The sequence below is a fragment of the Bacillus sp. 05T21 genome (assembly GCF_056396785.1).
The window spans coordinates 173,015-230,685 of the sequence record NZ_JBFTMD010000004.1; the positions used below are offsets into that span (position 1 = coordinate 173,015).

57 protein-coding genes, 2 riboswitches and 1 other annotated feature (2 of these 60 running past the window's edge) are annotated in these 57,671 nt (G+C 32.4%); of the genes, 13 read left to right on the forward strand and 44 right to left on the reverse strand.

Features of this window, described 5'->3' with window-relative positions; genetic code table 11:
* From AC1DKZ_RS11320 to AC1DKZ_RS11335, 4 genes are all read right to left on the reverse strand, one after another.
* Window positions 1-1,307, reverse strand: partial view of an ATP-binding protein gene (locus tag AC1DKZ_RS11320; RefSeq protein WP_476996246.1) — the 5' portion only. Its footprint begins 112 nt before the window's first position; only the first 1,307 of its 1,419 coding nucleotides appear in the window; the start codon lies at window positions 1,305-1,307; its stop codon lies off the left edge, out of view.
* Window positions 1,304-1,978: a response regulator transcription factor gene (locus tag AC1DKZ_RS11325; protein ID WP_476996247.1), complete on the reverse strand. Its 675-nt coding sequence runs from the start codon at window positions 1,976-1,978 to the stop codon at window positions 1,304-1,306. The genes AC1DKZ_RS11320 and AC1DKZ_RS11325 overlap by 4 nt, the downstream gene beginning before the upstream one ends.
* A 12-nt stretch (window positions 1,979-1,990) precedes the next feature.
* Window positions 1,991-2,521, reverse strand: a complete 531-nt coding sequence (locus tag AC1DKZ_RS11330) for a hypothetical protein (protein WP_476996248.1) — start codon at window positions 2,519-2,521, stop codon at window positions 1,991-1,993.
* 109 nt (window positions 2,522-2,630) lie between these two features.
* Window positions 2,631-3,149 (reverse strand): GrpB family protein, encoded by a 519-nt coding sequence (locus tag AC1DKZ_RS11335; RefSeq protein ID WP_476996249.1) that lies wholly within the window; start codon window positions 3,147-3,149, stop codon window positions 2,631-2,633.
* A 126-nt stretch (window positions 3,150-3,275) separates the two neighbouring features.
* Here AC1DKZ_RS11335 and AC1DKZ_RS11340 point away from each other — a divergent pair, with 126 nt between their 5' ends.
* Both AC1DKZ_RS11340 and AC1DKZ_RS11345 read left to right on the forward strand, forming a co-directional pair.
* Window positions 3,276-4,157: a protein kinase family protein gene (locus AC1DKZ_RS11340; protein ID WP_219302465.1), complete on the forward strand. Its 882-nt coding sequence runs from the start codon at window positions 3,276-3,278 to the stop codon at window positions 4,155-4,157.
* A 46-nt stretch (window positions 4,158-4,203) separates the two neighbouring features.
* Window positions 4,204-5,523, forward strand: a complete 1,320-nt coding sequence (locus AC1DKZ_RS11345; protein ID WP_002136612.1) for a sensor histidine kinase — start codon at window positions 4,204-4,206, stop codon at window positions 5,521-5,523.
* Between the two features lie 104 nt (window positions 5,524-5,627).
* Here AC1DKZ_RS11345 and AC1DKZ_RS11350 read toward each other — a convergent pair whose 3' ends face one another.
* From AC1DKZ_RS11350 to AC1DKZ_RS11365, 4 genes are all read right to left on the reverse strand, one after another.
* Window positions 5,628-5,726: a YjcZ family sporulation protein gene (locus tag AC1DKZ_RS11350; RefSeq protein WP_000007808.1), complete on the reverse strand. Its 99-nt coding sequence runs from the start codon at window positions 5,724-5,726 to the stop codon at window positions 5,628-5,630.
* A 135-nt stretch (window positions 5,727-5,861) separates the two neighbouring features.
* Entirely contained in the window at window positions 5,862-6,662 is an 801-nt protein-coding gene (locus AC1DKZ_RS11355; RefSeq protein ID WP_476996250.1) for an energy-coupling factor transporter transmembrane component T family protein, read from the reverse strand.
* On the reverse strand, window positions 6,655-8,355 hold the full coding sequence (locus AC1DKZ_RS11360; protein WP_476996251.1) for an ABC transporter ATP-binding protein: 1,701 nt from the start codon (window positions 8,353-8,355) through the stop codon (window positions 6,655-6,657). Before AC1DKZ_RS11360 ends, AC1DKZ_RS11355 begins: the two co-directional genes overlap by 8 nt.
* Window positions 8,356-8,365: 10 nt before the next feature.
* Entirely contained in the window at window positions 8,366-8,914 is a 549-nt protein-coding gene (locus AC1DKZ_RS11365) for an ECF-type riboflavin transporter substrate-binding protein (RefSeq protein ID WP_002127640.1), read from the reverse strand.
* 139 nt (window positions 8,915-9,053) lie between these two features.
* A riboswitch (SAM riboswitch) is annotated at window positions 9,054-9,169 on the reverse strand.
* A 150-nt stretch (window positions 9,170-9,319) separates the two neighbouring features.
* Here AC1DKZ_RS11365 and AC1DKZ_RS11370 point away from each other — a divergent pair.
* The gene (locus AC1DKZ_RS11370; RefSeq protein WP_002136616.1) at window positions 9,320-10,003 is read left to right on the forward strand and encodes an aspartate/glutamate racemase family protein; all 684 of its coding nucleotides are present in this window, start codon (window positions 9,320-9,322) and stop codon (window positions 10,001-10,003) included.
* A gap of 49 nt (window positions 10,004-10,052) precedes the next feature.
* On the opposite strand, the gene AC1DKZ_RS11375 is transcribed toward AC1DKZ_RS11370, so the two are convergent.
* The 7 genes from AC1DKZ_RS11375 to AC1DKZ_RS11405 form a co-directional block, all read right to left on the reverse strand.
* Window positions 10,053-11,231: a macrolide family glycosyltransferase gene (locus tag AC1DKZ_RS11375; protein ID WP_476996252.1), complete on the reverse strand. Its 1,179-nt coding sequence runs from the start codon at window positions 11,229-11,231 to the stop codon at window positions 10,053-10,055.
* A 256-nt stretch (window positions 11,232-11,487) separates the two neighbouring features.
* Window positions 11,488-12,018, reverse strand: a complete 531-nt coding sequence (lepB, locus tag AC1DKZ_RS11380; RefSeq protein ID WP_219302480.1) for a signal peptidase I — start codon at window positions 12,016-12,018, stop codon at window positions 11,488-11,490.
* 77 nt (window positions 12,019-12,095) lie between these two features.
* A complete protein-coding gene (locus tag AC1DKZ_RS11385) occupies window positions 12,096-14,228 on the reverse strand; it encodes a peptidoglycan D,D-transpeptidase FtsI family protein (RefSeq protein WP_476996253.1) in 2,133 nt (710 codons plus the stop codon).
* Between the two features lie 219 nt (window positions 14,229-14,447).
* Window positions 14,448-16,235: a PAS domain-containing sensor histidine kinase gene (locus tag AC1DKZ_RS11390; RefSeq protein ID WP_219302484.1), complete on the reverse strand. Its 1,788-nt coding sequence runs from the start codon at window positions 16,233-16,235 to the stop codon at window positions 14,448-14,450.
* A gap of 352 nt (window positions 16,236-16,587) precedes the next feature.
* Complete coding sequence (locus AC1DKZ_RS11395; protein ID WP_476996254.1) at window positions 16,588-17,439, reverse strand: Cof-type HAD-IIB family hydrolase; 852 nt, start codon at window positions 17,437-17,439, stop codon at window positions 16,588-16,590.
* A gap of 177 nt (window positions 17,440-17,616) precedes the next feature.
* The gene (locus AC1DKZ_RS11400; RefSeq protein ID WP_002085230.1) at window positions 17,617-18,195 is read right to left on the reverse strand and encodes a cysteine dioxygenase family protein; all 579 of its coding nucleotides are present in this window, start codon (window positions 18,193-18,195) and stop codon (window positions 17,617-17,619) included.
* A 113-nt stretch (window positions 18,196-18,308) separates the two neighbouring features.
* Window positions 18,309-19,523: a cytochrome P450 gene (locus AC1DKZ_RS11405; RefSeq protein WP_404447680.1), complete on the reverse strand. Its 1,215-nt coding sequence runs from the start codon at window positions 19,521-19,523 to the stop codon at window positions 18,309-18,311.
* A gap of 140 nt (window positions 19,524-19,663) precedes the next feature.
* Here AC1DKZ_RS11405 and AC1DKZ_RS11410 point away from each other — a divergent pair, with 140 nt between their 5' ends.
* On the forward strand, window positions 19,664-20,161 hold the full coding sequence (locus AC1DKZ_RS11410) for a PadR family transcriptional regulator (RefSeq protein ID WP_088033681.1): 498 nt from the start codon (window positions 19,664-19,666) through the stop codon (window positions 20,159-20,161).
* Between the two features lie 102 nt (window positions 20,162-20,263).
* Here the strand turns inward: AC1DKZ_RS11410 and AC1DKZ_RS11415 are convergent, their stop codons facing one another.
* The 6 genes from AC1DKZ_RS11415 to AC1DKZ_RS11440 form a co-directional block, all read right to left on the reverse strand.
* Window positions 20,264-20,419 carry a DUF1540 domain-containing protein gene (locus AC1DKZ_RS11415; RefSeq protein WP_000046089.1) on the reverse strand — a complete coding sequence of 52 codons (156 nt, stop codon included), beginning with the start codon at window positions 20,417-20,419 and terminating at the stop codon, window positions 20,264-20,266.
* Between the two features lie 73 nt (window positions 20,420-20,492).
* Window positions 20,493-21,122 carry a Vat family streptogramin A O-acetyltransferase gene (locus AC1DKZ_RS11420; RefSeq protein ID WP_476996255.1) on the reverse strand — a complete coding sequence of 210 codons (630 nt, stop codon included), beginning with the start codon at window positions 21,120-21,122 and terminating at the stop codon, window positions 20,493-20,495.
* A complete protein-coding gene (locus AC1DKZ_RS11425; RefSeq protein WP_002127654.1) occupies window positions 21,112-22,395 on the reverse strand; it encodes an MFS transporter in 1,284 nt (427 codons plus the stop codon). The genes AC1DKZ_RS11420 and AC1DKZ_RS11425 overlap by 11 nt, the downstream gene beginning before the upstream one ends.
* A gap of 267 nt (window positions 22,396-22,662) precedes the next feature.
* Window positions 22,663-23,898 (reverse strand): cytochrome P450 family protein, encoded by a 1,236-nt coding sequence (locus tag AC1DKZ_RS11430; RefSeq protein ID WP_476996256.1) that lies wholly within the window; start codon window positions 23,896-23,898, stop codon window positions 22,663-22,665.
* A 160-nt stretch (window positions 23,899-24,058) separates the two neighbouring features.
* A complete protein-coding gene (locus AC1DKZ_RS11435; RefSeq protein ID WP_061675032.1) occupies window positions 24,059-24,463 on the reverse strand; it encodes a hypothetical protein in 405 nt (134 codons plus the stop codon).
* 150 nt (window positions 24,464-24,613) lie between these two features.
* Window positions 24,614-25,621: a DUF1835 domain-containing protein gene (locus AC1DKZ_RS11440; RefSeq protein ID WP_219302498.1), complete on the reverse strand. Its 1,008-nt coding sequence runs from the start codon at window positions 25,619-25,621 to the stop codon at window positions 24,614-24,616.
* Between the two features lie 286 nt (window positions 25,622-25,907).
* Between AC1DKZ_RS11440 and AC1DKZ_RS11445 the strand changes: the two genes are divergently transcribed.
* The 3 genes from AC1DKZ_RS11445 (at window position 25,908) to AC1DKZ_RS11455 (ending at window position 27,176) form a co-directional block, all read left to right on the forward strand.
* The gene (locus tag AC1DKZ_RS11445) at window positions 25,908-26,120 is read left to right on the forward strand and encodes a hypothetical protein (protein WP_002127657.1); all 213 of its coding nucleotides are present in this window, start codon (window positions 25,908-25,910) and stop codon (window positions 26,118-26,120) included.
* 237 nt (window positions 26,121-26,357) lie between these two features.
* Window positions 26,358-26,813: a MarR family winged helix-turn-helix transcriptional regulator gene (locus AC1DKZ_RS11450; RefSeq protein ID WP_002127658.1), complete on the forward strand. Its 456-nt coding sequence runs from the start codon at window positions 26,358-26,360 to the stop codon at window positions 26,811-26,813.
* A gap of 171 nt (window positions 26,814-26,984) precedes the next feature.
* Window positions 26,985-27,176, forward strand: a complete 192-nt coding sequence (locus AC1DKZ_RS11455; protein ID WP_000369808.1) for a hypothetical protein — start codon at window positions 26,985-26,987, stop codon at window positions 27,174-27,176.
* Between the two features lie 38 nt (window positions 27,177-27,214).
* On the opposite strand, the gene AC1DKZ_RS11460 is transcribed toward AC1DKZ_RS11455, so the two are convergent.
* The 9 genes from AC1DKZ_RS11460 to AC1DKZ_RS11500 form a co-directional block, all read right to left on the reverse strand.
* Window positions 27,215-27,352 carry a hypothetical protein gene (locus tag AC1DKZ_RS11460; protein WP_242309301.1) on the reverse strand — a complete coding sequence of 46 codons (138 nt, stop codon included), beginning with the start codon at window positions 27,350-27,352 and terminating at the stop codon, window positions 27,215-27,217.
* Between the two features lie 39 nt (window positions 27,353-27,391).
* The gene (locus AC1DKZ_RS11465; protein ID WP_476996257.1) at window positions 27,392-27,574 is read right to left on the reverse strand and encodes a hypothetical protein; all 183 of its coding nucleotides are present in this window, start codon (window positions 27,572-27,574) and stop codon (window positions 27,392-27,394) included.
* Between the two features lie 1,101 nt (window positions 27,575-28,675).
* Window positions 28,676-29,461, reverse strand: coding sequence for a DUF3959 family protein (locus AC1DKZ_RS11470; RefSeq protein ID WP_476996258.1), 786 nt, complete (start codon window positions 29,459-29,461; stop codon window positions 28,676-28,678).
* Between the two features lie 210 nt (window positions 29,462-29,671).
* A complete protein-coding gene (locus AC1DKZ_RS11475) occupies window positions 29,672-32,053 on the reverse strand; it encodes a pPIWI_RE module domain-containing protein (RefSeq protein ID WP_476996259.1) in 2,382 nt (793 codons plus the stop codon).
* A gap of 342 nt (window positions 32,054-32,395) precedes the next feature.
* Window positions 32,396-33,082: a thiaminase II gene (gene tenA / locus AC1DKZ_RS11480; protein WP_476996260.1), complete on the reverse strand. Its 687-nt coding sequence runs from the start codon at window positions 33,080-33,082 to the stop codon at window positions 32,396-32,398.
* Window positions 33,083-33,206: 124 nt separating this feature from the next.
* Window positions 33,207-33,312, reverse strand: a riboswitch (TPP riboswitch).
* 73 nt (window positions 33,313-33,385) lie between these two features.
* Entirely contained in the window at window positions 33,386-34,300 is a 915-nt protein-coding gene (gene ddlB, locus AC1DKZ_RS11485) for a D-alanine--D-alanine ligase (protein ID WP_002013134.1), read from the reverse strand.
* Between the two features lie 4 nt (window positions 34,301-34,304).
* Window positions 34,305-35,753, reverse strand: coding sequence for a MocR-like pyridoxine biosynthesis transcription factor PdxR (pdxR, locus tag AC1DKZ_RS11490; RefSeq protein ID WP_002085207.1), 1,449 nt, complete (start codon window positions 35,751-35,753; stop codon window positions 34,305-34,307).
* Between the two features lie 96 nt (window positions 35,754-35,849).
* Window positions 35,850-36,875 carry a homoserine dehydrogenase gene (locus AC1DKZ_RS11495; RefSeq protein WP_476996261.1) on the reverse strand — a complete coding sequence of 342 codons (1,026 nt, stop codon included), beginning with the start codon at window positions 36,873-36,875 and terminating at the stop codon, window positions 35,850-35,852.
* 86 nt (window positions 36,876-36,961) lie between these two features.
* A complete protein-coding gene (locus tag AC1DKZ_RS11500; RefSeq protein WP_219302512.1) occupies window positions 36,962-38,203 on the reverse strand; it encodes an esterase/lipase family protein in 1,242 nt (413 codons plus the stop codon).
* A gap of 278 nt (window positions 38,204-38,481) precedes the next feature.
* On the opposite strand from AC1DKZ_RS11500, the gene AC1DKZ_RS11505 reads away from it, so the two are divergent.
* Entirely contained in the window at window positions 38,482-38,823 is a 342-nt protein-coding gene (locus tag AC1DKZ_RS11505; RefSeq protein ID WP_113936350.1) for a DUF3914 domain-containing protein, read from the forward strand.
* 76 nt (window positions 38,824-38,899) lie between these two features.
* Here AC1DKZ_RS11505 and AC1DKZ_RS11510 read toward each other — a convergent pair whose 3' ends face one another.
* From AC1DKZ_RS11510 to abc-f, 5 genes are all read right to left on the reverse strand, one after another.
* Window positions 38,900-39,583, reverse strand: a complete 684-nt coding sequence (locus tag AC1DKZ_RS11510; RefSeq protein ID WP_476996323.1) for a lipoprotein BA_5634 family protein — start codon at window positions 39,581-39,583, stop codon at window positions 38,900-38,902.
* A 53-nt stretch (window positions 39,584-39,636) separates the two neighbouring features.
* Window positions 39,637-41,568: an ABC transporter permease gene (locus tag AC1DKZ_RS11515; RefSeq protein WP_431181729.1), complete on the reverse strand. Its 1,932-nt coding sequence runs from the start codon at window positions 41,566-41,568 to the stop codon at window positions 39,637-39,639.
* Window positions 41,543-42,313 (reverse strand): ABC transporter ATP-binding protein, encoded by a 771-nt coding sequence (locus tag AC1DKZ_RS11520; RefSeq protein ID WP_002136646.1) that lies wholly within the window; start codon window positions 42,311-42,313, stop codon window positions 41,543-41,545. The genes AC1DKZ_RS11515 and AC1DKZ_RS11520 overlap by 26 nt, the downstream gene beginning before the upstream one ends.
* A gap of 468 nt (window positions 42,314-42,781) precedes the next feature.
* Window positions 42,782-43,375, reverse strand: coding sequence for a GNAT family N-acetyltransferase (locus AC1DKZ_RS11525; protein WP_431181730.1), 594 nt, complete (start codon window positions 43,373-43,375; stop codon window positions 42,782-42,784).
* Between the two features lie 20 nt (window positions 43,376-43,395).
* Window positions 43,396-45,024 carry a ribosomal protection-like ABC-F family protein gene (gene abc-f / locus AC1DKZ_RS11530; RefSeq protein ID WP_476996262.1) on the reverse strand — a complete coding sequence of 543 codons (1,629 nt, stop codon included), beginning with the start codon at window positions 45,022-45,024 and terminating at the stop codon, window positions 43,396-43,398.
* 511 nt (window positions 45,025-45,535) lie between these two features.
* On the opposite strand from abc-f, the gene AC1DKZ_RS11535 reads away from it, so the two are divergent.
* Window positions 45,536-46,525 carry an aldo/keto reductase family protein gene (locus AC1DKZ_RS11535; RefSeq protein WP_476996263.1) on the forward strand — a complete coding sequence of 330 codons (990 nt, stop codon included), beginning with the start codon at window positions 45,536-45,538 and terminating at the stop codon, window positions 46,523-46,525.
* A gap of 116 nt (window positions 46,526-46,641) precedes the next feature.
* On the opposite strand, the gene AC1DKZ_RS11540 is transcribed toward AC1DKZ_RS11535, so the two are convergent.
* From AC1DKZ_RS11540 to AC1DKZ_RS11555, 4 genes are all read right to left on the reverse strand, one after another.
* Window positions 46,642-47,541, reverse strand: a complete 900-nt coding sequence (locus AC1DKZ_RS11540; protein ID WP_476996264.1) for a LysR substrate-binding domain-containing protein — start codon at window positions 47,539-47,541, stop codon at window positions 46,642-46,644.
* Between the two features lie 198 nt (window positions 47,542-47,739).
* Complete coding sequence (locus AC1DKZ_RS11545; RefSeq protein ID WP_113710067.1) at window positions 47,740-48,723, reverse strand: sensor histidine kinase; 984 nt, start codon at window positions 48,721-48,723, stop codon at window positions 47,740-47,742.
* Window positions 48,720-49,427 carry a response regulator transcription factor gene (locus AC1DKZ_RS11550; protein ID WP_002127681.1) on the reverse strand — a complete coding sequence of 236 codons (708 nt, stop codon included), beginning with the start codon at window positions 49,425-49,427 and terminating at the stop codon, window positions 48,720-48,722. The genes AC1DKZ_RS11545 and AC1DKZ_RS11550 overlap by 4 nt, the downstream gene beginning before the upstream one ends.
* 121 nt (window positions 49,428-49,548) lie before the next feature.
* Window positions 49,549-50,463 (reverse strand): acetamidase/formamidase family protein, encoded by a 915-nt coding sequence (locus AC1DKZ_RS11555; RefSeq protein ID WP_476996265.1) that lies wholly within the window; start codon window positions 50,461-50,463, stop codon window positions 49,549-49,551.
* Between the two features lie 159 nt (window positions 50,464-50,622).
* Here AC1DKZ_RS11555 and AC1DKZ_RS11560 point away from each other — a divergent pair, with 159 nt between their 5' ends.
* Window positions 50,623-51,051, forward strand: coding sequence for a cell wall hydrolase (locus tag AC1DKZ_RS11560; protein WP_002013108.1), 429 nt, complete (start codon window positions 50,623-50,625; stop codon window positions 51,049-51,051).
* Window positions 51,052-51,112: 61 nt separating this feature from the next.
* Here AC1DKZ_RS11560 and lysS read toward each other — a convergent pair whose 3' ends face one another.
* Window positions 51,113-52,666: a lysine--tRNA ligase gene (gene lysS, locus AC1DKZ_RS11565; RefSeq protein ID WP_476996266.1), complete on the reverse strand. Its 1,554-nt coding sequence runs from the start codon at window positions 52,664-52,666 to the stop codon at window positions 51,113-51,115.
* 83 nt (window positions 52,667-52,749) lie between these two features.
* Window positions 52,750-53,006 (reverse strand) — a binding site (T-box leader).
* 71 nt (window positions 53,007-53,077) lie between these two features.
* Entirely contained in the window at window positions 53,078-53,248 is a 171-nt protein-coding gene (locus AC1DKZ_RS11570; RefSeq protein WP_078203372.1) for a DUF2197 domain-containing protein, read from the reverse strand.
* 141 nt (window positions 53,249-53,389) lie between these two features.
* Here AC1DKZ_RS11570 and AC1DKZ_RS11575 point away from each other — a divergent pair, with 141 nt between their 5' ends.
* Window positions 53,390-54,292: an SMP-30/gluconolactonase/LRE family protein gene (locus AC1DKZ_RS11575; protein WP_476996267.1), complete on the forward strand. Its 903-nt coding sequence runs from the start codon at window positions 53,390-53,392 to the stop codon at window positions 54,290-54,292.
* Window positions 54,289-54,993, forward strand: coding sequence for a class I SAM-dependent methyltransferase (locus tag AC1DKZ_RS11580; RefSeq protein ID WP_476996268.1), 705 nt, complete (start codon window positions 54,289-54,291; stop codon window positions 54,991-54,993). The genes AC1DKZ_RS11575 and AC1DKZ_RS11580 overlap by 4 nt, the downstream gene beginning before the upstream one ends.
* Window positions 54,994-55,054: 61 nt before the next feature.
* Here the strand turns inward: AC1DKZ_RS11580 and AC1DKZ_RS11585 are convergent, their stop codons facing one another.
* A complete protein-coding gene (locus AC1DKZ_RS11585; RefSeq protein ID WP_476996269.1) occupies window positions 55,055-55,981 on the reverse strand; it encodes an NADP-dependent oxidoreductase in 927 nt (308 codons plus the stop codon).
* A gap of 236 nt (window positions 55,982-56,217) precedes the next feature.
* Between AC1DKZ_RS11585 and mleBCA the strand changes: the two genes are divergently transcribed.
* Window positions 56,218-57,075: a BCA family alpha/beta fold macrolide esterase gene (gene mleBCA, locus AC1DKZ_RS11590; protein WP_476996270.1), complete on the forward strand. Its 858-nt coding sequence runs from the start codon at window positions 56,218-56,220 to the stop codon at window positions 57,073-57,075.
* A 219-nt stretch (window positions 57,076-57,294) separates the two neighbouring features.
* Here the strand turns inward: mleBCA and AC1DKZ_RS11595 are convergent, their stop codons facing one another.
* On the reverse strand, window positions 57,295-57,630 hold the full coding sequence (locus tag AC1DKZ_RS11595; protein WP_002085171.1) for a hypothetical protein: 336 nt from the start codon (window positions 57,628-57,630) through the stop codon (window positions 57,295-57,297).
* An 11-nt stretch (window positions 57,631-57,641) separates the two neighbouring features.
* Window positions 57,642-57,671: the 3' portion of a ParM/StbA family protein gene (locus tag AC1DKZ_RS11600; RefSeq protein WP_002013097.1), read on the reverse strand. It continues 1,140 nt past the right edge of the window; the window shows 30 of its 1,170 coding nt (coding positions 1,141-1,170); the start codon falls outside the window, past its right edge; the stop codon is at window positions 57,642-57,644.

The window sequence follows — 57,671 nt, forward strand, 5'->3', positions numbered from 1 at the left end:
AAACCTAGCCCATTTCCACCTTGTTTTCGGCTTCTCGCTTTATCAACTCTATAAAAACGGTTAAGAACAAATGGTAAATCTGCTTCAGGTATTCCTGTCCCATGATCTATTATTCGGATTTTAATTTTGCCTGACCGCATACTTGATTCAATGCAAATATACTTATTAGCTTCTTTTGTATATTTCACTGCATTATCCATTACAATAATAATTATTTGTTCTAAGTAAGATGATGGTATTGAAACATACGCTTCATCTGCATCCAATTTAATATCAAATTGAAAGTCAGTTTGCAGTATTGCAAAGTTTTGTGTAACTTGTTTTAATACGCTATTAACATGGACTCGTTCGACTGCTATTGGATGCATCTGTTCTGCTTCAGCTCTTGATAGTTCTAGCAGTTCTGAAACTAATTTATTTAATCGATCTACTTCTTTTAGACTGGATTGAAGAGATTTATCCAATACTGCTGAATCATTTTTCCCCCATCGATTCAGCATTGATAAGTGCCCTTGAATAATTGTTAATGGTGTTCTTAATTCATGAGATGCGTCTTCTACAAACTGTTTTTGCTGTGTAAAAGAAGTTTCTACTTCATCCATCATTTCATTAAAAAGAATCGATAATTTTGCGAGTTCATCATTATTTTCTCGTACTGGAACTCTTTCATTTAGTCCGTTTTTCTTAATACGCTTCATCGTATCCGTTATGTTTTGAACACTTGATAAAAGCTTTTTCGTTATAAGTATTCCGCCTAAAAAACTAAACACTAATCCACATATCCCTGCAAAGACCATTACCACTAAGATAATTTTTAATAAATGATCAAATGTCTCTAAGTTTTTCGTAAGTTCAATAGTTCCCGTGAATTTTTTTGTTTGAATTGGTATGCGCTCAACTAATATTCGATCTTCTATATGTCTTTTTATTAAGGATTCATCTTGGGTAACCTGTTTTGGTTTTATCCAAGCTTCATTAAAATCTCGAGAAACAGTAACAATGGGCTTTCCATCATTTCCGATAATACGAATCATTTGATGTTTATCAATCATATTATTTAGAAATTCTTTACTATTTTCAAATGTTTTGCTCGAGAGCGTTTCGTTTTTATCTTGAAAATATGCCGCTATTTCTGTCAATTGTCTGTTTATTTGTTTCTGTTCATAATCTATAGTCCACTTATTAATTACAATGAATTGTAACGTGCTATACAAAATAAACAAAATGAATACTAGTGTAGTGGACCAAAGTGTTAATTTCCACTTTATAGGTAAATTTCGAATTCGGTGCACAATGTTTTTTATCATTTCATTATATATCCAGCACCGCGGACTGTTTGGATATACTCCTCCTTATCCACACTATGTAACTTATTACGTAAATAACGAACATATACATCGACTATATTCGTCTCAACCATTGCATCATAACCCCATACTTGGTCCAGTAAAATATCACGGGTAAGAACTCGATTAATATTTTTCATAAACATAAGCAGTAGCTCGAATTCTTTATTTGTAAGTTCAATTTCTTCATTTCCTTTAGTTATAGTTCGAGATTCAATCTGAAGCTGTAGATCTTTAAACGAAAGAAATGCTGCGTGCTTTTGCTCTGTATTTTCTTCTCTCCTAAAAATCACTCTCATACGTGCTAAAAGTTCTTCAATTGCAAACGGTTTTGGAAGATAATCATCAGCTCCACTATCTAACCCTGTCACACGGTCCATAATACTATCACGAGCAGTCAACATAATAATAGGTGTACTTTTAGTTGCTCTTAGTCGACGACATACTTCCAGTCCGTTTAATCCTGGTAACATTAAATCAAGTAATATGAGATCGTAATTCTTTTCAAGTGCTGCTTCTAATCCCTTTCTTCCATCAAGTTGTATATCTACTATATATCCTTCATACTTTAATTCTAATTCTAAAAAATCTGCTAAGCTTTCCTCATCCTCAATAATTAGTATATGTTGCAACGATACTTCCTCCTATACGATTAAATGAATAAGTAATCCTATTCCGAATATGACTGCAATAATTTGATGTGCTTTTCGATACATCTTCAATTTTGTTTTCTGATTAGATTTCTGTAAAACAAATCCCGCAACCCCTAATGTTATTAAGGTTAAAAGAGAAAATATACCACTGTATATTAGTATTATATGACGACTTCCTTTTATTAAAAAGTAAACACCGTGAGTAGTCGCAACAGCTATTACAGCGTATCCAATTAATACGTGAATATGTTTTATAAAAAGATATAGCTCTTTAATTATTTTAAATCCGTGAATATGTTTCTTCTTTAAAAATAACCATATATGACGTAAGAACCATAATGATGCAGCTATAATTACCCCGTATTCACCTAAAGAACCTAATTTCTTATTTAGCCATTGTACATTTAATACATTCCCGTACAAAACATTAATAAATAGCAATTCTACACTACAAACAATAATAGTAATACCGATGATTTTAACATATATATGGAAATATTTATTTCTAAGTATTTTCTCCATTTTATATAATCTCCTTTTGACTCAAAAGCTCTATAATCAGCAGTGTATCAAGTAAAAGAGAGAATAACATGAGAGAAAGATTAAAATAAAATGAGAATCTGCAGACTACTTATATTTTATTTATCTCCTTTTTGGCCAATTCTAATATGTTGCAAATAAACGGTGCTTTTGCATTTGTATATGAAACACGATCAAAAGGATATGCAGCAGCAAGCATCTCTTTTAATACTCTATATTCTTCACGTGCCCACTCATGATTTATTAGAAAGTCTCGAAATAAAAGGTTGTTCCTCCATTCCTCGCTATTATAAATATAAACATGTAAATGGTGGGTACCAGCTCTCCATTTACCTTTTCTAAAAAAACGCCAATTAGGTGTTTTTTTAGGAACATATTCATAGCCAATTTCTTCTAGGGCTTCCCTCCAATTTCTGGTAATTTGTAAATTTGTTACGCCGATCATCATATCAATAAGAGGTTTAGCCCCTAACCCTTCTACGGCTGTGCTTCCGATATGTTCAATGGCAATAATTTCTTCATGGAGTAACGGCACAATTTTATTTTTTTCATTTAAAAACTCTGTATGCCAATATTGTTGGTACGGTTTAATTATGATTTTTCCATCCATATGCTTTCCTCCTTATAACTATATATTATTATATTTATAAAATTTAAGTTTATAAATATAGGGATTTCACAAAATATGTCGAATACTGTAATGGACAACTTAATTATATTAAATTTGAGGTGAATTATGAAAGATATTCCAGTTAAAATTCAGTTAGATACTATAACATTCCAACTAAAAAAACATCATAATTTTGATTGGCTTACAAAACTAGGTACAGTATTTGCGGTTTTTGACCAACAAGATTCCGGTAATATAAGTTTTGGTGTTGAAAAGAATGGGAAAAAGAACTTTATAAAATATGCAGGGGCACAAACACTCGCATATAATGCTTCTACAAATGAAGCTATACAAAGATTAAAAAGCTCAGTTACTATATACAATGAATTAAAACACGTTTCTCTTATAAGTTTAATTGATCACTATCCTGTACAACATGGATATGTTTTAATTTTCGATTGGTTTGACGGTGAATGTCTTCACCCGCACTGGAGTTTCCCACCTCCAGCGAAATACAATGATCCTAACTCACCATTTTATAAATATAAGAAATTATCCGTTAAAAATAGGCTAATTTCATTAAATTCTATTTTTAATTTCCATACTTACGTTGAACACAAAAACTATGTAGCTATTGATTTTTATGACGGTAGTATTTTGTACAACTTTAAAACTAATGAAACAAAAATTTGTGATATTGATTTATACAGTAACAAACCGTATGTAAATAAGATGGGACGAATGTGGGGGTCATCTCGTTTTATGTCACCTGAAGAGTTTCAACTTAACTCTATAATAGACGGACAAACAAACGTATTTAATATGGGGGCTATAGCTTTTGCACTACTAGGTGGCGGGCAAGATCGTTCCTTTATGAAATGGGAAGCTAGTGAAGGCTTATATGAAGTAGCATACCGTGCTGTAAATGAAAATCGTAGTGAGCGCTATGCGTCAATGGAAGAGTTTAATAATGCATGGTTAAAAGCCTATAACACTGAAAATCTATAAAAACTACATACATTGTAAAAGTACATGTAAAACTTGCACTTTTATAATGTATAATACATATGGGATTGAAATTCAGGATAACGGGGCATGTATTATGAACTTTGTTTACATTAATCAAAATGTTTTAAATAATCTTCTTTATATTTTAAGCAGTATATTTGTTTTTTATTTTATTTATGATAGTGGGTACTTCGGGAAGAAATATAAGAAACTACTTATCATTCTTTGTACGAGTATCCCACTAATTTTATGTATGCGGTATCCCATCTATATGGATGAAAATTATATTCACGATTTAAGACAAATCCCCTTTTTAATTGGTACACTTTATGGTGGATTTCCAGTCGGTATTGCATTACTCATGATTTTATTAATAATACGTTTTATGTTTTATGGTTTTAGCCTGTTAACAATCATTGTTTATGGAACGATGTTAATAATTACAGCATTCGCATCATCAAAATTTAATACATACAATAGAAAAATGAAAGTAACTTCATCCATATTTTTAACTTTTTTCCTTGCAATATTTACAACAGTAATTGTTTTAACTCTATCAGATTTTGAAGTGAATAATTTGTACATTATTTATTTCATTCTATTACCAACTATTTTAATATTATTTATGGTCTATTTTAATGAGGTTTTAAAAGATGCAATATTTATGCGATCAAAATTAATAAAAGTTGAAAAAATGGAGATTGTCAGTCAACTCGCTGCAAGTATWTCRCATGAAGTACGGAACCCCTTGACGGTTGTAAAAGGATTTACACAACTTTTAAAAACACCCAATATAACTCAACAATCCAGAGATGAATATATTGAACATATACTTGAAGAATTAAATCGTGCACAGGCAATTATTGATGATTACTTAACTTTTGCCAAACCCGCTTCAGAAAAACTAGATCGTATTTCAGTGGAGCACGAGTTACATCGAGTTATAAAAATGATGGTGCCTTTATGTAATATGAATAATATTAATATTACACAAGAGTTCTCTGAGGGAATAATTATCGGTAATACACAGCACTTCCATCAATGTTTTTTAAATTTAATAAAAAACAGTATAGAAGCAATGCCATGTGGCGGTAATCTAATTATTTCTGCAACTGTTAGTAATAATAAAGTCATAATACGGATTCAAGATAGTGGAGTTGGAATGTCTCAAGAGCAAATTAATCGATTTGGCGAACCATATTTTAGTACAAAAACGAAAGGTACTGGCTTAGGAACAATGGTTGCTGTAAAAATTATCGAAACGATGCGAGGCACATTGAAAATCCAAAGTGTTATAAATAAAGGAACTACCTTAACTATCACTTTACCTAAATGCAATAATGAGGAGATTTCGTATAATAAATGAAAAAGGAGCTATTAAGCTCCTTTTTCATTTATTTCGATACAAAAAGTATCTGCTATGTTTTTTTAAGTTTACATTTAGAAGAGACTAATTAGAAATTAGTACCCTTAGCTCCAACAGCTACATCCAACAATAATTAATAAAATAAATAACACAACTAATAAAGCGAAACCTCCACCAAAACCACAAGAACCGCCGAAACTCATATTTTCTCCTCCTTTTGGTTTGAAAACTAATAGGTAGTTGATCATTTTAACTGGTTCGTATTATACAATATGTATATCTCCCTTTTTTGAGCATGTCTTCATAAAAATTAGTAAAAGCACTCTATTGAGAGTGCTTTAAAATGGGTACCAGAAGCTTTGGAATACATTCAGCTTTAAGTAAACTGCAATAATCAAAATGATAATACCAACAAAAAGTGTGATGTAATCCTCCTTTTGTGCGTCTTTTGCATAGTACCACGTTCGTTTATCATTTTTTCCAAAACCTCTTAAATCCATTGCATTTGAAACAGTATCAATCCTTTCTAATGAATGAATAATAAGTGGCCAAAAAATTAAAACACGGTTTTTCATACGAATCCACAAGCTCGCTTCTCCTTTTTCAAAAGGTACGCCTCTTGCTTCCTGCGCGTGTCTAATGATTATATATTCAGATTGAATGTTTGGTATATAACGCAGTGCAATATTTATTGCATATGTAATTTTATAAGGAACAGCAAATTTATTTAAGCTGCTCACAAATTCACTTGGATGAGTTGTATAAATAAAAAGAAGTGTAAATGGTAATAACGTAAAATATTTCAATGAAAGTGTAGCTGCATAAAATAAAGTTTCATATGTAATTGTTGCATAACCTATATAAAAAAAAGAGGTATACGATCCCGTTAATTCCGATCCATGGATGGGCGTAATGAAAAGAATCATAACGGAATTTAATAAACTAAATGTAAATATAACGCTGAAAATAACTATAATTTTACGCAATTGAATTTTTGCAATTAAGAGGCCGATACATCCAACAATAAATAAAATTAGCAATATACGAAAATCAAAAAATAAAAAAGTAAGTGTCATACAAAATATAAATAAAGATAATTTAATTGCACCATCCATACGATAAAAATACGTATTATGCATATTCCTCCCTCCTATTAGCTTCAATATAAAGTTTCACAAATGTTTCTGGAGTTGGAATTCCGCTTAATTTAGCTAGTTTTATTAATGAAATCTCCCGTAGATTAGCTCTTTGTAACGTTCCTCGATCCCCTAAAACAGCAGATACAGTATTGTCCGCAATAATTTTCCCTTCATGCAGAACTACCGCTCGATCTGCATATTCTAAAGCAAGATTCATATCGTGTGTGATAATAATAAAGGATATGCCCCTTTTAGCCAGTTTTCTAATAAACGACATAAACTGTTTGTAATGGTAATAATCTTGTCCAGCTGTTGGCTCATCTAATACAATAAGTTTTGGGTTTGTTATAAGTACAGATGCAATAGTAAGCCTCTTTTTTTGTCCATAGCTTAATGCCTGAATTGGCCAGTTACGAAATGGATATAATCCACAAATTCTTAAAGCTTTTTCGACTCTTGTCTCAATCTCATCTTTAGAAACCTTTTTTAATTGTAATGAATATGAAACCTCTTCTAAAACAGTAGGCTGTGTAATCATTTGATTTGGGTTTTGCATAACATAAGAAATAACTTCCCCGCGTTTACGAATAGACCAACAATTTATATTTTCTCCATCGAATGTTATTCTCCCATTCTCTGTTTTATTTATTCCTATAAGAGTATGAGCTAATGTCGATTTTCCTGCTCCATTATGACCCAATAACGCTACTATTTCTCCCTCTCCTATTGAAAGGTTGATATCTTCTAAGGCTGTATGTTTGTTATTGTACGTAAATGATAAATTTTCTATCTTGCATAAAGCTTTTTTAATATATTTGTTTTTTGATGAAACTTGCTTATGCATCCAGTTCTTTAATAGGCTATGAACGCCTGCATTACGAAGATTTTCAATTGGAAATACCCTAACATTATTACTATCAAAATTTAATTTCTTTAGCGCCTCTATATAAATAGGTTCTCTTAGTCCAATATTTGGTAATATATTAGAATTTAAAATACTATCCGGTGAACCAACGGCAATAACTTCTCCCTCATCTATTAAAATAATTTTATCTAAATCAAGGTTTAATATTTCTTCTATTCGATGTTCAATAATTACAATTGTTTTATTATATTTCTCATGTATATTTTTAATGAGTTCTATTGTATTCAAACTACATGCAGGATCCAAATTAGCTAACGGTTCATCAAATAATAATATATCTGCATTTGTCGTTAGCAGACCTGCAAGAGAGACTGTCTGTTTTTGACCTCCTGATAATTCATGTGGACTTTGTGTATGAAAGTCCTGCATGCTTACCTTTTTTAAAGAATCCGTAACAATCTTTCTCATTTCTATTTGATTTACACAATCGTTTTCTAATGCAAATGCTACATCCTCTTCGACAGTAAGGCCTATAAATTGTGCATCTTGATCTTGTAATATTGTCCCTACGTGTTTACTCTGTTCAAAAACACTACCTTTTCTCGGATCCTTTCCAGCTATTAAAATGTTACCGGTACTTATCCCTTCGTAAGAAAATGGGATTAGCCCATTTATACAATGAGCTAATGTTGACTTACCTGAACCACTTCGTCCAGCGATAAGTACCTTTTCCCCAGGATATATTTGAAATGTAATATCTTTTAAAGTAGGCTGCGTGGTATGCCTATATTGAAAGGTAAATTGTTCAAAAGAAATAATTGGTTGCATGTATTCATCCCTACTTTTCAATTTTTAAATGTGTATGTTTCTTATTTGATTTCGCTAGACCGATCGTGATTGGTAAGCCAAGAACTAAAAATACGATAACGTCTGCAATTGTTGCGCCTAGTACTTGTATAACTATTTTGTCAAACGGTTCTCCCATCACAATAATATCGAATGCTCCAGCAAATATAATAGCTATGACAATACCAATTAACCCTGCAATTGCAAAATAAGAAATATCACGGTTATTATACGTTCCATGTTTTACACTAAAACCAACTCTTTTTTGTATGAGTCCCATTGCTAAACCAATAATACCTGAACTAATAACCCATCCCCACCAAATACCCCATCCAGCGATCGTATCTGTAACGGTATGACCGATGAGTCCTATTAAAAGTCCTGCTACTGGGCCAAATAACGCTCCAAAAACTGTTAAAATAGCCAATGCGGGTTTAATAAATGTATTCGGTGCGATAGAAAATCCCCAAAGCCCTAATACCCCGTATAAAGCTGCTCCAATTCCAATAGCTACTACTAGCTTTGTCGTTAATTTGTTCATTACAATTCCCCTCTCGTATTATTCAACTTTTAATACTCTATATTTATTTTGAAAATGAATTATGCATCGACACTTCCTTTCTATACAACAAAAAATGACCTCTTAAATAAGAGGTCATTTTCTTTCACGTACAAGAATCCCCTTATCTTTCAAAAGACACATAGTGTCCTCTGCGGAATTAGCACCTTCCTATGTAATTACATAGGGGTTGCTGAGGTTTCATAGGGCCGTTCCCTCTACCTCTCTGGATAAGTATGTAGTTGTAATCTGTATTATGGCACTAACAATAAATAATTTCAATACTTTTCTTACTATTTTTATTTTTCGATAAATAGTTCATTTAAATCATTGTATTCTTATCGGAATTATGAAATAATAAATTCAAAATTGTTACGGGAGGAATGCATGATGAAAGTAATTGGCTTAATTGGCGGACTAAGTTGGGAATCAACATCGTTATATTATAAACATATTAATACACTAACTCTCTCTCAATATGATCAAAATGCGAAGCTTGTTTTATATAGCATGGACTTTGGGGAGGTAACTACATTATTGCAAAACCATCAATATGAAGAAGTGAAAAATGAATTAGTCACGGTAGCAAAAAAGGTAGAAAACTCAGGAGCTGAATGTTTACTTATGTGTTCTAATACTGTACATCTATTTGCTGAGGAAGTAGAACAAGCAATATCAATCCCACTTCTTCATATCGGTGATGTAAGTGCTAAAGAAATGGTAGAACAGAATATAAAACGGATCGGATTATTAGGAACGAAACAAACGATGGAACAAGATTTTTATACATCACGACTAGCAAAATATAACATTGAGACAATTATCCCAAATGACGAAGAAAGAACTTTTATCCATCACGTCATATTAAATGAATTAAGTAGAGGAATTATTTCAGAAACATCAAAAGAAAAACTAATACAAATTACCAATTCATTAATTCAAAATGGTGCGGAAGGAATATTACTAGGCTGTACTGAAATACCATTGCTTATTTCCCAAAATGACCTTACTGTTCCTGTTTTTGATACTGCTTATTTACATGCAAATACTGCTGTACAATTTGCTGGATAATAATATAAAAGCATACAGGTAGAGCCTCTATGCTTTTATATTGTCCGAACTATTTATTTAAAAGAGCATCAATAACTGCAATGGCTCTTTTGGAACCACCACACCCTAAAAAACTTTCATTCAGTTTTCGAATGCCATGTTTATACTTTTCATTTGAAAGAACGTCTGTTACCGCCTTTTTTAAAGTTTGCACATTAACATGCTCTTTCAATAATCTATGTGCTGCCTCAAGCTCAGTTAATCTTTGCGCTATCATAGGTTGATCTTTATCATGCGGTATTATCACAAATGGGATATTATAATGGATTGCATCGTGCACACTATTCATTCCACCATGTGTAATAAAAACATCTGCTTCACTTAATATTTCTGATTGAGGTACGTAAGGGGTTATAATAAAATTGTCTGGCGCTTGCTTAATTTTTGAAATATCATTTCTATCACCAATCGCCATTACTACAATCCCTTCGAAATTTGAAAAAGCATCAATACAAGTATTAAAAAATGGTTCGAGCCCTTCGAGAAGTGTTCCCATTGAAATATAAATAACTTTCTTTTTTGAAAGCAATTCAAGTGGAAACTTTACATTTGTTTTGCGCTTTATAATACTCGGTCCAATAAAAACATTGTTTTCTCCGAACGAATCGCTATTAGGTTGAAAATAACGACTTGTATACACGAGACTAATATCTCCCTTATTATGCATAAATTGAAGATTATTTTTGGGCTTTACTCCAAATTCATGTTCCATTTGATACAGTAACTTTTCAGAGAGTTCATCGGGTTGGAATTGTATTTCTGCATTTGGATGAAAAGGCAAGGTTTCCAATAATACTGGTGGAATTAAAAATATAGGAGAGGAAACTATGCCTGGAACTTGTAAATATTCCTTTACTAACTCTCCAGCACCAAATATATCATAAACTACGAAATCAAAATTAATGCTTTTACATAATCGTTTCGTAATTTCTAATATGTATAAAGAAGTTTGAACATGTACATGAAAGAAAGATTTTAATCCATATGAAGTTTCATTATCAATAGAAATCTCCTTTAATAAATCCGGATGAGTATGTACAATGGCTCCCAAAACTTCAAGCCTTTCCTTAAAGCTTTCCGTTGTAATATAGTGTACGTTATCACCTCTTTCAGTAAAGGCCTTTACTAAACTTAATGTAGGATTTACATGTCCCTCTGCAGGGAAATTAACTATTAAAATGTTCATCACTTATTTCTCACTCCTTACAATTCAATGTTCTTATTAATCGTACTGTTATTATTACAAGCAATCTCCCCTTAATAGTCCCAATATACTTACTACTTTAGGTTGATAAATAATTATCAGACATTGAAAAAGGCATCTACATAAAATGTAGATGCCTAACTGTGATAAGGAGTGTTCTGTGAGGTTAGGATAAGCTTTTCTGCTTGTCCTATGCTATCAATATATGATTTATTTTGTAAAACGTGCATATCTAATAGAATTATTTTAACCATTTTATTTGATCAAATGGATAATATACCATTTTTACTTTACCTATTACATGTGACTCATTGATCAGTCCAAGTGTATTCCTACTATCCATACTATGATTACGATTATCACCTAGTACAAATAATTTATGCGAGGGAACTTTCATTTCTCTAAAGTTTGAAAAACGATTTGATACTTGTGACATATCTAACTGTATATACAACTCATCTCGCTTTTTACCGTTAATATATAACACATCGTTTCTTAATTGTACGTTATCCCCTTGTAATCCAATAATTCGCTTCACGTAGTATGTAGGCGAGTCTTCTTTTTTTATTATTACAACATCACCATGATGAAAAGAAGAAAAATAGATGCTAGCCTTATTAACTAGTATGCGATTATTCTCATTCAAAGTAGGTTGCATCGAAATTCCTTCTACCATACAAAATAAAAATAACTTATTAATAAAAATAATTCCTATTATAATTAAAATATAGCTACATATTTTTCTCCAATCTTTTAGAATCAATTGCTTCATATATACCTCATTTCTAAACTATTCGTATGTAAAAAACGTCTCTAGTTCATATAATTGCTAGAGACGTTTCGTATATTTTAATTCTCTTTAGAGTCATCTATTTTTGGTGCTTCGCCAGTTAATCGCTTATTTTTTAAATCAAAATAAGCATCTAAAACTTCTTTTCCAATATCAGAGTTAATACCTGATTTATCATTTATAACCCAGGGCACAACAACAGAAAATGCTACTTCTGGATCGTCATATGGCGCATATCCTGCTAACGTTAAATTATAACATTCTCTTCGCTCACCTTTTTCATTTCTTCCAATATCACTTTCTCCACCGTATACTGTCTGTGCTGTCCCTGTTTTTCCCGCTGGTTTATACGGTGCTTTTTGGAATGCCCTTACTCCAGTTCCATCACCTTCTTGGAATACTCTCCTAAATCCTTCCTTTACTTGATTTATATAATCCTCTTTCATATCTATTTTATTTAAAACGATTGGTTCTACTGAATGCACCACTTTACCAATCTCATCTTTTTGCGCGGTTTGCTCTCTAACCTCTTGAACAATTTGTGGCTTCATTCGATATCCACCGTTTGCGATTGTTGAAATATACTGTACAAGCTGAAGCGGTGTATACGTGTCATACTGGCCAATTGAGTAGTCTAATAAGAAACCTGGCTGGTTATCTTTTTTACCAATTTGTCCAGCTGTTTCATTCGGTAAATCGATACCTGTTGGAACACCTAATCCAAATTGCCTGAAATAATACCTCATTTTATCAAAGTATTCCTGTTTAATATTTAATGAGCTATTTTTCACATAATCCACACCTGCAATTTTTAATGCTGTATTAAACATATAAACGTTTGAAGAAACTTGTAACGCTCTTAAATCGTCTATATTTCCAAACTCTTTCCAAGACTTCTTCTCCTTAGTTCCTTTAAACTTCATAGGCGCATCATAAAAATAAGTACCTGGTGTTATAGCTTTCGTTTCAAAACCAGTCAATATTGTCGCACCTTTAACAGTTGATCCAAGCTCATATGAACTTGTCATCGTACCTAAAGCATAATCTTCAACTTCTGTTTTCCCATCTTTTTCTACTAATTTTTTCCCTGCCATTGATAATACTTGACCATTTTTCGGATTTATCATTACAACGAAAGCACGGTCCAACATCGATTCTGAACCTTTATAGGCCTTTAATATTTTTTCTATGCTCTCTTCTACTTTTTTCTGTAATTCCATATCTATTGTTAAAGTTAAATTCTTGCCGCTTTTTCCTTCAGAAACTGTTTCCGTTCTAATTGTATTACCTTGTTTATCAGCAATACTTCTTACTTCTTTTTTCGTACCATGAAGCACATCTTCGTATTGCTGTTCGATGTAACTTTTCCCAACACGATCATTCCGGCTATACTCACGCACTAAATAATAATCTAATCGTTCACGTGGTAATCCTTCATCAGCATTCGAAACATTTCCAAGAACTGAACGGAATAAGCCATCATTTACATAGAGCCTTTCCCAATCAACTGATGCGTCTACACCTGGGAGATTTGCTAAATTTTCACTAATCACAGTATATTCCTTTTCACTAACATCTTTTTTAATAATTTGAGGTGCCATTTGATAACCTGAAGTCATTTTACTTTTAATAGCTAACACTTCTATATCTGTGGCTGTTAATTCTTGAAGATTTTTATCTGTGATGCGCTTTCTTTTTAACTCTTCTATTTTTTTGTCTAGATCTTTTCCGTTAATATCCTTTTCTCTAAACTTATCTATTTCTTTTTTAGATACTAAATTTTGAGTAAGTTTTGGATTTAATTGCATCCAAAAATCTTTCTTATCAGTCTCGGTTAACTTATCAATATCTTCTTGCGGCATTTCAATTATTGCTGCAAGTTGTCTTGCGGTTTTTAACATTTCTTCCGCTTTTACACCTTTCACCTTTGTATATGTAATCGTACGTAAAGACTTATTGTCAACAACTGGATTACCTTCACGGTCATAAATTTTGCCGCGTGGTACTGTAAGATTAACAGTTGCATTCTCTCTTTTTTCTACTTCGTTTTTATATGTTTCTCCATCGAAAATTTGTACTTTGCCTAACTGGATTATAATTCCAGAAAATAATAAAAACACACAAAAGAATAAAATATTTAATCGTATAGGTAGTGCTCTACCACTCTTTTTCTTTTTCTCTTTCTTTTTCACCTTGTCATAATCTCCTCCTTACAACATTTCTAATAATTTTAAGCTTTCTATATTAAAAATAATGTACAATTTCCATACATTACTTTGTACGCATATTAATATAACGTTTAAAACTTAATAGAAATTAAAACAAACATAAAGAAAAGGTAAAGTTTACTAAATTAAATATAAAAATACCCAATAACAAAAGCTTAGCTTTGTTATTGGGTATTAAGTATTTTAGGAGTTAATATTAGAACGTATTGAAATACATCTATCATCACAATTTGATAGAGATTGTTTACTCTGAATTTTCGGCAAGTAAATAGTTACAGTTGTCCCGACGCCAACCTCACTCATTATACTTATTGTTCCTTGATGACCTTCAATTATTTTATAACTTAACATCAATCCAATACCGGTACCTTTTTCTTTCGTACTATAGAAAGGTTCACCTAATCTTTTAATTCTTTCTTCAGGTATTCCTATTCCTTCATCTATTACACTAATAATGACACCTTTTTTATGTATTTCTTTTATATGGATTGAAATTTTCCCGCCATCTAGCATTGCTTCGATTGAATTTTGCAAAATATTAATAAATACTTGTTTCAATTGATTTTCTGAGCATTCAATGATTATCTCTTTGGAATCTGTAAATAGTTCAACTTGAATATTTGTCATGATTGCTTTTGTATTAATTAACGATACGACATTTTTAAAAATTTGATAAATATTTTTCTTTTCTGTATTTATTTCATCAGTTTTAGCAATCGACAAAAACTCTTGGAGGATTGCTTCTATTCTTTCTATTTCGGAAAGCATAAGGTCAAAATATTTTTCTTGATCTTCTCTATTAATTTGGAATAACTGTATAAATCCTTTAATTACAGTTAATGGGTTTCTCACTTCATGAGCTACACCGGCTGCTAATTGACCAATTGCCGCAAGTGTATCTGATTTATTTAGCAATTCTTCTGCCTTTTTCCGCTCTGTGATATCGCGTACAATGATCATAATTTTATCTTGTAATAATGGTAAACATCTAGCTTCAAAGAAATCGATACTTCCATTAATTGTTAGAAAATATTCTACAATTACATTCTTTCCTTCTTCTTTCAATTGGCGAATTGCTTCTTGAAATTGCTGTGCTACTGAAGACGGTAATATTTCGTAAAATTTTTTCCCCATAAAAGCTTCTGCAGGTACGTAAAATTTTGTAGGGGATCCTGCTTTATAATCTATAATTGTCCCATCATCTTCTGTTAAAAAACATAAATCTGGTAAAGCTTTAAAAATTAATTCTAATTCAGACGTTTGTTGTTTTAATTGCTCTTCTATCGCTTTTAAATGTGTAATATCTACCCCAACAGCCCAGTAACTAAATCCTGTTACAGGAAACTGCTCTGATATATTGGACCACATTATCGTTTTAATTTCACCATTTTTACATGTTAAACTCATTTCCCAATCTCTAAAATTTTTTCCACGAGTCAAAAATTTATTTTGTATTTGATTGCGATAATTATGGTCAGGATACAGTAATTGAAGAGCGTTTGGATTCCCAATTATTTCTTCAGCAGTATAACCTGTTACAATCTCGCATTCTCGATTCCACAAAACAAAATCTCCATTATAGTCAAGCGCATCAACCATAACAGGCATGTTTTGTAAGATCGTATGTAGTTCTTCCTCTTTTCGAGAAAGTAACGATGTATTTTTACTTTGAACTGCTTTTTTCATCCCAGTTATAATGAGGTTAGAAAGCATTTCAAAATATTTTTGGCAATTGAAAATTTCGCTTCGTTTGGACCATACAACAAAAGATCCTAAATATTGATTGTATAAGAAAAGGGGGATTTCAATTTTGGGAAGTTTACATACTTTCATTTCATTAATTCCAAATGAAAATATAGATTCGTTTTCAGCATCAAGAAGTTGATGTGATATGTTGGTTAATTTATAAAATTGTTCTGCCATGGTTTCTATTGTACTCACATCAATAAGTTCCATTAGCCGCGCATTCATTCCTTTTTCACCTCGATATGTAAAATTTATACAAATTAAAAATTCATACTTCTTCATTATACGAAGAAAGTGCTCCTAGGTATATAGCTGTAGAATAATTATTCGAACAAATTCTATTTTTCAATTAAAAACAGAAAATAATATGGGAGTGTTACGCGCTGCTAACAGCACTATAAAAATACAATAAACATAAAGTTCACAAATTTTTCATAACTCTCATGAAAAATATAAACATTTATTCCAATATATTCTATATAATTAGGTGTAATAAGGCTTCTATGAATCACATAGAATACCTTACCCCTAATAAAAAGAAAAAAGAATCTATTTGGATTCTTTTTTTCTTTTTTTATTACATTACATATTTATATAAAGCATGTGCGACACCATGTTCTTCATTTGTTAACGTTTCGTATTGACACATCGCTTTTATTTCTTCAACTGCATTTCCCATTGCAATTGATATATTTGCTTTCTCCATCATAGAAACATCGTTTAAGCCATCACCTATTGCTACAGTGTTTTCAACTGGAATATTAAGATGTTCTGCTAAAGTATATAATCCATTTCCTTTTTGAGCATCTCGATGATTAATCTCTAAATTATGCCAATAGGAAGATGTAATAGCTAAATCTGTATTATGCAGAAACGTTTCTTTTAATTTTTTTAATTTCTCTATGTCATAAGAAAACAGTAAAAGTTTATGCACATGTATATCCATTTCTACAATTGGTTTACAACTTTCTGTACTATGAAATGCTGTATGCTCAAGGTATAATGCAGCAATCGTTTCTAACTCTTTCAAATCGAAATTCTCTTTTGCATTCCTCACATACTCGATTTCATTACGTACACTCTCTACTCCATAATCCGGTACATACACACCTTTATTAGTATAAAGCTGATAATACAAGCCAATCTCTTCAAGATATTCTACAATCTCAAGTGCCTGCATATTTTGAATTGGGTATCTCTTCATCATTTTTTTATCTTTATATATAAGTGCACCATTCTCCGCGATAATCGGACACTCCAAATCAACTTCTAACAATAGTCGTTCAATATCCACAATAGAACGTCCAGTACAAATTGCTACAACATGGCCAGCTTCTTGACATTTCCGAATTGCTTCTGCATTCTCTTTACTAATCATTTTATTCCCTGAAAGAAGAGTTCCATCTAGATCAATTGCGATTAATTTCATTATTTCTTCACCACTTTCTATAAATACACGAGTTTTTATTAAATAAAAGGTATCGTTTTCATACGAATCTCGTGAAGCACTCCTTATTTATAATTTATGAAAAGCGTTTCAGGTCAAGAAATAATTAAAAATAAAATCCAAAGCTGTTCTTTTTAAAGAAAAGCTTTGGATTTTAAGCTACGAATTATAACTAATATATTTTGTCTCACACATGTATACGTTTTTTTCTTCTGTTGGTATATATACTTTAAACTTTTCTAAACGTTTTCCGTATATATGAATAGTGATTACGCTTTCATTTCCGGATATTTCTAGAATATGACAATCAGCTGGTGGAATTACTTTATCTGTTTCGCCTTCTCCCAAATAAAGATTTCCTGTATGTGTTAAATAAGAAAGTGAATTTCCAAGTTGCTTCGTTTGAACAAAGTTCTGCACCATTATCCTTCCTGAAAAAACGCCTTCTACTCCCCATGTGCCATCATGATCATGTAATGGTGTAGATTGTCCATCTTTCCATACGAGAGCTAATACTTCAAAACGTTTTAACGGATCTTCATACAGTAAGTGTCGTGCATATTGAGCCGAATTCACCTTCTGTTTATCTAACGGAAGCCATGTTTTCTTTTCTAAAAGTTCTTCTAGTAATGTTTCAATTTCACACACGATTTGTTCTTCCAATAAATCACCATCTATTAAATCAGTTACAGCTTTAATAAATATTTGAAACGTTTTACTCCCATCGCACGTTAACATAAGCATTCTCCTCCACTCTTCTTTCACACACTTCCATACTAAATAGACCACTAAAAATTTACAATTGAGAAATAAAAAACAAGGTACAGTAATTTTGTACCTTGCTGAACGTTTTACCTAGTTTTCAAAAGAATAGGTAAGTATTTTAATGTTTGTTCATTTTCTAATATACATTTTTCTAAATTGAACGATGGAGATAACTCTATTTTTTCAAAGGCATTTATAAAGGTAGTTAATGCAATCTCAGCTTCTAAACGTGCAAGTGGCGCCCCTAAGCAAAAATGAGGACCTTTACCAAAGGTTAAATGCTTTTCATTTCCTATTCTGTGTAAATTAAATTTAGAAGCTTGTAAGAACTTTTTCTCATCTAAATTTGCTGCACTAACCCACGCAACAATCATTTGATCCTTTTTCATAAAAGGTCCAAATATATTTGTGTCCGCTGTAATCCTCCTAGCTAATGTAATGGGAAAACGATAGCGTAAAACTTCCTCAATCGCTTTTGAAATTAACGTAGGTTCTTTTCTTAACTCTTTATATATTCCAGGTGAATCTACTAAAAAGCAATAAAAGCTGTTAATAATTAAATTTGTAGTTGTTTCATTACCTGCCGCTAATAAACCTAAAGAAAAAGTAACTATTTCTTCATCGGTTAATCTTTCGCCTTCATATTCAGCTCGTATTAAATCTGAAATAATATCGTCGGTTAAATGATATCTTTTCTCTTGGACAATTGGAAGAAGGTATGTTTTAAATTCATTTAACGCAATTCCTTTTTCTACATCCAAATCGTTAAATTTTTCTTTACTATACGGCATAAATAAAATATCAGACCATTCTTTAATTTTTTTACGATCCGTTGTTGGTACTCCTAATAAATCGGATATGACGGTAACAGGTAAAGCTACAGCAAACTCTTCAACGATATTAACCTCACTATATTTTCTGATATGTTGTACAAGTTCATTTGCGATAGCCTGTATTCGAGGTTTCCATTGTTCTAAACTTCTTGGAGTAAATGCTTTAGAAACAATAGAACGTACATTGCGATGTTCTGGTGGATCAGTAGAATTTATATTTATTCTAGTTTCTAAAGGTGGGATTGCGAATTGTCTTCGTTCCCTTCTACTGGAAAATAAGCGATAATCCGATAAAACTCGATTTACATCATCGTATAAAAAAACATTCCATACATCCTGCTCCTCATCATAATGAACCGGATGGTTATCCCTCATAAATTCATACCACTCATACGGATTCCACAATTCTTCTTTTGTTTTCAGCTTTGAAATTTCATGAACTAAAATCACATTTTCAGGCGAAGCCATAGTTCTTTCCTCCCTTTTCTTTTACAATAAAAGTGATAGGTCGGTAGTTCAAAGTTGTATAATCTAACATATGTTATTTTAACATATGTTAAAGGGGATTTTTCATTGGAGAACTTGAGAAATATATAAGGGGGATTTTTATGTACGTTGACATTTTATTACTAGCAGAATTAACGACTGGACCAAAACATGGATATGAAATAAAGAAAAATGTTCAAAATCGGTTAGGTGAGAATTTCGAATTAAATCATAATACACTGTATCCCGCTCTTCGGCGCTTTGAAAATATGGGCGCTATAACGAAAAAAATACATAAACAAGTCGGAAAGCCAAACCGAAATATGTACGACATAACTGAAACAGGAGAAGAAATTTTTTCTGAAATGTTAAGAGAGTTTCCCGAAAAGATTGCGACAAATAACGCTGAGTTCCTTGTGCGTATCGCACTATTTGAAAAACTTGATTACGAAGCTAGAAAAGAAATTTTAACAATACGCCAAGACGTACTACATAAACAACTTACTGCTATTCAATCTTTACATGTTAGCTCATCTTTTATTACAGAAGTCATTGAATTTAGTAAATCACGTATTGAACATGAATTGCTCTGGATTGCATCACTTATGAAGAAAATATGAAAAAATAAAAAGAAAAGTTAAAAACAATGAATGAAAATGAGATTTATTATCAATACTATAATTAATAAAAGGGCAACCACGATTTGGCTACCCTTCAAAAATTTATACTTCTGGATCAAAAGTTTTGCAATCTGTTTCTTCAGTTGTAGATGCATGTTTACCTTTATGACTTACTACATAAATTGCATCTGCACTACATTTATTGCCGTTAGCCCAAAATTTACAGTTGTTTACTTCACATAAAACGTCTTGTGCCATAGTATCACACCTCCTTGTTCTATTATCATTAACAAAATTCGGAGGTATGATACTCTTTGTCATGCATTTTTTATTACCTTTTTAACTGTCTTAATGGTTCAATATCTCCTTGTACAATAGCATCTATATTTTCGGTTATTTTTTCAATGTCAAAATGCCACCATTGAATTTGCAATAATTCTTCTATTATTGTATTTGTGAATCGTTCCTTTATTTTATTTGCAGGGTTTCCGCCAACAATTGTATATGGTGCGACATCTCTAGTCACAACAGATTTAGCTGCAATGATTGCACCATCCCCTATTTTTATTCCGGGCATAATAGTTGTATCCATACCAATCCAAACGTCATTTCCTATAACTGTATCACCTTTGTAAGGTAAATCAGACAAACTAGGTGTATACTTCTCCCACCCATTTCCAAATATATTAAATGGATATGCCGAAAATCCATCCATCCGGTGATTCGCTCCGTTCATAATAAAGGTAACTCCATTTGCAATACAACAAAACTTTCCAATGGTAAGCCTATCTCCAATAAATTCATAATGATATAATACTCGATTTTCAAATGTTTCTCCATCTTTCGCATCATAATTAGAATAGTCACCAACAAATATATTAGATTTCGTTATTGTATTTTTTATAAAATGAACGTTTTGATTTCCTTCAATAGGGTATTTAACATTTGGATTAGGATTCATGTTGCACAGCACTTCCTTTACCATTCATTTCACTTTCTACTGCTATTACTGGCTTTAAATTGTATATAGGTAAAATAAACAATAATCCAATTATAAATAGTAGAGCCGTTCCCTCGTACATCGTACCTAATGAAAACATCTCCTTTAAGGAACCAGCTATACTCATCGTTACTACCATTGAACCGGTGAATAGTGGACTTAAAATGCCGTTCACGCGACCAATAAAATCGGTATCGCTATTTTGAATAATGAGCGTATTAATACCAATTTGGATACATGGAAGAGCTAAACCACTAAAAAGTTGTGCCGTAAGTGTCACCCATAAATTTGTGGAGTAGCCTATAATACCAATTCCAATTGCCTGACCGAGCATCCCTACAATTAACATCTTTTGGGGAGCAACGTTTTTCGCAAATACCATCGCTAAAGCCCCGCCAACAATCATTCCCGCACCATTTACTGTTAGTAACCATTGTAAACTCTCTTTTGATAACCCTAACTGCTCAGTCACAATAAAGATGCCTAGTGGCTGAATTAAACCTATACCTAGTCCAGCTGCCATAAAACAAAACCCTAGCAAAGTTAATGCTTTTTTCTTTTTTACATATTTAATACCATCCAGCATTTCCTGTAACAGCGTAATTTCTTTCTTCTCATTATCATTCTCAAGATCTTTCGGAAGAAATAACAACACAGCTGCTGCAAGTAAAAAAGCGATACCTGTTATGATGATTGAAATATAAATTCCAAAACTATGAAAAATAAATGTTCCAAGAATCGGTCCTAACACCATAAAAATCGCAAATATTGTTTGATATATAGACATCGCTAATTGAATTTGTTCCGTTGATAAATGCTGTTTAAACAACTTCATACCAGATGGTTGAGAAAACTGCGAAAGGATTGCAGAAATAAGCGTCACAAAAAACACGATTTTCCACGTTCCAAACATAAGAGTAATTAATACAGCGAATACGGAAATAGAACTTAACGTCTCACACCATATCATTGTCTTCTTTGGCTTCCACCTATCAGCAAAAGTTCCACCAATGAATGAGAAAATAAAAATGGGAGCAAATTCAGCAACCGAAATCATTGAAATAGCAAAAGCATCACCTTTCGTCATCTCCATAACATAAAGTAATATCGCAAAGTTACGAACCCAAATTCCAACTTGTAAAAATAATGCTGATGCTAGAATCCCTTGCACAAATCGATTTTTTAATACTTGTGATACCCCATGATTTTGTTTCGTTTCTGCAGTCGTCGACATAAAAAAGCCTCCTATTTCGTGTTCTGAACAGGAGGCAGCACAAATCATATGAAAAGACTATATATTCGCAGTGCGAAACACATCCCTTTTCTATACATGCACATACTAATCCTATTCAGAAGAATATTTCGTTTTTTAACGAAGATCTCTTACAAATAGAATTAGTTGATCATTGGGATGTTTTCACCCTTCCGTTTCGAATTTAAATAACACATACATACTCTATGTTAATCATTTGTCGTGTATGCATGTCTCAATATAACTATTCTAAAAAGACAATGGTAATTCCTCTAAAGAACGCATTAAATAATTACCTTGCCAATTAATTTTTTCACGCTCACCTTTTATTTCTAACGATGGCATCCGTTTAAACAAAGTAGTAATAGCAATCTTTGCTTCCAACCTAGCAAGTGGTGCTCCTAGGCAGAAATGACTACCATGCCCAAAGGCAATATGACGGTTATTTTCTCGTGTAATATCAAATACTTCTGGGTTTTCAAATACTGTTTCATCACGGTTTGCTGAAGCTAATGCGATAATAACCATATCTCCTTTTTGGATTGTTTGTTCGTGAATTTGAAACGGCTCAGCCGCCCATCTTGCAGTCGTCACCTCAACTGGAGAATAATAACGCAATCCTTCCTCAATAGCTGAATCAATTAATTTCGGATTATCTTTTAATAATTGTAATTGCTTCGGATTTTCAAGAAGTGCTAATACCGTATTTGTTATTAAATTCACTGTCGTCTCGTGTCCGGCTACAATTAATAACATGATCATTGAATATAGCTCTCGAGCACTAAGTTTATGCCCTTCATTTTCTGCAAGTATTAACGCACTAACCAAATCTTCTTTTGGATTTTTCCGTTTTACATCAACTATATATTGAAGATATGTAATAAACTCAGATAGTTGTTTTTCGGTTTCTTTTATTTCTTCAGGTGTTTCTGGCGATGCAATGACAGCATGAGACCAAATTCTAAATTTCGCTTGATCCTCTTTTGGAATTCCAAGCATCTCACTTATTACAATAATCGGTAATGGGAATGAATAATCATCCACAAGATTTAATGTACCTTTTCGCTCTATTTCATTTATTAAATCATCCGCTACTCTCTGAATTCTTCCGTCTAATTGTGAAATCATCTTTGGTGTAAAAGCTTTTTGAACTAAAGATCGTAAACGACTGTGGTTAGGTGGGTCCGAATTTAACATATGCGTTGTTAAATGATCACTATTGTCAACAGAAAGATACATGTTATTTGTATCTTGAGAAAACACATTTGCCATATCTTTTTTTAAACGATTATCTTTTAAAAGTGGCACAGCATCTTCATATCTTGTAATGAGCCATTCTTTACCGATTTCAACTTCATTTACAAATAATATAGGTTGCATTTTTCGTGACTCTTTATAAATTTCATATGCATCTTCTTTAAACTGAGCAGAAGCTAAATTAATGCCATCCTCTATTTTTCGGCCAACCTTATTTTTTATTGACATTACATTCCCTCACTCTCAATTATTTGTGTAAATCAACCTAACATTTGAATTATACTTCAATAAAAACTAGAAAATTGTAAATTTTTAATTAAAATCTTACTTCGTATATTGAAAAATAAAAAAGTGAGAGAGTAAAATTATTCTACTCTCTCACTTCCTATTATGCGAAGCACATAAAATTACTAATTTGTTGATATCGATAACTTACTTTACGACGACGACCACCTTGCCAAGTGTAACCTGAAACCCCGCTTCTTCTTACCTCGGTTGGAAAGAACCATAAATCTCTTCCGAAAGGACCAGGTCGATGTAAACGTAAATAGCCCCATCTTCCTAGACAGTTACACATCCAAGATTTCATATTGCCTGCTTGTGCTGGAGAAGCAAATGTGGACGGCAACGACGGAGCTTGTGACGGTGGTGGTGATGTTGGAGCATCTTCCGCATCATCTGGTCTATAGTCTTCTAGTTCAACCTCTCTAACTTCGATATCAGGTTCATATCCGTATTGTTGTGGATTATAATACATCGTTTGATCATATGGATAATTTTGTTCGTTATACATATTAACAAATCACCTTCTTTTCATTCATTACCTTTAACATTCATATGTGATATGACACCTATCGGAAGCTTATGTATAGCCCAAATTAAACTAAAAAAAAAGCTCGTATCTTTTTTTCAAAAATACGAGCTTTTTTATAAACGGAATATGTTATTTTTTTTTCAACTTCACACTATAAAAACGCATTTCCTCTAATAAACCTTCAAATTCAAATACCTCTTGTTTAATTAATACTTTCAAGCGATACTCTAAGAAAGTATCCCCAACTAATTGCTCTACAAGGCCAAGCGCTTCACCAATTACTCTCGGAGCTTTAAGGAAGTCTTTATCAGCACCTACTTTTTTCGCACACTCAATAATGAATTGGTCAAAATATTCTTCTTGTACAGAATGCACTTCATTATCTTTCCAAACTCTTAAAAATTCCATGCTATTCGATAAACTATCCCACTCGTGTTCAAGATTCACTCTGCTTTTTTTAGTTAAAAACGGTGATTCTGCAAAACTATTTTGGAAAGTAGCTAAACTTTCGGGCGATAATTCTCCCGTTCCACGTATATCATACTCTTGGTTTAATATTTCTCTACTCATTTCAGATGTATTAATGATTCGAATATTTTTCTTACCTTTTAATTGCGCCATTACAAAACAAAGGCCTACATGTTCATGTGCGTTATCTGCCTTCCAAATGGTAATCGGTGTTTCATTAGGAATAGAATGTAGCTCTTCTAAAGTTTCCATAAATTTCGGTAAATATTCTTCTTCAAAATAACTATCATAAGAAGTTAAGTTGTTTAATAACCATTGCTGTCTTGCGAGTTGCCCTTTATTCGTATGTAATTGATTAATCGGTCCAATTGAAAAGAATTCAGAGAATGCAACAACACTCTCCTCAAATAGTTCTTCTTGACTTAACATATATTTTAAACACCCAGTTGTTGAATCATCAAAAGCGATATGAATGTGTGTACTTTCTTTTACATTCTTTTTATAAGATGTATTACTCGTTAGTTGCTTAGGTATACTTATCAAGTGTTTAATCGTATCTTCACTATAGTTCTCTTCTAATAAATCTAATTGTATAAGAATGCTTTGCAGTAAATGTTTTGCTTCATCTTCGTACATATCCTCTACAACATTTTTGATTTTATCTATCATGTAAATCCCTCTATTCATTACTAAAATAACGTAGATTATAGTGTATCATTTTAGTAACGGTGTTTTAAAGTTTTTTATAGATTATATCTAATTATAATTTCATATTAGTACAGTGATATATTAGCGTTAGTTTATGTTTATTTCGTATAGATGTTAACATTTCAGTACACTTCTTCTATTACACATCACTTTCACAGTATTTTTTATTTATTTTTAAAACGCTTTGTAAATTCTTTTATTTGAATGTATATTTATATAGAAAATAAAAATTACAGGAGCAATATCTATGGAGAAAGTACATACTTATTACAAACATTATTTAAAAAATTGGAGATTTATGTTCATTTGCATATTACCTGCTGTTGCTTTATTATACACTTTCGATGTCATCTTTGAACTACTGTTCCACCAAGATTTCTACTTGTCTAATTTAATATCTGCCATAATATTATTTTTATTATTTATTAATATTAAAGATAAGTTTCAAGTCAAAGATTAAAGAAATTTATGATAACTTCTGTTTTAATTTTGAATACTTTATTTTTGAAAGTGCTCTGCTTTATCAAAAGGTGATGCGACGTTCATCACCTTTTTTTATTTCTACAAAATGAATTTTTCATTAGATTTTTTATCAATATCGTTTATTGACTTTCCCTACAATTTGATTCAAAATAAAATAGTTCAGCGATGAACAATTTCGAGTTGAATTATTTTAAAATGAAAGGAAGTTATTACTTTGAGTCTACATAAACAAGGTATCAAACAAGCCAGTGAAATTGTCCATTCATTTGTAAAAATAAACAAAGAAATTATAAAGTTTACTCATCAAAACGCTTCTACGTTAGGATTAACAGTTCAACAAATGGGCATCTTAAATTCAATTTATGCAACTCCTAATACTACTCTTAAAGATATCTCAGAACGCCTTTCAGTTCCTAAAAGCACAATGAGTGTAAATGTAGATGAGTTAGTTAATTTAGGATTAATTGAGCGAAAACAATCACATGAAGATCGTAGAGAAATACAATTAAAAGTAACAACAAAAGGACAAGAAATATCTAAGAGATCCATTGAAAACTCTACTTCTTATAAAGCAATGGAACTAGCACTAGAACAACTGTCTGAAGAAGATATCCAAACCTTATTACGTATCCATAATGACTTACTAAATTCTCTACAACATTTTAAATAATTCGTCTCAATCATAAATCAAAACCAATCTGATTTTTTGTTTTTGATTTATGAAACAGCTAGCTTTTGCTAGCTGTTCTTTTTATGGTTCTTTATCATTCTCTTGAGATTAAATGACTAGAACAAGCATACCTTGTCATATGTTTTAAAAAAGATAAGGGACGTGACAACATTGGATAACAATAACAATCAATTTGTTTTTCATACAATAAAAAGTTCGGCAATTAAAAAATTTGTAATTATCGATTTAATTACTGGAACAGGAATTTATTGGACCGTAAATTTCATCTCCTCAAGTGCATTACTTGCAATTATTAGTTGTGTTTTGGGAACAAAAAAAATAAAAAAAATGCAACAGTCTTAAAACTCCAAACAAAAATCTATCTGACCAAAATGAAATTTCTATAACAAACCGTTATGTTTCTGCTTGCAATCTTTATAGTAGTTTTTGAATGGGTGTCTTTCCTTTTTAAATGTGCCCTTATATTTCTTTAGAAACTCATCATCCGACATAACTTTCACGTCAACGGTTTCAGGCATTTTCTTCATCCTATTTAATTTCTCTCATACCGTTTCCCTTCACTTGTCCACTTCTTCTTTATCTTCCCAAATCGGTATTTTTTCTTGTCCACCTCTTTTTTGCGGTTGTATATCAAGGAATCTATCCAACTGGTGTAACTCTTCACCAGTTGGGCACGCTTTATTCATTAGCTGAATGACTGTAATAATAACGTCTATCTTTTCGCTCGATGATATCGTCAATTTCGTATGTGACTTGAGTTCGTTATTCTTTTATTAGTCTCATATCATTCATCTACAAGGCTACCTTAATCGCCATATTTAGTGCTTTCGATTAGTTAGCGTCTTTTATATTCCACGTAATTGTGTGATATTCATTATTTTTTTCTCCTTTGCTTCACTGATTAACTGGGTGATTTCATATACACCATATAGAATATATTCCACCAGACTTCACTCCTTGAATACTTTTCAAAAAAACAATACATACTATTTTCAAGCCGCTGTATCCACGGCTGGTACTTCTTTCTTTTGTTACAGCGAAGCAGATAGGTTCTTCACTTATCTGCTTTCTCTGTATATTTTTAAAAACATCGTAAACACTACCTACAAGCTGTTTGAACTATCAGCTTCACTCTTCTTGTAATGGGAAAGCAAATTATCACAATTGACTAACTCATTCGACTAACTGGCAGACAACTAAAATTGTTATCTGCTTTGTGTATGAGATTTTATATTTTACATATACTAGTTTTGAACCTGTAGACCAATACGAGCCATTTTGGTGTTTTGAATTTCCTTTCTTGGGATAAGTATATTTTACTTATCCCTTTTTTATTGTATAGATAAATACACTTAGGTTAACAATAATTACAAGCAGATTTTCTGTTTATTCGTAGTTCTAAACCAAAATGTTTTTCTCCTTTAATGGACAGTAGGTACGACTGCTTGTCCTTTTTTATTTATATTTCATACGCTCTTTTTTGACTGCTTCGAATCACTCTATCCTCTTCATCGAAATAAATAGCCCTAAATAAGAATGACCAATATGCGGTACTATATCTCCATCAAATAAAACAAAGGGATTTTCCAAATAGTCGATGTTTGCAACCATATAAAATAGGCAGTTTCTGATTACCCAGAAACCGCCATACATAAAGATTTGTTAAGTATTAATTTCTTCTCATTACTAAAATGTATTATGTAACTACTAGTAGTTTATATATTTCACTGGATAATTGCTAATAAACATGTGAGAGATAAAAAAGCACACAGAGGAATATATAAAACCCCTTAATGATTTATCAATTCTACGATAAATCATTAAGGGGTTAACTAATTTTACTATGCATTATGCCTATTTCTTCGACGTTCCATCCTAGTTTGTCCTTGAACAGTACTTTCTTTATATTGATCTATTTGCTCTGCCATTTCATATATTACAACTGGTTCTTCGTTATTACGCTCATGCATTGTTTCTGGCCTTTTACGTTTAGAACCTTTTCCACCAAACTTAAATAATTTCATCTTAAATTTCGGTAATCTTGGAAAGCGGATCTTAAATGATAGCCTTTTACGTTTCTTTTTTTGTTTAAATAAATTAGTATTTTCTTTATTAGTGTCTTTTTCTTTATTAGTGTCTTTCTCTTTACGGTGTAATAACATCGCAAGTAATCCACCTAATATAAGTCCTCCAACTAAAAGGAGAATATATAAATAATGGCTTGTCATTAAATTCATCATACGCTCAAGTATGACTAACGACTGCACTTCTTTTATATCCCATAGTAACGCGGCCCATAATGAGAATAAGCCCAAAGTAAGCCCGTATGTACGAAACCGGAATAAACACGGAATTAACGCAATGCAAGCGGCGATTTTCGCGTTCGCTATTATTGAACTTATTGAAATATCCTGATTCCAAATAACTAACAGTAGTGTTATAAATGGTGCATAGGCTATCCAGCTACATATACGTGAATATATCTTTTTCGCAAAGTAACTACCGAAACTAGTAAAAAATAAAAGTCCTCCAATATATAAAGATTGTTCAAGAGGGATTTGCTTTAACATTCCTGCAATTGGAAAGAGGCCGCTCAGTAGCATTAATAATACATCTAATTTCTTCACAATTCCCCATTCCTTTCAAATTTTCTTTTCAATTAATAAAAATCGCTTTTCCATATGATGTAGTTTTTGTATTTCTAAAAAACATCTTAATCCTGTATGTAAATAAAGTAAATATGAAACCGAAAATATACATGACAAATCATATCTATATTTACAATGAAAAATGACAAATCCTGCTCATTATTACTAGCAGGATTTGTACACTATTATTTATATTAATATCAATGTATCTTCTTTTTCTAAAATTATTACATCTTCATCTAATTCGTCATTGAATTCTTTAAACTCCCTTGAATCAATATCGGTAGTATAATTTTTAATTAATTTAGCCATATGCATTACATGCGTATTATGAATATTTTGTTCTGAGAGCAAGGTTGATTTACAGCACATGTAATGTATCATTTTGGCGATTTCTTCTCTCTCTTCAGATTTTACACCAAGCGGGATAACTTCGAGTATGTACTGATGTACTATCTCATTACAATCTAATTCGTATGCAGCCGTGCTATAGTAAATTCCCATTTGATCTACAAATAATCTCGTTTCATTCATAACATGTTCTTGGTCTCTAACAATATAGTTCGGTACATCTGAGTTAGTATTAATTCTAATTATGTTTATATCCTCTTTTAAATTTGAGATTATTTCAGGTGAAACCCCAATATTAACGCTTTTATTTTGCAATTCCTCTATCCAATATTTCCTCATATTGGCATCTACAATAAAATAAACTTCTTTATTTTGTTTATGTGCATCTTGTGAAATTTCAACTAATGTTTCTGACATAAATTGTTTAAAACTGACTCCTATATCATTCCTTTTTGATGGTTGTGGTAAAAACACTTTATTATTACCTATATTTAATAAAGTATGATCAATTGTGCCCCATTCTTCTTGACCATATAATTTATATAATATTTCTCTCCCATTTATTTTTGAAAAAATAGGTAAGAAATCATATTTAGACATTTTCTCAATTGATAAATTTACAATTATCCCAGGTAATTTTATCTTATTCCAACTACACTTTAAGAACCCCTTTTGTTCTAACAAACTAAGAATGGCATTAATAATTTCTTTTTTAGATACACTTTGTCCGATAAATAAATTAATAAATGCTGAAATACGTTCCGTTTGAGCGAATCCTTCCCGAATAATTTGCTTTGGATTAATTTTTTCGCGCCCATCACAATTTTTTATTGCAATTAATGCTAATTTCATTTCATTTTGCTCACCTGCCGTAGCATGTACAGCTTTTACGACATCATCTACTAGTTTCTTTTTGTTTTTATGGCTATATTGCATTCTATATGGATTTTGTAACAATTTCCCAATGTTATATCTTACTATTTTTAACAACACTGGATTGTCTGCATTTAATACATAGGAGGAATCTCCGTTTTGAGCTAAAACTATTTTGCTATCTAATAACGCTTGTTCTATCTCTATTACTATATCATCTGACCATACTTCTAACGTAATTGTGTCTAATCCCTTTGGTGCAAATAAAGGTAATAACTCATTCTCATTATTAGTTAATACTTTTTTACCCTCTGGAAGTAATGTGAAGTATGGGAATATTCGTTGGAATTCATTAAAAAGTTCCTCTTTTTCTCTTACTTTTATACCAAATTTTATTTTTGTTCCTTGAACTTTATATATATTTTCGTTATATGGAAGAAGTACTCTTACATTAGTTCCTCTAATATACTCTTTCGGACATTGGAGAATGCGCTCTAATTTAACTTCTCCCCCTATCCTATAATCATCTTCTAAATTTCTAAAACGTTTAATCCACTTTATTCCTTTTTCAGCTTGTTGCACTTTTAACTTTATAAACCTTTGCTGTTTCTTATTTAATTCAAATTCAGGAGTTGAAATCAGTATTTGGCTCCGCTTTCGCCCTAAAAGTATAGAAATATCTTTATGATTATATTGTTGATAAAACCGCCTAATCCCTACAGATACTTTTAATAGCGGAATATTCTCACCTCCACGAGTTATGTATTCAAACCGATATACATAAGCGAAATAATCATGTGTTTCTTCATCTTTAATTGGCTCAGACATCGCTTCAGAAATATGTTGTGATCGCAGTGGCGAAAAATATATTTCTTCCTCATTTTTATTTTCCATACGTAAAGGCTGTTCGCAAAAGATATGAGTAATTAGAGCCGGTACCCATTTAGAAAACGTTTTTTTATCATGTAATACTGGTAAATTACTAATTAAATCATGCTGCCATTCTAAATGTGGTGGATCTATTAATTTATTCGGTTTCCAATCACGAATAACCTCATACCAGCTTTGGAAAATATAGTCTAACTGTTCTTGTCTCATTGGTTCCTTAGCCACAATCCAAGGTGTATCTTCCTTTAATATATATGGATTATGCTGAATGAATAATATATCAGAAAACATTTCATACAATCTTTCATTTACAAGTTTTAATTTGCTCGTTAATAAAAATGTTCTATAATGTATCTCTACAATCTCAAGCCATTCAATAGGAAAATAAATATACGATACTTTCTCATTATAGAGGGGTTCTACTATATTTTTAAATGCTAATAACTGTAATTTTTCCATATTATTAATACTTCCTCTCTTAATTTATATTGATCATGAATAATACTAGAAAAGATACCAATTTTTTAAGCATTAACGAATCAAATTTTAACCAAGCACATTAAAGGAAATAGCTAAATTACATTTAGTTATATAAATAAAACATTGTTAAAATCAAATTAATATAAAATTAATATAAAATAACTATTAACATATAACTACCTCCTTATGGGACTTTATATTATAAAATCATTATAATGAATTATTATATTTTTTATCTATGATTTACAAAAAAATTACAGAAACTAAATATAATAAAAGGTATCGCCTCTTTATATAGCGATACCTTTTATATACTCTTAATTAAATAACACCTTTAACTTCTTCATTCATCGGCCATTTTTCTAATGTATATGCCATTTCCCAAAATGAATATTCATATTGACTACTAAAAATAAAATGTTGTCTCATACGATTACAGTCTGCCTCTGTTACCTTTTCAGCGATCATATCTAATCGTGTGATTTGCTCTTCTACTAGAGTACGGAACCAATCAGACCCATATGCAGAAATCCATTCTTGATAAATTGGCTCTTCTGGTTGACATTCTTTTAATCGTTCACCGATTTCATAATATAACCAATAACAAGGTAAAATAGCCGCAATAATATCTCCTAAATGCCCTTCATAAGCTGCACGATACATATGAGATGTATATGCATATGCAGTTGGCGCAGGAATAAAATTATCTTTTTCTTCTTTTGGAATCCCTAATTTCTTTGCAAAATTCTCATGTAATGATAACTCAGCTTCATACGTATTTTGTGCATGGTGTGCCATACGAGCTGTCGTTTCTAATTCAAGAGCCTTTGCAGCACCTAACGCTTGTACTCTAGCAAAATGACTCAAATAATAAGAATCTTGAAGCACATAATATCGAAAACTAGCTAAATCTAATGTTCCTTCGCCTAGTTTTTTTACAAAAGGATGGTTAAAACTTGCTTCCCAAATTGAATCTACTTCTTTACGTAATGATTGTGAAAAAGTCATTTAAATCCCTCCAAATAATGTAAAAAATATACGTATTTATCCACAATTATTAAAGCTGTAAAATAAAAAAACTTTCTTTACAGGCGTAAAGAAAGTGAAATTGACAGTATATATTCGTTAAATAGCAACGTCTTTCCCACTTCCCTACGCTGGCATTAACCAGATCAGGTACTAAGAGTCTCAAAATTCCATCTGATCTCAGCCTATAAAAGGCCCCCCTAGTGGATAAATATTTAGTTGTCGTATTGTAATTATCATAGCATAATTCATGGAACTGTCAAAAGAATTAATTATATAACTACCTTAAAAACCTTCTTCTTTCCTTACTTTTAATGAAGTTTCAATTATCATATCTAATAGTTTGCTATAATTAATTCCCGCTGCTTCCGCACTTTTTGGTAGTAAACTTGATTGTGTCATCCCTGGTAATGTATTAACTTCCATTACATATGGAATTCCTTCCTTCACCATCATATCAACCCTTGCATAAACACTACATTTTAATGCTTTATAACAAGCCAGTGACGCTTTATTTACACGTTCCTTTATTTCAGCTGGAAGTTCAATAACTTCTTCAACTGTACTAGTATCATCATATTTTGCATTATAGTCAAAGAACACAGCAGCATGTCGAATCGAAATGATAGGTAACTGTTGCCCATCAAAAATTGAACATGTAATCTCGTCACCTTTTATATACTTCTCAATTACTACTTCAGAATCCCATTCGAATACAGTTTCCAGCATAGAGATTAATTCATTTTTATCATAGACAATCTTAACTCCAACACTTGAGCCGCCAGAGTTTGGTTTTACCACTAACGGAAATCCTAATTTATCTAACTCCTCAAGCTTTAGATCCTCCATTTTTGTAAGTTCAATCCAATCTGGTGTTTCTACTCCTTCATAACGCAAAATCTTTTTCGAAATATTTTTGTCCATACATATACCGCTAGATAACATATTGCTACCGCTATAAGGAATACCTAAACTCTCTAGCGTCCCTTGAACTGTACCATCTTCTCCGTACTTTCCGTGTAATGCTAGCAATGCAAAATCAATGTCTTTCGCTTTTTCAATTAAATCCATTTTTTCATTTAACGTAATTGGAACGATTTCATATTTACTCTTATCTAAATGTGCAATCATTTCATTCCCAGTCATAATTGATACTTGTTTTTCAGAGGATACTCCTCCCATAATAACGCCAATTCTCATTTTCTCAACTCCAAGTTTCATTTTTTAAAGTTTCACCAATTATTTGAATCCCTCTAACAATTTCCTGTTCTTTCAAACGTGAAAATCCTAATCGGAATGTGTTCGCTCCTCCTCCATCAGAGTAAAAAACATCACCAGGAGAAAACGTAACTCCTTTCTCATAACACTTTTGTAAAAGTGTGCGGGCTTGAATTTTTTCTTCCAACTCTATAAACAAATGAAGTCCACCGTCTCCAGTCATTCTTTTAAACGGAATGTACTGATTACACGCCCCAACAGCTAACTCATATTTTTTCTTATAAACAGATCTTGCTTTTTTTAAATATTTTTCAAAATATCCTTCATGTAAATATTGAAACAGAACAGCTTGATCTAACGTAGATGTGTGAATGGTTCTGGCTCTTTTAACACTTTCTAAATAATGTATCAGTTCTTTATCTGCAATGATCCAACCTACACGTAAACCAGGGAAAAGTACCTTTGAAAAGCTACTAATATAAATCACATTATTACCAGCCCCTGCAAAAGTTAATAATGGCGATAAATGTGAACCCGAATAACGTAATTCTTCATTAAACCCATCCTCTATAATAGGGATCTTGTATTTTGAAAATAACCTCATCAATTCCGTTCTTTTCTCCGAACTCGTAACAATACCAGTTGGATTATGATAAGAAGGGATTAAATACGCGAAATCAAAATCCTTTTCACGCAAACTTTTTTCTACTTCATTCGTATCAATACCATCATCATTCATATCAATTCCATGAACTTCAAGTCCATGTAAACGAAAAAGCTTCAATGCAGCATGGTGAGTTGGGTTCTCACAAATAACACGCCCTGATTTCTTCGATAAAGAAGATAACACAATATCTAATCCTTCTGTAAATCCATTTGTAATTAGAATATCTTTGTTCGAAATATCTACACCTTTCATTTCCATGTAATGAAGTAAATAATTCATTAACGGTCTATAACCTTTTGCATATCCGTAGTTCAATACGATATCCCCTTCAATGGACATACGAGTAAGAAAAGCTCTTTTGAAATTTTCAACATCAAATAGCTTTTCGTCCGGAGCTATACTATTAAAAACAATCATTCCTTTTTCCCAGCGAACTCCATGCTTCATTAAGTCTAATTCATCCGCTAATGTGGTAACTGTATTAAGTTTATTTTTCCAATCTATTTCAACAGACGAGGTGTTACTTATATCCACCTTCGCAACGAAATTTCCTTTTCCTTTAACTGCATAAATGAGTCCTTCTTGTTCTAAATCCGCATATGCAGAGAGTACTGTATTTCTGCTCACTGATAATAATTCACTCAGTTCCCTTGTTGATGGGATTTTTTGGTCCCCCAACAAATGCCCTTTCATAATCATCTTTTTTAAATAATCCTTTAATTGAATATAAACGGGACGATCTTTTACAACTTTAAAATCTTTAAACAATTTCTTACCCCCTGCAATTATTTTTGCATATTTATTTCATTCTCAAAAGGTCCACTACATATGTATTTTTTATTAATAGCGGTACGGTTATAAAGCCTATAAATCATTTCGATATAAATTGATTACATCTTTTAAAGCAGCAGCTGCAGCTCCGCGTGGATTAGAAGCTCCACCAATTGTAGTGACTTGTCCCATTGTATCTGTAAAGAACGTAATTCCTTTTTCCGTGCCATTTATATTTGCTAACGGATGTTCTTTCTCTAAATTACAAGGTTGTACACTAAGGTTTACTTTTCCATTATCATCTTTATATGCTGATGCAATTAATTTAATTGATTTATTTTGTTCCTTTGCATTTTGAATTTGTTGCGTTGTAACGTGCTCTATTCCGTTTATTTTTATATCTTTGAGTGAATAATCGTTTCCCATTAAACTATTCGTCAAAAGTAATAATTTACAAGCGCTATCCATCCCGCTTATATCTAATAACGGGTTAGTCTCCGCAATTCCTTTATTTTGTGCTTCTTGCAATGCTTCTTCAAACGTCTTATATTCTTCATGCATCTTTGTAAGGATATAATTTGTTGTCCCGTTCAATATTCCTTCTATTTTTTCAATATGGCAACCTGCTAAACTTAGTTGTCCTATGTCTAATGTCGGTAACGCAGCGGCAGTTGCACCGCTATATCGAATGCGTGAGCCTGAAATACGTGCTGCTGTATTCAGTTCACTCCAAGCTGTAACAAGTGCACCTTTTGAAATAGCTACTATATCCATTTGTTTTTCAATAGCTTGTTTCATATACTGTTTCCCTGGATTTCCATTTTTAAGATTTGTAGCAGTTGATTCAACCAATACAGTACCATTTATATTAATCGTTCCGCGTTCCTCTGGATAATGTTCGATATATTTTTCAATTGCAGCAGAACCATCACCATACGTCAATAAATCATTAATATGCAAACCTTTCCCGTTATGTATTGCAATATTTCTTCCTATCACTCCACTAACAACTAAGTCAATTCCATATGTTTCATTTATATATAAATATTTTTTATTTAATAATTTTATAAACTCTCTTCCTACTGTCCCGTATCCTGATAATACAATTTGAATTTTCATAATATCCCCCCATATCTTTATACCAAATCCCTCTTTCAATATAATATAAAGCGCCCTCGAATTCCATCGAGAGCGCTTTATATTATCTATTTCGGTAGACGTGATAATTTTCCAACAATTGTTCTATAAAACTCTTGAATGTTAGAAAAACCTAACGTGTCTGAAACACTAAGCCCTACCATATCAAGATGGTCCCAATTTGCTTTCGTTTCAATATGATTCCATTTTCCAATTTGTAAAGACTCATTATTATTTACAAAAGTATTAGACGCAGGCGCAATCATAGAATTTGTATTTACTACACCATCGTTTTGCCACCAAGAAGTATCTATTAATGGTCGGTTTTCTTCATATCTTGCATAAGAGCCTAAGAAGAATGCATTCCCCATTAGCACTTTATTCATTGTTATATGCGGTAGATGCAAACCTGTTATAGGTGCTGCTTGCGATGCATGTCCACTATAGGATAAGTAATATACATCCGATTGCGTCTTTACCCAATTATTTAACTCCTTTGCTCCATCAGTACTTAAATCCCATTGACTAATATCTTTTGTATTCTCCCAAATTGAACTATTTAAAATACGATCAGTATATTGGAAAAAGGACTCTCCAGCATATTTTTTCATACCCCATTGATCCAATTTAAAATCATATAATGATAAATTATTGTTTCCTCCTAAACTCGCAGCTGTAATGAGAAAATCTTTAACGAATGGCAATAGAAGACTCCCGTCTGCAAGTGTTGTCCCATTATGAGGAGTTGCTAAAGTTGTAACACTATGAACATACGATTTACCGCCTTCAAATAGTGGTGATATCTTTGCGTTCGGATGATTTTTCACATGATTTTTTTCTTCATAACTGCCTTCTTTTAATAACTGCACTAATGTTCTTGTCGTTTGTCCACCCATGCTATGCCCAACTAAATGAACTTTATTTGTTTCACTCCAATTCGGTGCAAATCCACTATAAGTTCTACCAAAACGATTATGTCCATGTTTCTCAGCATGCGCCGCGCCGTAGTCTACTGTTCCACCGTTAATTTGCGCGTATAATTCACATGCACGGTCCCAGTTACTAGAAACTGGCCCAACAGCTGCAGTATGTACTGTATAACCATTTCTTTTTAAATCTTCTTGTATATCATGAACACCACCCCAATATTTTACCCCTAGCATTTCCTCTCTACCCCATCCAGCAAATCCATTCACTAAAATGATAGGATAATTATTTTGTTGTCTCTCTTCAGCGTATGTTGTTTTCGCTGCGAATGAACAAACAGTCACTAATGTAAAAAAACATACTTTTAAAAATAACTTCCCCATACTTTCTCCCCCTAATTAAACGCTTTCATTTTTCTGTGAAAAAGATTGACACAATCAGTTTTTAACTTAAACATAATGTAAAGTATTTTATATACGTTGTATATATAGACAACATACACAAATGTTGATAAATATTAATTCAAGTAAACATTTGCTTTTTACAATACAACTTGTAAATCTGATTATTTGAATTTATAATTGAATATAGGTTCCTCATGTCAAATGGATTTAATAATCATAAGAAAACTTATTTCATTACTTGAAAAGGAGGAAAAAGCATGCAAATCGAATCAAACATTCATACATTATCTCAACCTACTAAAATAACTCCATCTATTCTTGAGCATAATACTATCTCTTCTACTAAACTTGAAGGTAAGAAAGCGGATGATCCTATCAAGTTCGATATTCGTTCCTCTGAAAAAGAAATGAAACAGCCTGAGCATAAATTTAACGAATTAGATTTATGGAAGATGTTAAAGGATAAAGGTGTTCCTTTATGGATCATCCTTGAAATGCTACAAAAGTCTCGTAAAGAAAAAGAAGCTCAAAATAATTCAGTTCAAAATTCAAATACGATTGAAGAAACGAGTGAGGCTCGATTAGATGAAGTAATGTAAAGCATAATATTTGATTGGTCTATAAACTAAAAAGAGTTCAAGATTGATAAAGTTTTTATCAACCTTGAACTCTTTTTTAAGATTTTTCTCCAATCGTTACAAACTGAAAAGATACTTCTCCTTCCAAACCTTTAATTAGCCTTGTTACTTTGACATTTTCATTAACCAATGTATTATCTGTCGACATTTTAGGTTTTTCATCTCCTAAAGATTTTTTCAGATGAAGAAGTTGCATTTTCGTTTCATTTACCTTTATTTCTTTATACACACTATTTTGTGCTACAATCACATACCATTGCGTTGGATATTTACGAGTGTTACCTATCCAAGCGTCACTATCGTATAAAACTGGAATCTCTTTTCCTTCTAATTCAATACTTTTCATATTCTTTTCGTCTTCATGTGTAAACAACAGCGAACCTTCTTTTGGGAATTTCGGTAACGTATCTATAATATAATTGGAGCCATTATCTCGTTTACGAAAAACTTTTTCTTTAATCAATGCTTGTGCTGTAGATTCATTTAAAATTAATACCTGTCCATTTCCAACTTTACCTTTTTTCACAGAAAACACTTCATTTTCTTTCGTAATTTCTTGATAACGATTAATAATTGGTGAAATTTTATTTTCATCTCCAATGATTAATAAACCGTTTGCAGGAAATGGATTTTCCTTTTTAGAGCATGCACTAAAACTTATTAAAAGTAGTATCGTTAACATAAAAATAGTTAAAGTTCTTTTCATCGCGTTTCCTTTCATCATACAGTTCATTTTTCCACATACTTTTGTGTAGTCTTACAAGCTAATATACTCTATTGCTCCATAACCTTATAAAGCTTTTGCAGGTAACGCCAACGGGTTATAAAGAAATATAATACTTGTATACATATAAATGAAATTAAAATAACGATAGAGCTATTAATTATAGAAAAATCGACTAATTGCTGTAATGCCGTATAAGCGACTATAGTATGAATCACTGCAACAACAATCGGTAAGAAGAACATTAATAATAACTGTCTCGTTACAATTTTTTTTAATTCTCGTTTACTTAATCCCATTTTCGAAATCATTTTATATTGCTGTTGATCGCGATCCAAATCAGTATATAATCGGAAATAAATAAAACTAGCAGCGAATGTGAAGAAGACGATTCCGACTAAAACACTTGCCATAAGTAATAATCCATTCGTTTGCTTTGCACTTAACAAATCTATAGTTAAAGCCCGAAATTGAAAATTACCTACTCTAGTATCTTTCTCAAATCTACTAATTAATTCGTTTGAAATTCCCTTCGTTTTCATCCAATCGTCTACAACAAATCCGTAAGTACGATATTGAATGTCTTTATTAACCGGGTCACTAGTAAGAGGTATTCCATCATATACCTGATCTTTAACAGCGATATAAATAGTTCTAGAATCATGTGGTAAAACTAAATTTTCTACAGCTTTTTTCACATGAAATGTCTTTGTCCAATCTCCTTGAATGACTTCTATATTCTTTTTATACTCGCCATTTTTAAATTCTTGTTTTTGCGATACGACTCCAGGAATTAATAAAATTTCATCTTCTTTTTCGATTGTTTCTTGTTGATAGCCTAGTGCTTTAGCAAGATCGTTATATTCACTTAACTTCATTACATTTACACCATTTTCCGTGTATATATCTGAAGATGAAGCCATTCGATACGGAATATTAGCATCAGAAAGGTGTTTTTTTATAATAGAAAGATTTTTATTTAATACTTTGTCGTTTTCAAAACTTCCATACAAAAATGTATACGGATTTGTCATCCTTACCAAATCCCTATTTCCAATTGCAGCTGTTGTACCAATCGCTGTAAATGCAACTGCTGAAACAATAGATACTATAAAAAACATCGTTGCATTATCTTTCATACGGTAAATTAATTCAGAAAATGTTAATATATTTGTTCTCTTTAAAAAGAAAGATTCTCTCCTTTTCGCAAGGTGCAATATATAAACGCTACACTGTGTATATAAAAAGTACGTTCCTATAATTACTAGGAGCACCCCTATCCCAAGCGTAATAAAATTAGTACTTGGGATAAAGCGAAATACTGAAAAATATCCATACCCTATACTAATTAAAGAAAGTAGCGATAATAAAATTGATGCTTTCGGTTCTGGCTTTGGCTTTTCCTCTGCTTGTATAAGTTCCACAAGTTCTGTTACTTTTATCATTTTAAATGTAACGAGCGAAACAATTAAAAATAATAAAAGAAATGTGATGACTGTTAATAATACAGCCTGCACTGGTATATAAAAAGGCAAACCATTACTAATCATTAATACACTTGCGCTTATCAATAAAACTAGTTTAGAAAATACGAGTCCAATGAGAATTCCTATACAAATTGAGCCAAGTCCAATCAACATATTTTCAATTAATAATAATTTCTTAAGCTGTCTCATTGACATACCTTGCATCATTAATATCCCAAATTCTTTCTTACGCGTTTTTAAAAATGAACTAACTGAATATAGAATGAAGAAAAATGAAAATACAAAAATCAAGCCTTGCGAAACTGAAAATCCCAATGTACCAAATGCACTTATTGTTGCACTTGTCGATTTCAACTCACCTTGTAAATCAGGATGAAATAATAAAAGAGCATACGTAAAGAAAATCATAATAGAAAATGCACTACTTAAAAAATGAGCAGCATATGTACGCTTATTGCGAAAAATATTATTAAATGCGAACTGACGAAAAGTCATGCCTTTTCCCTCCTAACAAAGAAAGGACATCCATAATCTTTTGATAAAATGCTTGCCTACTTTCACCACAATAAATTTCGTTATATAGTTGACCATCTTTAATAAATATGACTCTGCTGCAAAAACTCGCTGCATACGGATCATGTGTAACTAACATCATCGTAGCTTTTTCTTCTTTATTTAAAGTATCTAGCATCTCCATTACATCATTTGAAGATTTAGAGTCTAAATTCCCTGTTGGTTCATCTGCAAGTAATAATTGTGGCTTATGAACAATTGCACGAGCAATTGCTGTTCTTTGAGCTTGCCCCCCTGAAATTTCAAAAGTTCTTTTACTCAATATATCTGTAATATTTAATTTCTCTGCAATTTCTTCAACTCGTTTGTTCATTTCTTGTACAGAAACACCATCTAATGTCATCGGCAATACGATATTTTCCTTTACTGTAAGTGTGCTAAGTAAATTAAATGATTGAAAAACAAATCCTAATTGTTTCCTACGGAATAAAGCCAAATTATCTGATGTCAACTGGAAAGGATTTGTACCATTTATTAATATTTCTCCCGATGTTGGAGAGTCGATAGTAGATACCATATTTAATAACGTTGTTTTCCCGCTCCCTGATGGCCCCATAATCCCTATAAATTCACCTTCTTGAATTGATAAATCAATATCTACCAATGCTTTAAAAGGTACTTTCCCTTTATATACTTTACTAATACTTTTTGCATGTAGAATTTCCATTTATATTCTCCCTTCATTTGCACTTCTCACAATATAGTGTAAATGAATTGTCTTATAGCACATATTGATTCATCTTTCATTTATCTTACACGCTTGTAAGATTTCTGAAAAAACTGATAACAAACCTATTTTCAAACTATAATTAACGATTATTCATCTTATAATATCTATATAGTAGTATGAAATACAATACTACTTATTTCTGGTTGCCAGGACACCTTGTAAACCTATTAAATATATAAATAAAAGTGAGTTTAAGAAACAATTATCATCATTAAAAGTTGCTGTATTCCTTGTATTCTTTATTAGCAACATAAAATATATTATAAAGAATAACTATAGAACTTCAAAACGATGAATAATAACTTATAATTCATAAGTATAATCCAAAAGTAAATAGTACATAAAAAAGCTTAGAGCTTTAGCTCTAAGCTTTTTTAAAATCATTTCATTCCATTATAACTCCTTTTAAAGAGCGATATTTTTTATCCACTCTGATTTGCTCAATAAATAATGATTATATAGTTGGTTTTCTATCGTCTGTTGGCTTATATAAGTAAATCCACATTTTTCAATAACTCTATTTGATGGTGCGTTGTTTATTAATGCAATTGCGTTAAGGACATCCACATTTGTATTTTCAAACAAATAGCCGATCAAGCCTTTTGTCGCTCTCGTTGCATAGCCATTATTATGATATTCACTTGAAACAGCATACATAATTTCTCTGTTCGGTGCAGGAAGCTCATCTTTCATACCTGTGCAGCACCATCCAATAAATTCATTTGTGGTTTTCTTAAATATTCCTAGTCTTAATATGTGATCATCTATGTTAGTCGTAGTTCTCACTGCATTAAGAAATGCTTTATTTTCTGGTATTTCATAATTTGCAACCCAATTAACCCTTTGTTCTTTCGTTGATTTCCAGTCTGGTAAAAACTGTTCTATTTCCGGTTGATTCGATATTTTATAAATACTCTCCGCATCTTTGATAGTAAACTCTTGCAAGTATATATCTCCACAGTCTATTCTAAATAAATTAGTCGAACTCTCTTCTCCCATGTTAATCCCCCTTAATTATATTAAAGCGCCTTAATCTGCTTCGTAAGTTCTATAAATCGTTCATCAAGTTCTTTATATTCTTTATCGTTAGAAGTTAAGAAACTTAATTTACCTAATACTTCTTGTCGCTCTGTTTCTAACGTTAAACGTAGCTCTTCAATATCATCTCTTGTTTTAATAAGTTCCTCTAGCTGCTTTTGTATCGTATTATTTGAAAACACGAGTTTCGTGTTAGTTGTTTTCTCTAGAAAATATCGATCGTGAGAAACTATAACGAGTGTTCCATTATACTCAGCTAATGTATTTTCAAGCTGTTCACGTGAAGGGAGGTCAAGGTGATTCGTCGGTTCATCTAAAATAAGTATATCTTTTTCATCTAAAATATAAGCCATTAACTTGCATTTTACTCGTTCCCCCATACTCATATGCTCAATCGGCTCTTTCCATTGAGAAGCTTGGAATCCTAAATGTTTCATTAAATTTTGGACTTTTCCTCTTTCTTCAAATGTCTCTTTAAAAAATAAATCTTCTGGTGTTTTATCTAGTGGTAAATCAAATACTTCTTGTGTTAAATAACCGATGTTTGCAGATGGTGAAACCCATACTTCTCCTTGTACAGTTTCCGTTCCCATAATCATCTTCAGTAATGTTGTTTTCCCGCTACCGTTTGGTCCAACAATCGCAACCTTCTCACCGTGCTGGATTGTAAAATTAACGTTTTCAAATAATGTCTTTCCATGAAAGTCTTTTTTTAATTTCTTTACTTCTAAAAAGCGTTTTCCTACTTTTTTATTCGCTTGAATAGAGAACTCCACTGAATACTCTTCTTTCACACGTTCTACTTTCGTTTTCTCCAGCTCTTTTTCGAGACGTTTTCGTTTTGACTTCACTTGCGCATCCATTCGCTTCGCTTTTACACGATAAAACTCTTTAACTCCTTCTTGTTTTGTAGACTGTGCGTGTGCCTTTTGTGACCATGAACTTAATTCTTTTATATGTGTTTCTACTTGTTCTATCTTTTTTTGTTGTTTTTCATATTCACGTTGCTGCGTCATTCTTGTATGCTCACGTGCTTTCATATAACTCGTATAATTACCGCTATGCTCAATTAGTTTCTTTTCCTCAATTGACCATATTTTCGTTGCGACAACATCTAAAAAGTATCGATCATGCGATACAACGATAACTGTACCCTTCATATTTTTTATTTGCTTAATGAGAAATTCCGTACTCATCTCATCTAAATGATTTGTCGGTTCGTCTAATATTAATAAATTAGGATTTTCGGCAAATCCTTTTGCTAGTCGAACTTTCAGCTTTTCACCACCACTTAAAGTAAGAAAATCGTTCGTTGGCACGCCCCATTTCGCAAGAAGTTCTGCTTCTTTTGCAATCATATCATTACTAATAAAAGATTCTATTTCTTGTTCAACATATGCCGTTGTCATATTCATTTCCTGCCATTCAACATTCCCTTTTGATGGCTCAATCTTCCCATTTATTAATTGAAGTAACGTTGATTTACCGGCACCATTTTTACCGATTAATCCGATAACATCCCCTTGTCTTACTGTAACATTCATTTTCTCTAATAAAGTATTTTCCATTATTTCAACATACACATCATTTAATTTTAAAATTTCTTTCATATTACCGATCCCTTTCATTAAGGGAGAACAAAAAAATCCTCCCAAATTAATTTGGCAGGATTAGTCGTTAACATATTTATACCCAAATAAGCTATTACGCATAATAAATAGCAATACCGTTGTAAGGAGATTGGGCAGACTAATCCTATTTTTTATAAATTGAAATTTATTGAATTTCAACATTTAAAAATAAGATTAGTTAATCATCGTCCACCCATCATTCCTTTCCGTCGTTAGTAACCATATTGTACCATGATAGTACTGTATGAGTAAATGTAATTATATGTGCTGTGAAAATGATTGCTTTCTTTTAGGTCTATTTATCGTCACTTCATATCGATCAAACACAAACAACATCTGTAATACTACTGGCTTTAGATTTCCTTAGTAGTAAACTTCTACGCACTCTCTCTTATATAATTTTTATATAAATGTATCATTAATTACATATTATACATATTACATTTCAGTTCTTATAATAAAGATATCATTTTAAAAGGAGGATACTACAATGGAATTTAGTAAACTAGGAAACAGTGGATTAACAGTAAGTAAGATTGCATACGGGAACTGGATTAACCATGGTGGAAAAGTAAACGAAGATACTGCAAATGATTGTGTGAAAGCCGCACTAGATGTCGGAATTACTACGTTCGATACTGCTGATGTCTATTCGGACACTATAGCCGAAGAAGTACTTGGCCGGTCTTTGAAAGGTATACGCCGAGAAAGCATAGAACTATGTACAAAAGTATGCCATCCGACCGGACCTGGAAAAAATGATCGTGGATTATCGAGAAAACATATTATAGAAAATTGCAATGCATCGTTACAGCGGTTGCAGACAGACTACATTGATGTCTATTATGCACATAGATTTGACTCAACAACTCCTCTTGAGGAAACGATGTTAGCTTTTGCTGATCTTGTAAGACAAGGTAAAGTCCTTTACTTAGGCGTAAGTGAATGGACATCAGAACAAATTACCCGCGGTGCAGCACTTGCACGAGAATTGAACATTCCACTTATCGCTAGCCAACCTCAATACTCGATGTTATGGCGAGTTATCGAAACTGATGTAATACCAACATGTCAACGTGAGGGACTTGGTCAAGTTGTATGGTCTCCCCTCGCACAAGGTATTCTCTCTGGAAAATATCAACCTGATAAACCAATACCGACTCAATCACGTGCTAATTCAGATGCTGGTAAACCATTTTTCCACAAACTCGTGCAACGTTGGATGAGTGATGATGTACTCACTGCAATTCAGAAACTCAATCCCATCGCGCAAGAAACTAATCTTACCCTACCACAACTCGCAGTTGCTTGGGTACTACAAAATCCAGCTGTTTCCTCTGCAATTATTGGCGCTTCAAATCCGGAGCAAATAAGAGAAAACGTAATTGCTTCTAGTGTTAAATTACAACCTGAAATAATGGATCAAATTGATAGTGTACTAAAAGGTTTCATTGAGTACGATCCGAGTAAAACAGGTTGAAACATCAGTGAATTCCTTTTTAAAAACCACAAAATATCTTTGTAGTCTGACTTTAAAATAAAAATAGAAGTTTTCCTATCCAACGTTCCCCCTGCCCATCCCATCAAGATGGGCCTTTACTTTTCAAATTCAAATTGTGAAGTCGTATAAACCTCTCTAACAACTGTTAAGAAGTTCTCTAATACGACAGATTTTTCATCTTGTCTCCATCCAACATATAAATTTATTTTCGGTGTATTTTCTTGAATGTCTTTATACATGACACCCGATTTTTTATAGCTTTCCACCGATGATGGAACGACAGAAATCCCCATCCCTGTAGCAACTAAATTCACAATCGTTTGCATTTGAATCGCTTCTTGAACAATATTTAAGCTGACTCCATGCTCCCAAAAGTAACTAATAATTAAATCATAAAAGTTTGTACCGAAATGACGGGGAAATAAAATAAATGGTTCATCAATTAATGATTTGATTGAAATGTTACGTAACGAAACTAAAGGATGATCTTCATGCAAAACCAATTTTAAACATTCCTCAGAACAAACTTCGGAAACTAATATTTCATTATTCTGCTTGGAACGAATAAATCCAATATGAATTTGTTTTTCATATAGCGCTTTTATTTGCTGGTCTGTTGTCATCTCACGTAATATAAGCTGAATTTTAGGAAACCGTTCTCGAAATGTTTTTAATATGTCTATAACGGTTTCTGTAGAATCGACAAAACCGATGATTAAATGTCCTGTCTTCCCTTCATCCACAAGCTGTGTTTCTTTAATAGTTCTATCTACTTGAAGCAACGTTTGCCGCGCACCTTCTAAAAATATTTTCCCTGCACTGGTTAGTTCAACCATTCTTTTTGTTCGATGAAAAAGTTGAACGCCCAATTCATCTTCTAATTTACGAATTTCTTGGCTTAAAGGAGGTTGTGCCATCCTAAGCCGTTCTGCTGCACGACTAAAGTTTAATTCTTCTGCCACTGTTATGAAATATCTCATTTTACGAATATCCATTTCAATCCCCCAGTCATTATCAATTACCCCAAAAGCACTTTTATTACTAAAAAGCATGTGTATGACTAGTTATTCTTTTTCCTTTTCAGTTGAGTTTATCTTCTCTTATATAAATAATTTTACATTCTCAAATTGTATCAGTATTACAAAACAAGGCTAAAAAACTTATCTTAAAAGTTCTTTAGCCTGAATCACTTTTTACACATTTAAAAATATTATTCGTACAACGGTACCTTTACCAACCTCTGAATGGATTCCTACACTATGTCCTAATTGTTTCGTAATTTCATATACAAGATATAATCCCATTCCAGTTGATTCTTTAAAATCTCTACCGTTTTCTCCTGTAAAGAAGGGTTTGAATACTCTTGGTAAATCTTGCTTCGGTATCCCTACGCCACTATCGGTAATTTCAAGTACAACTGTATTACCTTCCTTACGTGCTTTCACTTTAATCTTTTCTCTACTACCTGATGAATATTTAATCGCATTCGATATTATTTGTCCAATTAAAAATTGTAACCACTTCGCATCACTTTCTACAGTAATACTCTTATCAATTTCAAGCTCTGGGTATACAAAATTCCGAATAAAAAAGCGTTTATGTTCATGCACGGAATCATTCACTATTTTATGTAGTTGTACTCTTTCTACATAAAAATCTTGTGTAAATGCTTCTAAACGTGCGACATACAGTGCCATCTCTAACCCCTTTTTCAACCTATCTGTTTCCTCATTAATACTTTCAAAACGTGAATCCACTTCATCTTGTGTAATTAATTCTATTACAGATAAAGGTGTTTTCATTTGATGAATCCACTGATTCATAAAGGTTAAATGATCATTATTTTTCCTCTCTTGTAACTGGAGCTGATTTTGATAATGTCGATATTGTACTTCGAGCAAATCTTGGAGAGCAGTAGATAAAACTGCAAAATCAGATTTTTGAACAGATTCATCCAAAGATTGCAACGGATTTGCTAAACGTTCATAAAAAGAACGATGTGTAAAATAACGAAATACTAAATAACTTACCATAAAAAAAGCACCTAAAAACATTGCATATAATGCCGTTGAAATATGATTATGCCCATCAAACCAATAAACTAAGAATATGGCTAGTAGTTGGATCGCAGTAAAACAAATAAGTGGTATATGATCACGTATAAATAACCTTATCATTTTTCCATACCATTATCCCAAGTAATATGTAATCTATACCCAACACTACGAATTGTTTCAATTGCTCCTTCAATTTGTAACGTTTTTAACTTTTTACGCACACGTGTTGTATTTACACTTAATGTATTGTCATCAACATAGGATTCACTATCCCATAATTTATTTAATAATACTTCCCTACTCACAACACGCGGATAGTTTTTCATTAACATCTCTAATAAAATGGCTTCGTTTCTCGTTATATCAATCTCTTGGTTCCTAAGTTTTAATACAAGTCTTTCGGGATATAAACTAAGACCTTGTTGCTCAATCATTCGTTCTTCTAGTTTCGGTGCATAGTCTCCATAAGCACGTCTTAAATGACTACGAATTTTCGCCATTACAACTTCATAATGAAACGGCTTCGGAATAAAATCATCGCCACCATTTTCTAACGCCATAACTTGATCCATCGTACCTTCACGGGCCGAAATAAATAAAATCGGACATGTGGAAACCCCGCGAATTTGACGACACCAATAGTAACCATCAAAACTTGGTAAATTAATATCTAATAAAACTAACTCCGGTTGTTCTTCTAAAAATATGTCTAACACATTTTGAAAATCCGTTACAATAATTCCTTGGTAACCGTATTTCGCAACATATGTTGATAATAGCTCCGCAATTTTCATATCATCTTCAACAATCATAATTTTAACCATCTCTGAACTCCTTTTTGATCCACAATCTCAAATATACTTATATAAATACTACCTCTTTTCACAAAATCCGTAAAATAGAAAAAGGATACTTTTATACAAAAGTATCCTTTTTCTATTTTTCTTATTTAATATGAAATGCATTTAGAGAAAATCCTAACTTCTCCACATATTCCCTTCCTAGTTCCATCCGCGCCGTTTTTAGTGGATCCACAACTTGGCAAATTTTTAAATTACCTGCTGCTGATAATAAAAGAGTTGCATCAGCTTTAGACATTTCTAATTCTTCATGTAAAAATGTCACCATATTACGTACAGCACGATTCGCTGCATCATCTAGCAATTTCTCTGAAGCAATCGTCATTATTTTTTCTTTTTGAATAGCCAATGGTAATGGCCATTTCTTTCCWTTTATAGTCTGAACAGTTACAGTTACCTCACCAGCAACCTCTACTCCACTAACACCAATTTCACCATCACCCATCGCAGCGTGTAAATCGCCTAATGCTAAAAGAGCACCAGGAACATTTACAGGTAATAATAACGTTGTACCTTCTTTGATTTCTTTACAATCCATATTCCCGCCGTGATCATGCGGTGTACCACATGAAATACTCTCTTCTTTCGGTGCAGTACCAATCACACCAATCATTGGATTAATTGGAATTTGCAGTTCATTTGAAAATGAAACATGTCCATTATGTATTGGGACAATTTTTACTGTATTTTCATTTAGCTCATCACCCATTACACCTAGGTTCGCACCTGTAGTTAAAACACCCTGCTCTGCAATTTTAATCTTTTCAATCGTTACGACTAATATATCACCAGGTTCTGCACCTTTAATATGTACAGGTCCGGTCGCTGGATTTATTCGATTCCAATCTAATTCTTGAAACACAACATCTTCAGAATTAATTTGATTTTCAAAGCAATCATATGTTTCAAATACAAGACGGCTCCCAATTTCTACTTCAATACATGGATTATTTTCTGGTGACATTGCGTAAATGATATGTTCTTTATGAATACGATGCATAGTACCTCTCCTTTTTCGTTTTTATCTTCTATATAATAATTAGCTTTTATCTGCATAAGCTCCTTTTTAAAATTAGTAGTTATTTTCAAGAAAAATGCACTTAGCTCATTTTGAAACATACACTCTTTACTATAACAGGTAAAGAAAGGTGGTATTACAATGCCCCTTATTCCATACAACGAAAGTGACGTTGATTTACTAGCACGTTTAATACGTGCTGAAGCTGAGGGCGAAGGACGACAAGGTGAACAACTTGTTGGATGTGTTGTAGTAAACCGTGTATTTTGTGATTGCTTAGATTTCAAACAACTTCGATCTGTGCGTGATGCAGTATATCAAAGCCCTGGCGGATTCGAAGCAGTTCAATACGGTTACTTTTATCAACGTGCCCGTGAATCAGAAAAAGAAATCGCAAGAAAAGTTTTACAAGGTGAATGGCGCTGGCCAGCACGATGGGCTCTTTGGTATTTCCGTCCAGTTGGAGCTTGTCCGCCCGAATGGTATAATCAGCCGTTTGCAGGACAATTTAAAAGCCATTGCTTTTACGAGCCTAGTGGCGATGAATGTCCAAAAATGTATTCAAGATAGTAAAAATTAAGCAACGCAAGTACTTATTCTATTGAGTACTTGCGTTGCTTTTAACTATATTTTAGAAATCTAATAATGTGACGAATTTTCTAGCGCCTACCACATGTATTAATAATGGTATACGTGGACCACTTGATTGATTCATAATGAGCCTATATAAAATGGTAAATAATTGTTTTTGATTTTCTTTCATTATTTTTTTATTTTCATGATGACAAATCGTATACAATTGCTCCATTAGTTTAGAATGATCGTTATTAGAACGAATTATTTTACAAACTTCTACTAGCCATTTTTTCTGCCGTTCATCTAATGTGTTATAAAACTCCGTATTTTTCTCTTTATTTACCGCAATTAATTTTTTAGATTGAAAGTTTCTTATCCAATACTCAGCACGATTACTTATCGCTATCATTTCAGGTAATGCATAGCTCCTATCTATTTTCTCTAATATATCTTGTAAAATAGATGAATCAAAATTTAATAATGGTAAAGTTCCTGCTACTTGATTAAACTTTGGATACTCTTTAAATCGGCTATCAAGTCTAGAAAGTTTAATTGCATCAAATAAATCTTCATTTTTGAGTGTTTTATTTTCATAACTATCCTTCAATCTCTCATACTCTGTATAATTGCGAATCACATCTTCATCAAGTCCAATATGAAAAGCTGCGCCGGGCCTATATTTTGCAAACATAAAAAGAATCACTTCTGGTACATACACTTTTAATAAGTCGCTAGGTGTAATACTATTCCCTGAAGAACTGGACATTTTTTCATGATGCCCTTTAATTCCAATGAAATCATAAGCAACGTATTGAGGGGCTTCACAATTGAATATTTTCCTTGCAATTTCTTTTGATACATTATAACTACCTGTTTCCGATGAATGATCTCTTCCGCCCGGTTCGAAAATAACATCCTCAATCATCCATCTCATCGGCCAATCGATTTTCCAATTCAGTTTCATTTGACTTGTATTTAATACGGATAATTTATTTTGATTTCCACATTCACAGTCATACCGAACTGTTTTTAATACTTCATCAAAATGTGTAATAGTTGTTGCATCTTTCCCGCACCTCTCACAATATAACGTAACGGGATAAAAGTTTTCTCTATCTTCTTCTCGGTGTATTCCTGTTTTAAAACCCATTAAAATATCATATATTTCTTTTCTTTTATACAAAGACTCTAATATGTTTTCGTTATACCTTCCGCTTCTATATTCAGCATGTTGATATATGAATTCCACTTCAATCCCAAATGCTTGTAGCGATTTCTCAAACTCTTTTTCAAAATGCTCTGCGTACGAGTTATGACACCCATACGGATCAGGAATATCACAGTATGGCATACCAATATATTTTGCAAAAGATGGATCAATATTTTTAGGAACTTTTCTAAACCTGTCATAATCATCCCATGAAAAGATAAAACGAGTCTTTTTCCCTAAATCTTGCAGAGCTCTTACAACGAAATAAGTCGTTACTATTTCACGGAAGTTCCCAATATGAACAGAACCAGATGGACTAATTCCAGCTGCACAAACAAAAGTTTCTTTGTTTGGATTTTTTCTAATCAATTCATGTGCTACTTCATACGCCCAATGCATATGTTACTCACCTCAATTGTATTTTTGTTTTCACATTTTCAGTTTTATGCAATAAAAAAACTCCCACCCCCAAGATTATTCATCTTGAGGACGAGAGTTATTAACTTCGCGGTACCACCTCAGTTTGTTAATACGTCACCATATTAACCTCTTCAGGTACGGCAAAACATGCTTATACCCTATCTCTATAACGGGAGAACCCGTCGCACCATCCCTAAATGAATTAGTTCCTTGCGCAGCTCTAAGTCTTTTTTCATTAAGATTTTCACCTCTCCTTCTCAGCTACCGGAGCTCTCTGTATGTATTCATTCTTAACTACTCTTCTCTTCAATGCCATTTTGAATATTAGTTTTTACATATGATAATTTATTATGCGTTTATTGTCAATTTTTTCTGAACAAAAATATAAAACTACCTAAAAAAACATTTTATCGCTTCTAATTGAATTCTGTGGCTACACTCATCACAACAATATGTCCCTTTCGGTTTCTCTTTAAATCGCTTATATTTTTCACTTCCTTCGTATACTCGGAATATATTTTTACACGAAAAGCAAACAATCTCATAAAACAGCATATGCATTTTCCTCACAGTGTTTATACATTTTTTTAATAACTTGAAAAGGTCTGTTTTCGACATTGCAAATCTTAATAATCTCTCACAAAAGGTTTACCTCTATTCTTATCGAATTATATAAATATCTTATAAAGCGAGGTGAACATCTTGTTCAGTAATATAGAATTAGTTTTAGATGCTAAAGCAAGTTTAGCTGAAGGACCATGTTGGAATGAAAAAAAGCAGCTTTTATACTGGGTTGATATTATGGAGAAAAAACTATGCATTTATACCCCCGCTAATAATTCAAACCGAGTGATTGCCCTCAATCAACAAATCGGCTGTGTCGTTCCATATCTAGATGATGTAGTACTTTTAGCTCTAGAAAAAGGGTTTTATTCTTTTAATCTAAATACAGAAGAGCTTACACATATTTATGATCCTGAACCACATTTAATAGAAAATCGTTTTAATGACGGGAAATGCGATCCGGCTGGCCGCTTTTGGGCAGGCACTACTGACTTATATGGTATAAGTGGCGCCGGTTCCTTGTATTCTTTAAATAATAATCTCCAAGTAGAGAAAAAGGTATCACATGTAAATACATCAAACGGCATAGCATGGTCTCCTGACGATACATACCTTTATTTTATTGATACACCTACAAAAAAAGTAGTCCGTTTTCATTATGATATACATACTGGTGTAATTAGCACTCCAACAGATGTTATCATCTTCCCTGAAAATGAAGGTCTACCCGATGGTATGACAATTGATGTAGAAGGTTGTTTATGGATTGCACATTGGGGAGGCTCGAAGATTACTAGATGGAATCCCTTGACTGGAGAACAGATTTTAAGTATTCCGATTCCTGCTTTATATGTAACGTCGTGTACATTTGGAGGACCTAATTTGACCGATTTATATATCACAACAGCCAGAACAAGAATGACTGATGCGGAATTAAAACAGTACCCACATGCTGGTGGTATATTTCGAATTCAAATGAATGTTAAAGGTTGTCGAACCTATTCATTTCGCCATGAAACTATTGGAGCTGAAATACTATGAACAGAATCGATTACATAAGACAAGAAGAGAAAAAGTATCACGATCTTTGCTATGAACAATATAAATTATTCGAAGCAGGATCTTGGCTGTATAAACCTGTTAAAACAGTTATGGGCATGCTGAACTATTTTGAAGGACAGAAAGACCTACAAATACTTGACCTTGGCTCTGGTGTCGGTAGAAACAGTATTCCAATTGCACAAAAAATCATGAATAGTGGCGGCACTGTTACTTGTGTTGATCTACTTGATTCGGCTTTAATGAAGTTACAAGTTTATAGCAAAGAATATGGTGTATTTGAATACATAAAAACGGAACAAGCAGCAATTGAAAACTACTATATTGCTCCTAATACTTATGACTACATCGTTGCAGTATCAAGTTTAGAACATGTCAGATCAATAGACGATTTTAAAAAAGTGCTTCACTCTATGAAAAATGGGACAAAGAGTGGTGGTATCAATTGTTTAATAGTTAACTCTAACATTCAAGAAATAGATTTAGAAACAGGAGAAGAATTAGATGCTTTAATTGAAATTAACCTTTCTACGGAAGAAATGATACGTACACTAAAAAGCGTTTATAACGAATGGAAAGAAGTAAAAGTTGAAATAAAAAATTTAGCGTATGATATTGTACGAAACGGTAAACACATTCAATTCAATACGAATGCGATTACTTTTGTCGTGCAAAAATTGTAGTTTATATGAGTGGTGACAATTTTTATTTTTTATAGTCACCACTCGTATATTTATGTAAATATCATTCCATCGTAATTACAATTTTCCCTCTAACATGCTGACTTTCACTTAAAATATGAGCTTCTCTAATTCCTTCTTCATTAAACGGAACAACCTTACTGATGATAGGTTTAATTTTTCCATGCTCAATCAAAACAGATAATTCGTCCAATTGCTTCCCGCTTGGTTTCAACCATAAAAACCCTGATTCTATGGCCTTTACTTCATGACGTGGTTCATGAACGATAGAAACTAGAACACCACCAGATTTAATAATTTGAAAACTTTTTTCTTGTACTTCTCCGCCCATTGTATCTAACACAATATCATAATCTGATAGTAGCTCTTCAAATTTATCTTTTTTATAATCAATAACAAGGTCAGCACCTAAAGACTTTAAAAACTCTTCATTTTTACTACTTGCAGTTGTTGCGACAAAAGCCCCAAATGATTTTGCGATTTGAATTGCAAAACTCCCTACCCCGCCCGCTCCAGCATGAATTAATACTCGGTCATTTTCTTTTATTTGTGCGTAATCAACAAGACTTTGCCAAGCTGTTAGTCCTGCAAGAGGTATAGACGCAGCTTCTTCAAAACTAATATTATTTGGCATATGTGCTACTAAATCTGATTTCACTGTAATGTATTCAGCATAGGAGCCTTTCCCTATATTTTCGGGTTTCGTAAATACTTTATCCCCTATTTTAAAATGATTCACATCTTCTCCAACTTCCTCAACTACTCCAGCAACATCTAATCCTAATGTAATTGGAAATGAAAATCGCAACTTTTCTTGTAAGTCTCCCTTTCTTATTTTCCAATCAACAGGATTGACAGATGTTGCTTGTATAAGTATTAATACTTCATTACATTTAACAACTGGTTTAGGAACTTGTCTTTCTTGTAATTCTTCAACACTACCATATTGATCAATAACAATTGCTTTCATTTCCTCTCCTCCTTGTTGCTTATTGTAATAACAAACAATTATTTTTCAAAATTTTCCGCCTTGGATGACAATAAATATGTTAGGAGGTGATATTTATGCTACTCTACTAATTAAGCATCATGAGTGCAAAAAACATTTATTTCACTTAAATACAATCTAATTTACGCCTAAGAAACACCCAAAGTTATATTTCTCTTTATTTATTAATGACCTTTAAATGAAACGGAGAGTGTGCTATGAGTGAACAAGTTTTCAAAGTAAACGGTATCGATATATGTACAGAAAGCTTTGGCAATCCTAATAACCCAGCAATATTATTAATTATGGGAGCTACATGTTCAATGGTTTATTGGGATGAAGAATTTTGTGAAAGGTTAGCTAGCACAGGAAGATTTGTCATTCGCTATGATAACCGTGATGTTGGTCGCTCTATTACATATGAGCCTGGGACTTCCAATTACACTGTAACAGACATGGCTGAAGATGCAATCGGAGTACTCGATGCGTATCATATTGACAAAGCACACCTTTTTGGCATGTCATTAGGAGGTATGATTGCTCAAATTGCTGCAGTAAAACACCCAGAAAGAATTTTGACCTTAACATTACTAGCAACAAGCGTTATTGGATCTGATAACAATACTCGTGATTTGCCTCCAATGGATGAAAGAATTTTGACACATCATGCTAATGGTGCAAATTTAGATTGGACAAATAAAGATGTTATAGCGAAATATTTAATTACAGGATCACGTCTACTCTGTGGATCAAAGCGTATATTTGATGAAGCAAGAACTTTAAAACAAGTAACGCAAGAAATAGAACGTGCTAACAATCTATTAAGTATGTTTAATCACGCCCTCCTTACAGGTGATGATTCTTATGAATGTATACTAAAGTCGTTACTAGTACCTACTTTAGTAATTCATGGTACGCACGATACAGCTCTTCCACTTGAACATGGACTCGCACTTATTGATGAAATTCCGAGCTCAAAGCTATTACCCCTTGAAGGTACAGGACATGAGAATCATCCCGATGACTGGGATAAAATTATTAAAGCAGTTTCAGAACATATATCCCGTATAAGATAAGAACAACTATTAGAAGGGGCACAAATTGTTTTGCCCCTTCTATTTATCCCGCTATTTGTGGGCAGTAAACACCCGATTGGTGAAGGCTAATAATCAGTGGGATATGAACAAAACCCCCACTGATTATAGTTTCACTTTATAAAGATTACGATACAATATCAAAAACCCATCACTGCATTCGTATGTATAGTGATGGGCTCTACCTATATTTTTCTATGCTTAAAAAAATGGACAATCTAACTGATCAACAGATTCCCACGATTTTTTTTTTACATTTTCGGTGGATTTACTATTTTCTAGTGGTACGTGTTTAAATGGATTCATTTCAACTTTTAATAGAGATGATGGTTCTATATATAAAGAAAAAACATGGCTACTTGGCAAGGTTTTTGATACATCAATATCTCCTACTTGTTTAAATAATTGCTGGGCCGCAAAGAAAAAGAAATTAGTTGGATTAGATTGTTTATTAAGCCAAGCAATCATTTCAGGCGATACTGATTTATTAATATTAATTTTCACTCGATCACCACGTTTATATCGCCTAGATCGCATACTTCCACCAACTAACTTATCGTTAAGTTTGTAAACCCTAA

What these genes read in the sequence shown, in the direction of transcription:
- AC1DKZ_RS11330 (WP_476996248.1), bottom strand. Translation starts at nt 2,521, where the DNA reads ATGGAGAAAATACTTAGAAATAAATATTTCCATATATATGTTAAAATC.
- AC1DKZ_RS11335 (WP_476996249.1), bottom strand. Translation starts at nt 3,149, where the DNA reads ATGGATGGAAAAATCATAATTAAACCGTACCAACAATATTGGCATACA.
- AC1DKZ_RS11340 (WP_219302465.1), top strand. Translation starts at nt 3,276, where the DNA reads ATGAAAGATATTCCAGTTAAAATTCAGTTAGATACTATAACATTCCAA.
- AC1DKZ_RS11350 (WP_000007808.1), bottom strand. Translation starts at nt 5,726, where the DNA reads ATGAGTTTCGGCGGTTCTTGTGGTTTTGGTGGAGGTTTCGCTTTATTA.
- AC1DKZ_RS11355 (WP_476996250.1), bottom strand. Translation starts at nt 6,662, where the DNA reads ATGCATAATACGTATTTTTATCGTATGGATGGTGCAATTAAATTATCT.
- AC1DKZ_RS11360 (WP_476996251.1), bottom strand. Translation starts at nt 8,355, where the DNA reads ATGCAACCAATTATTTCTTTTGAACAATTTACCTTTCAATATAGGCAT.
- AC1DKZ_RS11365 (WP_002127640.1), bottom strand. Translation starts at nt 8,914, where the DNA reads ATGAACAAATTAACGACAAAGCTAGTAGTAGCTATTGGAATTGGAGCA.
- AC1DKZ_RS11370 (WP_002136616.1), top strand. Translation starts at nt 9,320, where the DNA reads ATGATGAAAGTAATTGGCTTAATTGGCGGACTAAGTTGGGAATCAACA.
- lepB (WP_219302480.1), bottom strand. Translation starts at nt 12,018, where the DNA reads ATGAAGCAATTGATTCTAAAAGATTGGAGAAAAATATGTAGCTATATT.
- AC1DKZ_RS11390 (WP_219302484.1), bottom strand. Translation starts at nt 16,235, where the DNA reads ATGAATGCGCGGCTAATGGAACTTATTGATGTGAGTACAATAGAAACC.
- AC1DKZ_RS11395 (WP_476996254.1), bottom strand. Translation starts at nt 17,439, where the DNA reads ATGAAATTAATCGCAATTGATCTAGATGGAACTCTTCTTTCAGGGAAT.
- AC1DKZ_RS11400 (WP_002085230.1), bottom strand. Translation starts at nt 18,195, where the DNA reads ATGTTAACGTGCGATGGGAGTAAAACGTTTCAAATATTTATTAAAGCT.
- AC1DKZ_RS11405 (WP_404447680.1), bottom strand. Translation starts at nt 19,523, where the DNA reads ATGGCTTCGCCTGAAAATGTGATTTTAGTTCATGAAATTTCAAAGCTG.
- AC1DKZ_RS11410 (WP_088033681.1), top strand. Translation starts at nt 19,664, where the DNA reads ATGTACGTTGACATTTTATTACTAGCAGAATTAACGACTGGACCAAAA.
- AC1DKZ_RS11415 (WP_000046089.1), bottom strand. Translation starts at nt 20,419, where the DNA reads ATGGCACAAGACGTTTTATGTGAAGTAAACAACTGTAAATTTTGGGCT.
- AC1DKZ_RS11420 (WP_476996255.1), bottom strand. Translation starts at nt 21,122, where the DNA reads ATGAATCCTAATCCAAATGTTAAATACCCTATTGAAGGAAATCAAAAC.
- AC1DKZ_RS11425 (WP_002127654.1), bottom strand. Translation starts at nt 22,395, where the DNA reads ATGTCGACGACTGCAGAAACGAAACAAAATCATGGGGTATCACAAGTA.
- AC1DKZ_RS11430 (WP_476996256.1), bottom strand. Translation starts at nt 23,898, where the DNA reads ATGTCAATAAAAAATAAGGTTGGCCGAAAAATAGAGGATGGCATTAAT.
- AC1DKZ_RS11435 (WP_061675032.1), bottom strand. Translation starts at nt 24,463, where the DNA reads ATGTATAACGAACAAAATTATCCATATGATCAAACGATGTATTATAAT.
- AC1DKZ_RS11440 (WP_219302498.1), bottom strand. Translation starts at nt 25,621, where the DNA reads ATGATAGATAAAATCAAAAATGTTGTAGAGGATATGTACGAAGATGAA.
- AC1DKZ_RS11445 (WP_002127657.1), top strand. Translation starts at nt 25,908, where the DNA reads ATGGAGAAAGTACATACTTATTACAAACATTATTTAAAAAATTGGAGA.
- AC1DKZ_RS11460 (WP_242309301.1), bottom strand. Translation starts at nt 27,352, where the DNA reads ATGCCTGAAACCGTTGACGTGAAAGTTATGTCGGATGATGAGTTTCTA.
- AC1DKZ_RS11475 (WP_476996259.1), bottom strand. Translation starts at nt 32,053, where the DNA reads ATGGAAAAATTACAGTTATTAGCATTTAAAAATATAGTAGAACCCCTC.
- tenA (WP_476996260.1), bottom strand. Translation starts at nt 33,082, where the DNA reads ATGACTTTTTCACAATCATTACGTAAAGAAGTAGATTCAATTTGGGAA.
- ddlB (WP_002013134.1), bottom strand. Translation starts at nt 34,300, where the DNA reads ATGAGAATTGGCGTTATTATGGGAGGAGTATCCTCTGAAAAACAAGTA.
- AC1DKZ_RS11495 (WP_476996261.1), bottom strand. Translation starts at nt 36,875, where the DNA reads ATGAAAATTCAAATTGTATTATCAGGATACGGGACAGTAGGAAGAGAG.
- AC1DKZ_RS11500 (WP_219302512.1), bottom strand. Translation starts at nt 38,203, where the DNA reads ATGGGGAAGTTATTTTTAAAAGTATGTTTTTTTACATTAGTGACTGTT.
- AC1DKZ_RS11505 (WP_113936350.1), top strand. Translation starts at nt 38,482, where the DNA reads ATGCAAATCGAATCAAACATTCATACATTATCTCAACCTACTAAAATA.
- AC1DKZ_RS11510 (WP_476996323.1), bottom strand. Translation starts at nt 39,583, where the DNA reads ATGAAAGGAAACGCGATGAAAAGAACTTTAACTATTTTTATGTTAACG.
- AC1DKZ_RS11515 (WP_431181729.1), bottom strand. Translation starts at nt 41,568, where the DNA reads ATGACTTTTCGTCAGTTCGCATTTAATAATATTTTTCGCAATAAGCGT.
- AC1DKZ_RS11520 (WP_002136646.1), bottom strand. Translation starts at nt 42,313, where the DNA reads ATGGAAATTCTACATGCAAAAAGTATTAGTAAAGTATATAAAGGGAAA.
- AC1DKZ_RS11525 (WP_431181730.1), bottom strand. Translation starts at nt 43,375, where the DNA reads ATGGGAGAAGAGAGTTCGACTAATTTATTTAGAATAGACTGTGGAGAT.
- abc-f (WP_476996262.1), bottom strand. Translation starts at nt 45,024, where the DNA reads ATGAAAGAAATTTTAAAATTAAATGATGTGTATGTTGAAATAATGGAA.
- AC1DKZ_RS11535 (WP_476996263.1), top strand. Translation starts at nt 45,536, where the DNA reads ATGGAATTTAGTAAACTAGGAAACAGTGGATTAACAGTAAGTAAGATT.
- AC1DKZ_RS11540 (WP_476996264.1), bottom strand. Translation starts at nt 47,541, where the DNA reads ATGGATATTCGTAAAATGAGATATTTCATAACAGTGGCAGAAGAATTA.
- AC1DKZ_RS11545 (WP_113710067.1), bottom strand. Translation starts at nt 48,723, where the DNA reads ATGATAAGGTTATTTATACGTGATCATATACCACTTATTTGTTTTACT.
- AC1DKZ_RS11550 (WP_002127681.1), bottom strand. Translation starts at nt 49,427, where the DNA reads ATGGTTAAAATTATGATTGTTGAAGATGATATGAAAATTGCGGAGCTA.
- AC1DKZ_RS11560 (WP_002013108.1), top strand. Translation starts at nt 50,623, where the DNA reads ATGCCCCTTATTCCATACAACGAAAGTGACGTTGATTTACTAGCACGT.
- lysS (WP_476996266.1), bottom strand. Translation starts at nt 52,666, where the DNA reads ATGCATTGGGCGTATGAAGTAGCACATGAATTGATTAGAAAAAATCCA.
- AC1DKZ_RS11570 (WP_078203372.1), bottom strand. Translation starts at nt 53,248, where the DNA reads ATGCATATGCTGTTTTATGAGATTGTTTGCTTTTCGTGTAAAAATATA.
- AC1DKZ_RS11580 (WP_476996268.1), top strand. Translation starts at nt 54,289, where the DNA reads ATGAACAGAATCGATTACATAAGACAAGAAGAGAAAAAGTATCACGAT.
- AC1DKZ_RS11585 (WP_476996269.1), bottom strand. Translation starts at nt 55,981, where the DNA reads ATGAAAGCAATTGTTATTGATCAATATGGTAGTGTTGAAGAATTACAA.
- mleBCA (WP_476996270.1), top strand. Translation starts at nt 56,218, where the DNA reads ATGAGTGAACAAGTTTTCAAAGTAAACGGTATCGATATATGTACAGAA.
- AC1DKZ_RS11595 (WP_002085171.1), bottom strand. Translation starts at nt 57,630, where the DNA reads ATGCGATCTAGGCGATATAAACGTGGTGATCGAGTGAAAATTAATATT.